A 55,569-nucleotide genomic window follows, 5' to 3' on the forward strand; every position below is an offset into this window, starting at 1 on the left:
AGGTTTTCGCGGCGTGTGCAAAATCCCGGCCAAATCAAAAATCCAGTGGGGGAGCGAGCCTGCTCGCGAAGACGGCGGCACATTCAACATCTTCATTGCCTGACCCAATGCATTCGCGAGCAAGCTCGCTCCCACAGGTTTTCGCGGCGTGTGCCAAATCCCGGCGACATGCAAAATCCAATGTGGGAGCGAGCTTGCTCGCGAAGAGGGCGGCACATTCAACATCTTCATTGCCTGACCCAATGCATTCGCGAGCAAGCTCGCTCCCACAGGGGACCTGCGTTGCTTGTTTGATTGGGGTTCTACAGGCCATCAGTACTCAGGCAGGTCCGCCGTTCTTGTCTGGCAGTTGGGCAAACCACTGCGCATACGGTGTATTGCTCACTTTGAATCGGTTGTAATCCGGGCTGCCGTCATCCCACCACACCGGCCCGCGCTCACCCAGCGCGACTTTGGCGTCGTTGACGCGAGCTCTCGCCGACATCAACGCCTGTGCATCCTCCGCACGCTTTGCCTCTTTGACCGCACGCCGCGCTGACATGAGTTCGGCTACAAATGCCTCACGCTCGGCGGCTGGCAGTGATGGATTGCTGCAACGCCACAGCTGTTGCTTGACCACAAAATAGCGGCCATCGGGGGTGGTGGGGTACATGGGCGATATCCTGCGTGATCCAGTCTCAGACCGGGTAGGACAACTCGCCGATGAGTTTATCCAGCGTAATCGGATAATCGCGCACCCGCACGCCGCAAGCGTTATAGATCGCATTGGCGATCGCCGCCGCCGCGCCGCTGATACCCAACTCGCCAACGCCTTTGGCTTTCAGCGGGGTGGCATACGGGTCGACTTCATCGAGAAAGATCACTTCCTGATGGGGAATGTCGGCGTGCACCGGCACCTCGTATCCGGCCAGATCGTGATTGACGAAAAAGCCGATTCGATGATCCACCGCCAGCTCTTCCATCAATGCCGCGCCGGCGCCCATGGTCATGCCGCCGATGATCTGGCTGCGCGCGGTTTTCGGGTTGAGGATGCGCCCGGCGGCGCACACGGCCAGTTGCCGGCGCAGGCGAATTTCGCCGGTCGCCGCATTGACCGCGACCTCGGCGAAATGCGCGCCGAAAGTCTGCTGGGCAAAACGCTCGGCCAGATCGCCGTATTCCATGAGGTCCTCGCCCGTCAGCTCGCCATTGGCTGCGGCCTGAGCCAAGGCAACCTGCTGCGAGCCTGCGCGAATCTGTGCATCGACAAACTCGGCTTGCTGCGGGTCAATCCCGACGGCGCGAGCAGCGGCTTCACGCAGTTTCACACACGCGGCATACACGCCGGCAGTGGAGGAGGCCGCGCCCCACTGGCCGCCGGAGCCCGACGATTCCGGAAACCGCGAATCGCCCAAATGCACCACGACACGCTCCAGCGGCACGCCCATCATTTCGGCAGCGGTCTGGGCGATGATGGTGTAACTGCCGGTGCCGATGTCGGTCATGTCGGTTTCCACGGTGATGACGCCTTGACGATCGAGATGCACCCGCGCCGCCGAAGCGGTCGTCGGTGCGCCGCGAATCGCCGAGGCCAGCCCGATGCCGATCAGCCAACCGCCCTCACGGCGCTGAGCGGGTTGAGGGTTGCGCTGACGCCAGCCAAAGCGTTCGGCCCCAGTGTTCAGGCATTCCACCAACTGCCGTTTGGAGAACGGCCGCGCCGGTTGCTCCGGATCGACCTGCGAATCGTTGAGGATGCGCAGTTGCAGCGGATCCATCTGCAGCTTTTCGGCCAGTTCATCCATGGCGATTTCCAGCGCCATCATCCCCGGTGCCTCGCCCGGCGCGCGCATCGCCGAACCCTCGGCGAGATCGAGCACGGCGAGATTCAAACGGGTCATCCGATTGGCACCGGCGTAAAGCAAGCGGGTTGACGCGGTGGCCGCTTCGGCGCGTCCGCCGCGCAGATTGCCCGACCAGCTCTCGTGGCCGATCGCGGTGATCACGCCGTTACGGTTGGCACCGATGCGCAGGCGCTGAAGCGTCGCCGGACGATGGGTGAGGTTGTTGAACATCAGCGGCCGCGGCAGCGCGACTTTCACCGGTCGCCCGGCATGTCGAGCGGCCAGGGATGCCAACACTGCGTCGCAAAGAATCGTGCCCTTACCGCCGAAGCCACCGCCGATATACGGCGAGATCAGGCGCACATCTTCCTTGGCGATGCCGAGGGTTTTCGCCAGATCGCGCACGCCCCAGTTGATCTGTTGGATCGATGTCCACAAGGTCAATTGCTTGCCACTCCAGCGGGCAATGGTTGCGTGCGGTTCCATCATCGCGTGGGCCTGGTCAGGCGTGCTGTAGTGCTGATCGATTTGCACGGGCGCAGCGTTGAAGGCGCCTTCGAAGTCACCGACGCGGGTCTGCGGCGGCGGGCCGAAACCGGCCGGTGGCGGTGGGGTTGCGGAGTCTTTCGCAGCCGCCAGATCGAATGAACCTGGCTCGGCCACGTAGCGGATGTCGAGCAAGCCGGCGGCCGCGCGCGCCTGTTCAAAAGTGTCTGCGACGACAATCGCCACGGCCTGGTGATAGTGATCGACCTGCGGCCCGGCCAAGGCCCTGGCTACGTAAAACTCGCCTTTGGCCAATGCCCCGGCGTTTTCGTAAGTGACGATGGCAATCACCCCGGACGCTTCCCGCGCTTGCGTCGAATTGATCGAGGCAATGCGCCCCTTGCCGATCCCGGCGCCGACGATATAGCCATAGGCGGCGTCCGGCACCGCTGCGTTTTGCTCGTAGGCGTAGGGGCGGTGCCGGTGGTTTTCAGCTTGCCGTCGATGCGGTCGGCAGGTTGGCCGATGACGTTCAGCTGGTCGATCGGATTGGAGCCGGCCGGGGTGTCGATTTTCATCTGCAAATTCCTTTCAGACAGGCTGGCGGCGCCCACGTAGCGCGGCGCAGCCATCGATTGACGTCGGATCTCTACGAGCCTAGGCCATCGACGCGCTGCTGATAATGCGCGGTTTCAGGATGGAATGATGAATCTCGCTCACCAATCCTGATCAACATGACAAATAGGAATACGTTTCAATTACTAATGCGACCGTATACCATGCGCGACGTTTTCACTGGCGGTTTTGCCCTTCGTTCTGGCCTATTCGTAAAGGTTTTCACCTCATGCGTCGAACTCTGCTTTCCATTTGTGTGCTGCAGGCGTTGTCTTCTTCCTCGTGGGCTGAGTCAGCCGAACCGACTTCTTCAACGCTTGAGCTGGAAGCCACCGACGTAGTCGGCACAGCGGATTACGAACGGGCAGACGGCCCGGTGCAAGGCTATCGCGCGACGCGTTCGGCCAGCGCCACGCGCACCGACACTTCGATTCATGAAACCCCGCAGTCAATCAGCGTGGTGACCAAGGACGCCGTCGAAGACCTCGGCGCCACGCGTTTGCAGGATGCGCTGGATTACGCCGGTGGCGTCGGTCGCGCGAACAATTTCGGTGGGCAGGGCCTGACCACGTTCACCGTGCGCGGCTTCACTACGGGCGAGTTCTACCGCAACGGTTTCCCGATCAACCGTGGCTACCCGAACATGCCCGATGCCAACACCATCGAGCGTCTGGAAGTGCTGCGCGGCCCGGCGACCATGCTCTATGGCCGTGGCGATCCTGGCGGTACCTTCAACGTGGTGTCGAAACAGCCGTTGCCCGAGCGCACCGTTACGTTAGGCAGCCAATTGAACGACCAAGGCATGAAGCGCGGCACCCTCGACGCTTCCGGGCCGCTGGATGAAGAAGGGCGTCTGGCCTATCGCTTGAATGTGGTGGGCGAGGGCGGTGACACCTTCCGCGATCATGTCGAGACCGAGCGCTACGGCATCACGCCGGTGCTGACCTGGCAGGCCACCGATGCGACCAAGCTGATTTTCGAAGGCGATTTCATGCGCAACAACGCGCCGCTCGATCGCGGCGTGACGCGCTACCCGGCGCAGATCGGCACTGCCTCGCGCGATACCTTCTTTGGCGAGAAGGACGTCGGCAAGCTGCACAACGACAACAACATGGCGCAGTTGCGTTTCGAGCACATGCTCAACGACGACTGGACCCTCGGCGGTGGATTCCAGTGGCTCGACGGCTCGCTCAAGGGCAATGCGATCGAGGCCAACGGCATTGCCGCTGACGGCCGCACGCTGGGGCGCAACTTCAACTACCGCAAGCTGGAGTGGACCGATAAGGACACCCAGCTCAACCTCACCGGGCATTTCGACACTGGCGGTCTGCAGCACACCTTGCTCACCGGCATCGAGTATGAAGATTACGATTACAAGTCGATCATCCAGCGCTCCAGCGGCGCGGTCAGTGCCTACCCGATCGACATCTTCAATCCGGTCTACGGCCAGCCACGCCCGGCGCTGACCCGCACACCGACTCACGACAAAGAGAACCTCAAGACCTACGCGGCATTCGTGCAGGATCAGGTAGCCCTGACCGACAAACTGAAAGTGCTGGCCGGCGCACGTTTCGAGCGCTTCGAGCACGATTACGAAACCTACGTGCCCGGCGGCAAGAGCTGGCAGGCCAGCGACAACGCCGTCACCCCGCGTATCGGCATCACCTACGATTTGACCGATACCCTGGCGGTCTACGCCAACACCGCGCGCTCGTTCAAGCCCAACACCGGCGCCAGTCGCGAAGGCGGCGGCTTCGCTCCAGAGAAAGGCAAGTCCTACGAGATGGGCGTGAAGTGGGAAGCGCTGGATCAGCAGTTGAGCGTCGACGCGGCGATCTACCAGATCGAAAAACGCAATGTGCTGACCACCGACCCGGTGGATTCGACCTTCAGCGTCGCCGCCGGTGAAGTGCGCAGCCGTGGTTTCGACGTCAATGTCACCGGCAATCTCACCCCGGAGTGGCGAGTGGTCGGCGGTTACGCTTACGTCGACGCCGAGGTGACCAAGGACAACACGCTGCGCTCCGGCACCCGACTGCTGAACATCCCGAAGAACAGCTTCAGCCTGCTCAACATGTACGAATTCCAGGACGGCACGCTCAAAGGCCTTGGCCTTGGCACCGGCCTGAAATACGTCGACGAGCGCGCCGGGCAGACCGCCAACACCGCGTTTTCCATGGGCAGTTACACCGTGGTCGACCTGCTGAGCTTCTACAAGGTCAACGATAAAGTGCGGCTCAACCTCGATGTGAAAAACATCTTCGACCGCGACTACGAAGAAGGCGCCTTCGGCAACGTTTACGCCTACCCGGGCGCGCCGCGAACCGTGCAGGTGGGGATTTCCTACACGCTGTAAATCGCCGCAGCGGTTGCCGCCGGCCCATGCTGGCCTGAGAGTGGCATGTCGAAATCAGACATCGGCATGCCGCACTCAGGCTAGTTGCGCGGCGGTCGGGCCACGTAAGGTGAAGCATCATTTCGTCGGCAAAGCGTCTGCGTCGCAGCTTTCGCCTGATGCCGCCACCGGAAATGATGATCGCCTGACGCTCAGTCAGTGGCCCAAACGTCGATCATGAGAACAATAAGAACCCATGACTAGCCTGAACCCCAAGGACTCCAACGGTCAGTTGGCGCAAGGTTTCAAACCGCGTCACGTCACCATGCTTTCCATTGCCGGCATCATCGGCGCAGGACTTTTCGTTGGCTCAGGCCACGCCATCGCCGCCGCAGGACCTGCGGTGCTGCTCGCGTATCTGTTCTCCGGTCTGCTGGTCGTGCTGGTGATGCGCATGCTCGGCGAAATGGCGGTGGCGCATCCCGACACCGGCTCGTTTTCCACCTACGCCGATCAAGCCATTGGCCGCTGGGCCGGGTTCACCATCGGCTGGCTCTACTGGTGGTTCTGGGTGCTGGTGATTCCCATCGAAGCACTGGCCGCCGGTCACGTACTCAATCAGTGGTTTCCCCAGGTCGATGCCTGGTTGTTCGCCTTGCTGTCGATCGTGCTGCTGGTGATCACCAACCTGTTCAGCGTGTCGAAATACGGTGAGTTCGAATTCTGGTTCGCCATGGCCAAGGTCATCGCGATTATCGGTTTCATCGGCCTGGGTTTTGCGGTGCTGATGGGCTGGATTCCCGAGCGCGAAGCCAGTGGCTTGAGCACGCTGATGGCCGAGCACGGCGGCTTTGCGCCCAACGGCATGTCGGCGGTGGTCGGCGCGTTCATCACCATCATGTTCAGTTTCATCGGCACCGAAGCGGTGACCATCGCCGCTGCGGAATCGAACAATCCGGCGCAGAACATCGCCAAGGCCACGCGCTCGGTGATCTGGCGCATCGGCATTTTTTATTTGCTGTCGATCTTCGTGGTGATTTCCGTGGTGCCTTGGAATGACCCGCAACTCGCCTCGGTCGGTTCCTACCAGCGCGCACTGGAACTGATGAACATCCCCAACGCCAAATTCCTCGTCGACGTGGTCGTGTTGATCGCGGTGGCCAGTTGCATGAACTCCTCGATCTACATTTCCTCGCGCATGCTCTATTCGCTGGGCCGACGCGGCGATGCGCCGCCGGCATTGAAGGTGACTTCGGCGGCCGGCGTGCCACGCGCGGCGGTCATTGCCAGCACGGTGATTGGCGCAGGCGTGACGTTACTCAGCTATTTCATGCCGGCCGGGCTGTTCCAGTTCCTGCTCGCCAGCTCCGGCGCAATCGCCTTGCTGGTGTATCTGGTGATCGCCATTTCGCAGTTGCGCATGCGCCGCCAACTTGAACGGGAAAAGGTCGAAATGACCTTGCGCATGTGGCTGTTTCCCTGGCTCACCTGGCTGGTCATCGCCTTTATCTGCGCGGCGTTGGCGGTGATGATGATCACCCCTGAACATCGCCTGGAAGTGACTTCGACCATTGGCCTGGCGCTGCTGATCTCGTTCATTGGCCTGGTCACCAGCCGCCAGCACCGGCCGGCGGGCGGGGTGGCGGCTGTTAGCAAAGCCTAAGCAAACAACGCCTTGAGCCCGCGGGAAAACCAGCCGTTCGGGCTCGAAGGCAGATGCTCACGTTGATTGAATGAGCCCGTCAACGCGCAGGTTTCACCGGCGAGCGAGCCCATCAATTGCGGCAGCAAAAAGCTGCGTTCGCATTCACTGGCGGACAGTCCGGTGTTCTCTTGCGGCCAAACCACGTTGGTTTCTGCATACGGCTTCATGGCGCACCTCCTCATGATTCAAACGTCCAGCACCAGGGTTTCGCTGCCCTGCGCCGGGGCGGCGCAGCAGATCAGCACTTCGTCGTCCGCCAGGCGCATGGCCGGCGGGGTGAGGTAGTGCACCTGGCCGCTGGTAAGGCGGGTTTTGCAGGTGCCGCACGAGCCGCCGCGACAGCTGAACTCCGGGTTCAAGCCACGCGCCTCGGCCAGTTCCAGCAAGGTGCCGCTGCCCGGTTCCCAGCGTGCTTCCTTGCCGGACGTGGCGAACAACACCTTGACCGGCTCTTCCGCGACCGGCACTTGCGGCGGCGCCGGGGTGCTGATTTCGACATCGCGGATCAGCGTCGACGGGCCGAAGGTTTCGGCGTGGATGCGATCATCGGGAATGCGCATTTTGCGCAGGCCGTCGTACAGCGCCTGGGTAAAACTGCCCGGGCCGCACAGGTAGAAATCGTAGTCATCCAGCGGCAGCAGGCTCTTCAGCAAGGCCATGTCGATGCGCCCGGCATGATCGTAACCCTGCGCTGTTGCGTCCAGCGGCGGCTGGCTGACCACGCGCAGCACCTTGACCTTGTCACCGGCGCGCGCAGCCAAGGCGTCGATTTCTTCGCGAAAGGCCAGATCCTCGACGGTGCGACTGCTTTGCACCACCCAGGTCGGGCGCATGCGGCTGATGCGTTTGCCCTGATAGACCACCTCGCGCAGCATCGACAGCAACGGCGTCACCCCAACGCCAGCGGCCAACAGCACCAGTGGCCGACGTTCGGTGGCGTCGACGGTGAAGTCGCCTTGCGGGGCGCGGGCTTCGATCAAATCCAGTGCCTGGACCCGATCATGCAGATGCGAGGATACCGAGCCGTCGCGTTTGACGCTGATGCGCAGGAACTCGTCCGACGGCGCGCTGGACACGCTGTAGGTGCGGATCGACGCGGCATCCTGACCGTCGAGCAAGACCTTGATCGGCAAGTGCTGGCCCGGTTCGAAGCGCGGCAGGCCGAAGCCGTCGTTGGCTTGCAGGTAAAAGGAGCGGATCTGCGGACTCTCATCGACTACACGCGTTACGTGCAGCGCACGCCATTGGTTGCGCAGCGCCTCGGCCTGCAGACGTTCGCGGGTCTGTTCCCAGCTGCCGGTCATTTGCGAATTGGGCGAATCGCCTTCCGGCTGCTCGGCCCAGCGCAGTGGCAATGCGGCCTGACGATAAACGATGCGCTGCGGCTTGAAGCGCCACAGGCGCTCGGCGCCCTGGAACGCGGCGATTTGCGGATCGTCGAGCAGCACTTCTGCGCTGCCGGTCATCTGCAACAGATCGCCGCTTTCGAAATCGATAAAGGTCAGCCCGGCGCGCGGGTTGAGCAGGATGTTGCCCAAGGTGTTGAAGAACAGATTGCCGGAGAAATCCGGGATGGTCAGGGTGCCGTCCTCGTCCATGTGCACGAAGCCGGATTTGCCACCGCGATGGGACACATCGACCTGGCGCTCGCCGTCGCGCACCACGTAAGTGGCCACGTAGAACGAGTCGGCGGCGGTGATCATGTCGCGCACCAAGGGTTCGCTGACAGACAAGTCGAGCGCAGTGTCGGTGGTTTCGTCGACGAACGCGTAGTGGCGCAGATTGATGTAGCGCGGGCAGTTGCCGTAAGCCTGGGTCACGCCGATCTCAAGAATGTTGTCATCGCGGCGGCTGATATTGCCGTTCATGCGATTGCGCCGACGGGTGTGCAGCTCGATGCCGAGCATGCCGATCGCATCGCCGGGTTGCAGGCCTTGATTGGCCGGGTCGTTGGGCTGCGCGTCGAGTTTGATCTTCAGAACCTGTGCTGACGGCGAATCCATGAACCCCGGTTGACCGGTGCGCAGCGTCGCCCACGGATCGCCCTGGCCATCAACGGCGCCGAGCACGACGAAGGGCAGTTGCGCATAGAATTCGCGGTGCTGGTCCGGCATCCAGTCGCGGGCCAGTTGCCGCTGGCCGACACCGACCATCATCTCCACCGCGCCGACGGCACGTTGCAGGGTCAGCTCACCTTCATGCCAGGGCGAGGGCTGCGGTTTCGACGCTGTGTCCATTTCGATTCTCCTCGGGTACAAACGGGCCGGTGAGCCGCCTGGGGCTGAAGCTCAAGTGGGCTCATGTTCGCCCCCGGCCGGTTGCGAGGGAATGGCCAGAAACTGCAATCCACTGTTTCACTCGGTGAAATGATCCATGCGCGCGCCTAAGGAGGCGGGTGATTATTTCACTGGCTGAAATGCTCGATTGTATTTGCTGAGGATTCCGCGATTTGCGGCAGGGGAGCAGGATGAGCCCCATCGACACGATCAGCGGGTCGACCTCAAATAATCCAGGAGCACGTCATGTCCCAGTCAGCCGTCAAACTGTACCGCCATCCGTTGTCCGGCCACTCGCATCGCGTCGAGTTGATGTTGTCCCTGCTGGATGTGCCGACCGAACTGGTGTTCGTCGACCTGATGAAGGGCGCACACAAAACCCCTGAATTCCTCGCCCTCAACCGTTTCGGCCAAGTGCCGGTGATTGATGACAACGGCACGGTGCTCGCGGATTCCAACGGCATTCTGGTTTATTTGGCAAGCAAATACGGCAACGGCCAGTGGCTGCCGAGCGATCCGGTCGAGCAAGCCAAGGTGCAACGCTGGTTATCGGTGGCCGCCGGGCAGATCAGCTCCGGCCCGGCCACAGCGCGCTTGATCACGGTGTTCGGCGCCGGTTACGACGCGGCTGATGCGATCAAGCGTTCCCACGCTTTATTGCAAGTGATGGAAGACGAGTTGGCCAACAGCGCATTCCTTGCCGGCGACAAGGCAACCGTTGCCGATGTGGCCGCCTACACTTACGTCGCCCACGCACCGGAAGGCAACGTCTCGCTGGAGGATTACCCGAATGTGCGGGCGTGGCTGGCGCGGGTTGAGGCGCTGCCCAAGTTCGTCGGCATGCAGCGCACAGCGGTGGGCCTGCAAACAGCTTAGGTTCAGCACGCTTCATTAATCCTGTGGGAGCGAGCTTGCTCGCGAAGGCGGTGTGTCATTCAGCATCAATGTTGACTGACCGGACGCATTCGCGAGCGAGCTCGCTCCCACAGGGTTCAGTGGATTTTCAGAATTTTCTCCAGGTTCCCGCCTATGGATCGTTTTCAGGAAATGCGCATGTTCCTGGCCGTGGCCGAGGAGGGTGGCTTTGCGGCGGCGGCCCGGCGTTTGAACACCTCGCCCCCCAGCGTCACCCGCGCCATTGCCGCGCTGGAACAACGCATCGGCACGCGTCTGTTGTCGCGCACCACGCGCAGCCTGCACCTGACCGAAGCCGGGCATCGTTATCTGGACGATTGCCGAAGAATTCTGTGCGACGTCGACGAAGCCGAAGAGGCCGCTGCCGGCAGTTATCGGGTGCCGTGCGGGCATTTGAGCGTGACCGCGTCGGTGCTGTTTGGCGAACTGTTCATCGCGCCGTTGCTGGCTCAATACGTCGACGCGTTTCCTTCAGTGCATCTGAAGGCCTTGCTGGTTGATCGCGTGGTGAACATGGCGGAAGAGGGTATCGATGTCGCCGTGCGCATCGGCCATCTGCACGAGAACAATCAGCATGCGATCAAGGTCGGCGAGGTCCGGCAGGTCATCTGCGGCACCCCCGATTACTTCGCCCGCTATGGCCGACCGCAACATCCGAACGAGCTGAGCCGCGCCAATATCGTCATGTCGTCCGCCAGTCATTTGCTCAGCGATTGGCAATTCGCCCATGCCGACGGGCCGTTGAGTTTTCGCTTCGAGCCGCGTCTGGTGGTCACCGCGAATCAGGCGGCGATCAACATCGCCAGTTCCGGTTGGGGCATTACCCGGGTGCTGTCTTATCAAGTCGCCAGCCAGGTTGCGGCCGGTGAACTGGAATTGGTGTTGCAGGCCTATGAGCCGCCGGCGTTACCGGTGCAACTGGTCTATCTGAAACATCCGCGCGTACCGGCGAAGGTGCGCACGTTTGTCGATTTCCTCAGCGAGCGGCTGCAACACCACCCAGCGCTGAAAGCCGTGAACAGGGTTCACGGCTAAGGCTTCAAGGTTCAACTCAGCGATGGATCACTTCGCGGCCGCAGCGGTTTCGATCAGGCTGGCGACGGCTTTCGGGTTGGACACCATCACCACGTGCGACGCGCCTTTGACCACGACGGTCTGCTTGGAGTGCGCGCGCTCGGCCATGAACGCCAGGGCTTGCGCCGGGATGTTCTTGTCCTGGTCACCGTAGACGAAGTACGACGGCACGGTTTTCCATGCAGGCTCGGTGGCGGCTTCGTTGAGTGCGGCGACGGTCACTGGGCGCTGGGTCGCGGCCATCAATTTCGCATCTGCCGGGGAAACATCGGCAGCGAACTGATCGTGGAATTTGTCCTGCTGGATGTACAAATCCTTGCCACCATCGGCCAGCTCAACCGGGGCCGACAGGGTCGGGCCGAGGGTGCTGCCAGGGAAACGCCCGGACAGTTCAGCGGCGGTTTCACCCTTTTCCGGTGCAAAAGCTGCGACGTACACCAGCGCTTTGACATTGGCATTGCCGTAAGCGGCTTCGCTGATCACCGGGCCACCGTAAGAGTGGCCGACCAACACCACCGGGTTTTTCACGCTGGCCAGCACATCCGCCACTGATTGCGCATCACTCTTGACCGAGCGCAGCGGGTTGGCAGCGGCGATCACCGGGTAGCCATCCTTCTCGAGAATCTTGACCACGCCGTTCCAGCTGCTCGAATCGGCGAAGGCACCGTGCACCAGCACCACGGTGGGTTTGACCGGCGCGGCGAACGCAGCGGTGGCGCCGAACATGGCGGCGGTAAGGGCGAGGGTTGCGAAGACTTTGTTCATGGTGATGTCCTGTCGATTGGTTAAGGTAGGAATGGAAGCGACAGTGGTATTTAGCGCGCTAAATGTGTCAGTTGTGTGTGCGCACGGCCGAACTTCGCATGCGTGTGTATCTGGGGCGGCGAAAGCTACACGCTGATACAAAGCGATCCATCCGCTCAGATCGCGCGGCGGACTTTGCCCGGGGCCTCGCCGTAGATTTCCTTGAATTTCTTGCTGAAGGCAGCCTGCGACTGATAGCCGACCTGCACGGCAATGTCATTCAGGCCCAGATGCGAATGGCTGAGCAGACTGAACGCCAGCTCCATGCGCAATTGAGTCAGCAGCACCCACGGCGATACGCCAGCGACCCGGGCGAAGGTGCGCATGAACGTTGCACGGGACATGTTCGCGGTGTCGGCCATGGCCTCGATGGTCCATTCGTGCGCTGGGTCAGCCAATATCGCCTGACAGGTGCGGCCCAGGCGCTGGTCGCCGAGCAGCGCCAGGGTGCTCTTGTCCTGCTCCGCACGGGCCAGGTGCGCACGCAGAATCAAGGTGAACAAGGCTTGGGACAGTGAATCGAGGAGGAACCGCGCGCCCGGCTGTTCGCTGTCGGCTTCGCTGCGCAACAGCGCAATCAGGGCGGTCAGCGGCTGATCGACCGGCAGGCCATCGTTGGCAATCAACAGGTAATCGGGGAGGGCGGCGAACAGCATCGACGCGCGGTTGTAATGAAAACCACCGCAGAGCATGTCCAGATCGGCGCTCGCGCCACCCAGCCGATAGATCGGCAACACCCCGCCGGGAACCAGCGTTGGCGACATCGGCGCTACATTTTTGCCGGCACTGTGCAGCACATGCGGCGTACCCCGTGGCAACAGCAGAATATCGCCAGCACGCATCGCCAGGCGTTGCCCGCTGGCCAGTTCCACCCGGCATTCACCTTTGAGCACGATGTGATAGGGCGCCTTGCCCAAGGCTTCCTGTTGATGATCGCGCGCCCAGTCGCCTTGAAACTGGCAACGCAGATCGAGGCTGCCGCGCACGTTGGCCAGGCTGATGAGCTTATCGAGCGAGTTCATTGGCACCCATCACGAAGGAATCCGCAAAGTTGAGACGATTGAGCAAGACGTTGAGCATGACCGACAAAAGCGCGATTCGGTAGCACCGCAGACTGACTCCACTTTCATTGATCTGGAGAAGTCGCATGTTCACCTCAATCAACGCCGGACTACAACAGCTCGGCAAACTCGATCGCCTCGGTATCCCGCTGATGCGCGTGGCCATCGCCATCGTCTTCCTGTGGATCGGCGCGCTGAAATTCGTCCCGTACGAAGCCGACAGCATCACGCCCTTCGTCGCCAACAGCCCGGTGATGTCGTTCTTCTACGAACACCCGCAGGACTACAAGGCGCACCTGACCCATGAGGGCGAGCTGAACGCCGACAAGCGCGCCTGGCAGACCGCGAACAACACCTACGGCTTTTCCACCGGGCTTGGCGTGGTGGAAATCGTCATCGGTCTGCTGGTCCTGTCCAACCCGCTTTCCCGCCGCACCGGCCTGCTCGGTGGCGCGCTGGCGTTCGCTACGCCGCTGGTGACCCTGAGCTTTCTGGTCACCACGCCTGAAGCCTGGGTCGCTGCGCTGGGCGATGGTCAGCATGGCTTTCCCTATCTGTCCGGCGCCGGACGCCTGGTGCTCAAAGACGTCCTGATGCTCGCCGGAGCGCTGCCGGTCATGGCCGATTCCGCGCGCCAATTGCTGACTGAACGTCAGGCCTGAATTCCTCATCCTTTATAGAGAGATCACACCATGAAAACGTTTATTGCTTTGACCCTGGCCATCCTCGCCGGCAACGTCTTCGCCGCCACCGAACCTGCACAAACCGGCGTACCACTGGATATCGCCAAAACCATCAGCATCACCGACACCAGCGCCGCCTGCGGAATTGTTCCGGTGGAGGTCGTCTATGAAGACAGCCACGGCCAGCGGCATGTCGCCACGTACAACGTGCTCGGCAATGGCTGCGGTGGCGATTAGCTCAGGTTTGGCCCATAACTGCAGCGGACTCGAATTGCTCAGTCCGCTGCAGCGTTTCCGGAACAGCGATCAACAGCAGCAGGAATGCAGCCGCTGCGATGGTGGCGAGAGTCAGGAATGCCGCGCTGTAACCGGCGGCCTCGACGACGAATCCGGCCAGTCCATTGCTCAGCGCCGCGCCCAGGCCAAACGCTGTGGTCAGCGCGCCGAGGCTGACATTGAAATGCCCGGAGCCGAGGGTCAGATCCTTGACCATCACCGGGAACAGCGCGCCGAACAGCCCAGCGCCGACGCCGTCGAGCAACTGCACGGCGACCAGCCAGTACGAATCATCCGAGAAGGTGTAGAGCAAGCCACGCAGCGGCAGGATCAGAAAACCCGCCAGCAATAACGGTTTGCGCCCCCAGACATCGGCTTTCGCACCGGCCAGCAGCGCCATCGGCACCATCACCAGTTGGGCTGCGACGATGCACGCCGACGTCAGCGGCGTGGCCATGTGCAAGTTGGCTTGCGCGAGTTTCTGGCTCACCAGCGGCAGCATCGCCGCGTTGGCCAAGTGGAACAGCGCGCAGCACAGGGCAAACATCAGCAACGGGCGATTGCTCAGCAGTACCTTGAATCCGGACGGCTGATGGCTTTGATCGCCAGGCTGGAGGCCGCGCGCGACATCGTGATCAATCGCCTCGGCCGAGACGAACAGCACGGCAATCACGCTGGCCAGCGCCATGACCGCCATCAGATAAAACACCGCCACCGGACCGAACAGATACGCAAACAAACCGGCCAACAACGCTGCGCACGCGTTGCCGGCGTGGTTGAACGTCTCGTTGCGACCGGTACGCCGGGTGAATGCTCGCGGGCCGGTGATGCCCAGGGTGATCGCGGAAATCGCCGGGGCGAAAATTGACGCTGCCGCCGCGCTCAAGGCTTGAGTCAATGCCACCAGACTGAATGACGAAATGAACGGCAGCAGCAGACAACTCACCGTGACCAACAGCGCGGCGATGATGACCAGCGCCCGTTTCGCCCGGCTGCTGTCAACCAGCGCACCAGCGGGCGTCTGCGTGACCAGCGCGGCAATGCCGGCGAGGGTCATGACCACGCCGATGCTCGCCGGGTCCCAGTGGTGCACGGCGAGCAAGTAGATGGCGAGGTACGGCCCGAGGCCGTCGCGGACATCGGCGAGAAAGAAATTCAGACTGTCCAGCGAGCGGTTGTTGCGGCGATCGAGATGGCTGATCACGGTGGGCAGTCTCTTGAAAGTGAGGTCTGCGTAAATGTATCAACCTCGGCAAACCTAATGACCGAAGCGGCGGGGGATTAGTTGCAGGACGGCGGAGCAATTGCTGCTCCGCAGATATTCATGCATCAGGCGTTTGCAGTACTTCGATCCATAACGCGCCTTTGCCGGAGGCCGCTTCACCGACACGCTTCAGCGCGCCATCCTTGCTGACCGCGTACGTACCGACCTTGGCGCTTTTCTCGCCCGTCACCAGCAGCCAGCGGCCATCGGGGGAGAAGGCGATATTTCGCGGTTGCTGTTCTTGCACCGGGTAGTTGTCGAGAAACGTCAGTCCTCCCGTTGCCGGATCCACGGCAAATGCCGAAACGCTGCTGCTGGTGCGCTCACTCATCAGCAGCAGTTTTCCATCCGGCGACATGCGCAGGTCGGCAGCCCAGATGCGCGGGGTCGGATCGTCTTTGAGGTCGTTGTTGCGCGCATCACGGACTTCGCCGTGGGCCAGTTGCAAGCGTTCGGGAATGCCGTTGGCCACACCGATCTGCATTAACGCGCCGCTGGCGTCGTCGATTGAAAACGCGGTCACGGTGCCGCTCATTTCACCGACCACGTAAAGGAATTTGCCGTTCGGCGAGAACGCCAGGTGCCGGGGGCCGGTTTTATCCGGGACACTGACCGAGCCGTTGCCGATCGGGCTGAGCTCGCCAGTCTCGGCATCCAGGCGATATTGCAGCACCTTGTCGGTGCCCAGGTTGCCAGCGTAGGCAAAGCGATTGCTCGGCTCGGTGCGAATCGAATGCGCGTGCAGGCCGGTCGGATAACGCAGGATGTCGGCGGAAGGCTGATGATCCTCGCCGATCTTTTGAACGCTGAGGGTATCGGCGCCGTAGGACGCGGCGAGCAGGTAGCGACCTTTTCGATCGGTCGACAAGTAGGCCATGCTCTCTGCCAGCGGAGCTTGGGTGAATTTTGTCAGGCGACCGCTTTGGCGATCGATCCGGTAACCCAGCACCTGAAAAGGTTTGACGCGCAAGGCTGCAAACAGCACCTTGCCATCCGGGGAGAGAGCCATGGGATTGACCTGATCACCGGCCTGAATCTGTTCGACCAGGGTAAGCGCGCCGTTGCTCTGATCAAGGCGATACTGCGAGATCAGACCGTCACCGGGGCTTGAGATGTAGGCATAGGTGGCGGCATTGGCCGTCACGCTCAACGTGGAGGCGAGCGCAGCAATCAAGAGCGTTCTGTTCATCATTTTCAGCCTTATTGTTGTTGTGATCAGTCATCCTATGAGTGATTGACGAAGGCTTCAATGTCTATTTCATGGAGCTGGAACGTCGCCTAGCCTAGTTTTATAGACGCGTATTAGAGGATGTTGATCATCAGAAATGATCGAGCAGCACGGTAATCAGCGAGTTGTGAAACATTTTTACATACTCTCCCGTTAGCGTTGTTGTACGACATCCTACCTAATGTGCGCAGTGCATCAGTTCTCACAAAAACAATAACGGAGATACCCCCTATGACGAGCATGGCTCCACTCGATCATCAGGCCGCTGCAAAACCGCAAAACCTGTTCCTGCGTACGCTGAAACTGCTCGGCCCCGGCATTATCGCCGTGCTGTCGTGGCTCGGTGCGGGCGATCTCATCACGTCTTCAGTGGCCGGTGCGAACTACGGCTACGCGATGATGTGGGTGCTGGCGGTCTCTTTGCTGTTGAGATACCTGATCGTCAACATCATTGCCCGGTTCCAGCTGTGCAATAACCAGGGCATGACCATTCTGCAGGGCTACGCCCAGCTCAACCCGGTGTTTGCCTGGTTCATGCTGGTTTATGCCCTGTTGATGGGGCACTTGATGAACGCCTACATGATCAAGGGGGCAGGGGAGTCGCTGGCGATGCTGTTCAAGATCGATCAGCCATTGCTGTGCTCGGTGGCGGTGGTGCTGGCGGTCTGGATGCTGGTCGGGCGCAACATCTACACGATGATCGAAGGCGTGATGAAGCTGCTGCTGGCGATCATGACCCTGGCGTTCATCGCTTTGGCGGTGATGTCCGGTCCGGATGTCAGCGGCATCATCAAAGGCACCATCGGCTTCAGCATTCCACCGGACGAAGGCGTGCATGGCGCGTTGCTGGTGGCGGTCTCGGTGATCGGCGCGGTTGCCGGCTCGATCGCCAACTTCGTGCACCCCTATGTCATGCGCCAGAAAGGCTGGACCGGGCCGCAGCACAAGCGCATTCAGCGTAACGATCTGCTGTTTGCGGTGTTCGTCGGGATCATCATCAACCTGGCGATCTGGATCGTCGGTGCGGAAATCCTGCGGCCCAACGGCATCGAGGTGAAAACCTTGGGCGATCTGGGCAAGGCGCTGGAAATCTTCTTCGGCCCGATCGGCTGGTACGTGTTCTTCATCGGTGTGTTCGCGACGCTGTTCGCCAGTATTTCAGGCAAGACCACGGCGTTTCCGATGCTGATCACCGATGCCTTCCAGCATGTTCGTCCTGAGCGTCGCGAGAAGTACGGCAAAGAGTTCCATCATGACCCGATGCACAAGTGGTTCATGCTGTTCATCCTGGTCACGCCGCTGATCTGGTCGATGCCGGGCATGCCGGATTTCGTGACTCTGACCATTGGTGTCAGCGCATTGAACATCATTGGTTTGCCGGTGATTTCCCTGGGCTTGCTGATCATGTCCAACCAGAAATCGCTGCTGGACAAGAAGTACCGCAACAACCTGTTTGAAAACATCGCGCTGCTTTTCGCTACCGGGCTGGCGCTCTGGGTAGCGTTTCAGTTGGGCGTTGATCTGTTCACTTGATGACGAAAAGTCGAGGGGGCACACGCCCCCTCGAATGGCCGCTTACAACGGCACATCCATTTCGATCCGGCGCCAGGCCGCTTCGGAAAAGCTGTACACCGAAAACGCGATCAGCCCCAACGCCATCAGCATCAACAGCACGCCGCCTGCCGGCAGATTCTGCAAAGCATCCAGCGCTTCCTTCATGCCGGGTGGATTGGTCGCTTGATAAACCGAGCCGCTGACCACCATCAACACTGCAATCTCGATAAACACCACGCCTCGGGCGATCAAGCCAAAGCGCGACACCGGGCGCACGTAGCGCATCACTTCGTCATCCGCTTCGAAGTACTTCTCGAACGTGGCTTTCCAGCCTTTGATGATGTGGGCGATACCGACACCCAGCGGGATCAGCGCAATCATGTAGATCAACAGGTTCGAGTGCTCGAATGACAGCAGCTGCGCGAGCAGATCCTTCGTCTTGCCATCGCCGGAACCGCCCGAACTCCTGAGGCCACTCACCAACAGGCCCAAGGCAAAGAAGGCCAGCGCCGCGTTGACCAGCCCGCCGGCGAGCAGACCTGCGCGAATGACCAGGCCTTTGAACTCGCTGCCGTGGTGGTCGACATCGCGGATCGCTTGCAGCGCACGCCAGGCGGCGAAGGCCAGCAGGCCGGCGACCACAACACCGATCAGCACGTAGCCGAACGGCTGGCTGAGCAATGCTTCAAGGCTTTTGTGACTGTCTTTCGGTTTGGTGGAGTCGTGCGCCGCCAGCAGCGCGAAGATGCCGATGATCAGATACAGAACGCCGCGCGCGGCGTATCCGCCTCGGGCAAGCAGGACAAGCGTGTGTTGAGTGGACATGGGTTTTACTTCCAGGGAATCGATGTGAAGCAGACCCGTGGACGGGGCAGGGGTTCGATAAATGCGTCGCCGATGGGCGACGCGCGCCTTATCAGCCTGCCATGCAGCGCTTGCCTCGCTTCGGCGTCATAACGGCGTGGTCAGCGAAAATGGAATGCGCAGCTCTTCGACCGGCCCTGAATCCCGGCCACACATTTCGTCGTGCACGCATTGTTGCACCAGTACGCAGGGAAACGCCGGGACGGTTTGCAGCAAGTCGCGCAGGTGGGTGATCGAACGCAGGTGCATTGGCTTGGCCGCGTCATCGAGCAAGGTGAACTGCCCTTGATCCACGCGAATCCGCGCCAGATAAAAACCACCTTCGAGTGACAGCAGCTCCAGTTCGCGAACTTCACTGTTGGCCGCACGTTCGGTGAGGGTTTGCAGATTCATGCTTCACTCCTTGCCTACCAGGGCAGGCGTTCTCCATCGTAGGCGAAGAAATGGCCGCTATCGGCCGGCGTCAGCGTGTCAATCAGACTCAGTAATTGCGCAGCGGCAATGTCTGCCGGGCGGGCGCTTGAGGCTCCGCGAAAAGGTTGCGACAACGGCGAGACCACCGTGCCTGGGTGCAGGCTGAGCAAGCGACTCTGCGGGCGCGTGCGCGAAAGCTCGATGGCGGCGGTCTTGATCAACATGTTCAGCGCAGCCTTGGAGGCGCGATAGGCGTACCAGCCGCCCAAACGGTTGTCGCCGATGCTGCCGACTTTTGCCGAAAGCATCGCCATCGCGCCTTGAGGCGCAAGCAATGGCAGAAAGTCGCGCAGCAGCAACGCCGGCCCCAGCGTGTTGACCTGGAATACGGCCTGCAGCGACTCGGCTTCGATTGCGCTGTAGCTTTTTTCCGGCTTGACTTGGTCGCGATGGAGCAGGCCGGCCGCGTGAATGATCAGGTGATAGGGCGCTTCGCCTGCCAGTTCGGCGGCGGCGCTGGCGATCGTTTCGGGCTGCTCGAGGTCGAGCTTCGGCACAGTCTGGCGTCCCAGCGCACGGACGGTGGCGCAGCGTGGATCCTGTTTCAAATGTTGGCAAAACGCCGTGCCGAGGGCGCCATTGGCGCCGATCACCAGAGCGCGATAACCGTCGCCGAACGAGGCCAGGGTCAACCCACTGCTCATGGGTTCGCCCCAGCGTTCTGGCGCCGGAAGAACACCGTCACCTGACCGACTTCGAAACCCCACTTGGACATACGGGTGCGGTTGATCAACGTGTCTTCGTCGACCAGGTACATCCAGTCGTCCATGCTCATCTCGTAGGTCGAGTCGTCGACTGGCAGGTTCAGGCGATAACGCCAGTGGAAGGTGTTGCCTGCGATCTGGCCCTGCGCAACCCCGACCACATCGTGCGCGCGACCGCTCCACTGACCATTGCCCCCGGGAGTGAGGGTCCAGACCCGACGCTCACGGGTGCCGTCGCTGTAAAGAAAACGCTCGTCGAGGATCAGGTTTTCACCTTCACGACGGCTGGCAATATCGACCTCAAACCGCTTGACCACTTCGCCGTTGCGCTTTTGAAACATCCCCCAGGCCTTGACGGGCTGACTGAAAAACTGCTCCAGATTCAGTGCCGGTTGCTGATCCGCGTAACGAGCAACATCGACACTGCCGCAGCTTGCGATGCTGAGCGCCAGTCCTAACAGCAGGAGAAATCGGGTCATCTTCGAACTCCTTGAGCTTGTACAGTTAACAGGCTGTGTATAGGGCTAACGCCGACCGATGAGCTGGAGAAATTCCTGCCGCGTCGTCGAGCTGTCGCGAAAGGCACCGAGCATGACCGAGGAGGTCATGATCGAATTCTGCTTCTCGACGCCGCGCATCATCATGCACATGTGCCTGGCTTCAATAACCACCGCGACGCCGGCGGCATCGGTGATCTGCTGGATCGCCTGAGCAATCTGCCGAGTAAGGTTTTCCTGGATCTGCAGACGCCGCGCGAACATGTCGACCACCCGCGCGACCTTCGACAGCCCCAACACCCGGCCAGTAGGGATATACGCCACATGCGCCTTGCCAATAAACGGCAGCATGTGATGCTCACACAGCGAATAAAGCTCGATATCGCTGACGATCACCATCTCATCGCTCTGCGACTCGAACAGCGCACCGTTGGTGACGTCTTCCAGGCTCATCGCGTAACCGTTGCACAGGTATTGCATCGCCTTGGCGGCGCGCTGGGGCGTGTCCAGCAAACCCTCGCGTTCCGGGTTTTCACCGACGCCAACGAGGATTTCACGGTAATGGCTGGCTAGTAGTGGGCTCATTCGGGTTACTCGTGGCGGTGCGGGTTAGGGACACAGTCGGGTGAAAAGGTTGTACGCATACAGGTTGGCTGTATAGGTTTTATTGAAGATAGGCTGAAAAGGATCAACTGACAACGCATCGGTGGTTTTTTTGTGCGGGTTTGGGATTGCAGGCAGGAAAAAGCTGGGGCCAGGTTTGGTGAGTGGTTTGCTTGGGCCAGATGTATGAGCGTCTCAGCTGATAGCTGCCAGTGGCGAACGGCAGCTATCGACCAAAAGCGGACGCCCAACGCACTTTTTTCAACCCAAAGCGGTCATCATCATGTTCAAGTATTATTGTGCCGATGCTCGGACTGTTCAGAGGTAGGTTGATGCATGGCCAGAAGCGTTAGGCTTCAACAGAAACTTCATTCAAAGTATCTCGTTGAGGTAGCAGGAGAGGTGGTGCTTGATGACTGCCTTGTTGAAAAGCTATGGGCGCTCAACAGAGGTGACAGGTTTGAGTTGAATTCACACTCCTTCGGTTTTGGACCCGTTCAAAAATACCGCTTGGAATACGTGATAACGAGAGGCCCCATTCCTGGGCATTGGCTCTACAAAGAATTTGACCCAAAGGAACTGACATTATTTTTTACGGCAAAAGACTTTGCCGGCATTTGCCATGGCTGGACCTTGTTTGACGAGTGACCATTCACGGTTCGCTGCGTGGGAGGCAGCTTCCGGCCAAAAACAGTCATTCAGGTATGCCGATAAAACCATAATCGGCCATACGTAGATGGATGTAGATTTATTGCCTCAACGAGCTTGCAAGAGCGAGCCAACCAGCGAGCCTTTGACCTATCGAGTACTCGACACGCTAGCTTGTCTAGACGGGTTTTAAGGTTGCCAGAGTTCTTGGGTTGCCATAATCGGATGCACGAGAATCGGCCACGCGAGTGATGAACTCACGTACCCATTTGAAGCCGGCGTGCCCATTCGACCGCTCATGCCAGAACAAGCCAATCGCAAAACCTTCCACCGGCAAGGGAGGGGCTACGCACAGCAGTTGCTCGCTGCGACCGTCTACAAGACGACTTGGAACCAGGGCCACACAATCCGACTGCGCGACCAACTCCGGTACTGGAAGGAATGACGACGCTGAATGAACGACGTTACGCCGCAGCCCGCGCGCTACCAAGGCGTGATCCACCGAGGTAGAGAAGCCTCCGCCGCGCAGTGACACCACGACATGTTCCAGCTGCGCGAACTCATCCACGGTCAGGTCCGCGCGCAGGCTTGGATGCCCACGACGCCCGATCAGTAAGTAACTCTCATCATAGAGGTGTTGCGAGTGCAGTGCGGGCGGAACCCCGTTCATGTTTATCACGGCCAGATCCACCTCGCCGCGGGTCATCTGCAGCTCCAGCTGTGGTACGTCCAGGATGCGCAGTGCGATGCGAACACCCGGCGCTTCGCGTCGCATGGCGACAACGAGATGTTTGATCAAAACCGCCTGCACGTAATCCGTGCAGGCGATTGATACCGTCAGGCTCGCCGTCGCGGGCTCGAAATTCAGATGAGTAGTGACCGTCGCCCTTACCTGGTCAAGTGCCTGGCGAAGCGGCACGAGCAGCTCCAAGGCTTTGACGGTGGGCGTCATTCCACGCTGCGCGGGGATCAGAAGAGGGTCGTTGAAGACGTCGCGGAGACGGCTCAACTGAGCGCTGACTGCTGGCTGGCTCAAATGCAGACGAGCGGCGGCCCGGGTCACGTTCTGCTCAATGAGAAGGGCCTCCAACGTCACAAGCAGATTTAGATCAAGGCGTCTGGTATCCATCGATCTTATGTTAGCAGCAAACTTTTGCGATTTCACAGATGGCCCGAGCCCCGCGACACTCCTTCGAAATCACAGCGGAGCCGTCCTTCATGTCGAAAAAAGTACTGATCATCTATGCCCATCCCGAGCCTTCGTCGCTAACGCGGCAACTGGTGGATGTGTCTGTTGAATGCTTGACTGCGCAAGGACACGAGGTCCTGCAATCCGATCTATACGCCATGGGCTGGAAAGCGATATTCGACGAGCACGACTTTCCTCAGCGGGCCAACCCTCAGCGGCTTTCGTTCGGAGCAGAGTCCGCCCACGCCTATCGTCATCGCAGCCAAAGCTCTGACGTGGCGGCGGAGCAAGACAAGGTTCTAGCGGCAGACGTTGTCATCTTCCAGTTTCCGCTTTGGTGGTACGGCATGCCGGCCATCATGAAGGGATGGATAGATCGCGTCTGGGCAGCCGGACTCGCCCACGGCTACAAGGACGCTGGCAACGCCTACCGCTATGGTGACGGCGCTTTCAAAGGCAAGCGGGCCATGTTGTCAGTCGCTGTCGGCGGCCCCGCAGATGACTATTCGCCGCGCGGCATCAACGGACCACTCGAGCAATTGCTATTTCCGATCACGCACGGCTCGCTCTACTTTCCTGGGTTCGATGTGCTGCCGACGTTCGCCATATACGGCACTGGCAACTTGACCGCCGCAGATGCCGTCGCAGCCAAAGAGGCTTGGCGCACCCGACTCGAGGATTTGTTCACAGATGCGCCAATACCCTTCCGGCCCCAAAACGGTGGGGACTACACTCCCCGCAATGAGCTTAAACCGCATGTGGCCGTGGGCCAGAGCGGCATAATGGCGCACGTCGCGTATGGTGAAACAACCCAGCGCAAGCAGCTGAAAACGGAGGAGGTGTCATGAAAACCTTCGTGATTCTGACTCGCCGTGCTGATGGAGCGGCAGAAGACTTCAAGCGGCTGGCGAAACCGGAGGTAGTGCACGTTTGGCAAGGCTTCGCTGGCGGTATCGTGCGCGCAGTTCATGGGCTGGCCGATGGTCCCGGTGCCGCGTTTGAACTGGAATCCGCCACCTTCGAAGAGGCGCGTGATTACATCGAGGCGCTGCCTTACGTCAAAGGGAATCTGCTACACGTGCAGTACTGCGCGCTCAAGCCCTTCTCTGATTACGCGAGACTCGTTTCCTCCTGATGAGCGATCAGCGCAGATCAACACCTGTTTGCACGGCGCTGCATGCTGTAGCCAGATTTTACGCGCAGCATGCAGCGTCAGGCCGGCACTCGTTTGATGCGAAGAGGGCTGGCACTGGCGGCTTGTGCCGTTTCCGGCCTGTTGCGAAGGCCTGTAATTGACTCATAGCTACGCTTTGACTCCCGCAGCCTGACTGATTGCAGGTCAAAATTTTACGGAGAATTTACGCACTCTTTATTGAGGGCATCCGATACTGCGCGGCGCTAATTTGGAACGCTATCGTGATGTCTCTCGCAGCAATTCGGCTTATCGGCTTCATCTTGGGTATTTTTTTGATCACCCTAGCGGTAAGCATGGCTATACCCATGATGACGCTGGTGGTCTATGAGCATAGCGACGATCTGTCGGCCTTTCTCTGGTCGAGTCTGATTACCTTCATCTGTGGTCTGCTGTTGATCATGCGAGGGCGTCCGGAGACTGGCAATCTTCGGCCCAGGGACATGTACCTGCTGACTACCGCGAGCTGGGTTGTTGTGTGCGCCTTCGCAGCGTTACCCATGGTTTTCATCAGCGATATCAGCTACACCGATGCGTTCTTTGAAACGATGTCGGGCATCACAACCACTGGCTCGACGGTACTCACCGGTCTGGATAGCGCCTCTCCCGGCTTGTTGATCTGGCGTTCCATGCTGCACTGGCTAGGCGGCATCGGTTTTATCGGCATGGCTGTCGCGATTCTTCCGCTCTTGCGAGTCGGCGGCATGCGTCTTTTCCAGACAGAGTCCTCGGACTGGTCGGAGAAAGTGACACCACGTTCTCATGTCGCAGCCAAGTACATTCTTTTGCTCTATCTGGGCCTGACGGGTATCGGCACTTTGGCGCTCTGGCTCGCAGGAATGACCCCATTCGAAGCGATCAACCACGCAATGTCGTTGATCTCTACCGGCGGGTTCTCGACGTCGGACTCCTCCCTCGGGCACTGGGAGCAGCCAGCAATTCACTGGGTGGCGGTAGTCATCATGATCCTGGGCAGCCTGCCATTCACCTTGTACGTCGCAACCTGTCGCGGCAATCGGCGTGCGCTGATCAGGGACCACCAGGTACGCGGGTTTATTGGATTCCTGCTCGTCACATCGTTGGCGGTAGGTACCTGGCTGTATTTGCACAGCGACTACGGATGGTGGGATGCGTTTCGTATCGTGGCGGTCAATGTGACCTCGGTCGTCACGACCACCGGAATTGCAGTTGGCGACTACACCTTGTGGGGCAGCTTCGCTGTTTTGCTGTTTTTCTATCTGACCTTCGTCGGAGGCTGTTCCGGCTCAACGGCAGGCGGGCTGAAAATCTTCCGTTTTCAGGTGGCTGCCGCGCTTCTGGTCAGCAGCTTGAAGCAGTTGATCCACCCTCGAGCCGTGATTCAGAAAAAATACAACGGCCATCCCATCGACGAGGAAATCGTCCGCTCGCTCCTGACCTTCTCGTTTTTTTTCACCATCACGATTGCCGCCATCGCTTTGGGCCTGGCTCTGATCGGGCTTGATTGGATTACCGCCCTGAGCGGTGCCGCTACGGCGGTGTGTAACGTCGGCCCCGGCCTGGGCACCATTATTGGACCGGCAGGTAATTTCTCGTCACTGCCAGATGCGGCCAAATGGCTACTCACCGTTGGCATGCTGCTAGGCCGGTTGGAAATCCTGACGGTGTTGGTGCTCGTGACCCCGGTTTTCTGGAGATATTGAGCCAGGCAGTCGTTGGCAGAGACGCCGATCGTTGCCTGTTTCGGTGAATAGCACGGCAGTCATGGTTTTACCGCGTGATGATCGTCAGTACGGGGAGCGTCCATCGGTTTCTTCTCCGGTACTGTAAAACTCACTGTCGTACTGGTGATGATCTGGTGCGTCGGATCGGCCACTTCCAAGAGAACCTTGTGAGGACCGGGCGTTAGCCCGACCAGGATAATCGGGTCTTCACTGGTGTGCGCCCACGTACCTTTCCAGTCATCGACGGTCACGTGAAGGTGACCTAAGCGTGGTGATACCTGCGCAGCCACCTTGCCAAAAACCGGCATGATCCTGGCGTGCTCTGTTCGAAACTGGATGATGACCACTCCACGGGCGAGCGGCTCGGCAAGCGGCGGGTAGGCAATGAGTCTCGGCGCACTCTCGGATGCCAAGGGCAGTATCGCCGGTGGAGAATCGCTGTCTGCTGCCCCTTGTCCAAGTACGGATGTGCAAAAGCAGACACCCAAAGCCAGGGCCAATAGACTTCCGGGAGCGAGGGACATGATCTGTTTCTCCGCGTGATTTCATTCAAGCGTAGATCAACCTGGGTATTGCCCGTAGTTAACGGTGCCCGCGGTAACGCGGGCACCGTTTTCCGTGTGGGGAAAAACGCTGACCCGCCTGCTTACCAGTTGTAGCTCAGCTTGGCGGTAATCTCGCGGCCCGGGTTGTAGAAGTTCGCGGTGCCGGAGCCGACCACGTGCTGCTCGTCCAGCAGGTTGCTGACGTTCACCGCCAGGTCGGTGCCCTTGGCAATCTTGTAGTTGAACGCGGCGTCGAACAGGGTAGTGCCATCGCTTTTGCCGGAGTTGGCTGCATCGAAGTAATAAGCGCCGACGTAGCGCGCACCCAGGCCCACGCTGACATCGGTGGCGGGTACGTCGTAGTAACTCCAGAGCGAAGCGGAATGCTTGGGTGCCGTGGCGAACTCGTTGCCCTTCAGGGAACTGCCGTCATACAACGAACCGCGCAGTACCTCGGACTCCATATAGGAATAGCCACCGATCAGGCTGAGGTTCTGCGTTACCTGCGCCTTGGCCTCCAGGTCGAGGCCACGCGCCCGCGATTCGCCAACCGTCTGCTGCTCGATGATGCCGCTCGGCAGCACCACGGCGATGGTGACGTTTTCCTGGGTCAGGTCATACACCGCGGCGGAGAACAGTGCGTCCATCCCCATCGGCGCATACTTCACGCCCACTTCGTACTGCCTGCCTGTCTGCGGTGTTACGCCAACCTGCGGCGGCGAGACGGATTCGACCATGCTCACGTAGGTTGATACTTCATCGTTGACGATATAGGTCAACGCACCTCGGTAGGAGGTTTCGGAGAAGTTGTCTTTCTCAGTGGATTGCAAGCCTTTGCTGGTCAGGTCCATCGAGTCGTTGCGCACGCCTCCGGTGACGATGAAACGCTCGTAGAACGACAGGTTCTGCTGAAGGAAGACGGCCTTGGTGGTCGCGTCTCGCTTGTTGACGGCATACGGCGCGATTGAGCGTGGAACGCCAGTAAACACAGGGTTGGCAATATCGATTGGTGTTGTCAGGGCGTAGACCGAGCTTTCCTTGGTGGTCGAATCGAGATACTCCACACCCACCAGGCTACTGCTGTCGATGTTCTCGAAGCGGGCATCGTATTGCAGCATCAGATTGCCGTTGAACTGGTCAGCTTCGGTGTCGGTGCCAAACAGGTATCGATCGACGGTGGTACCGACACGTGCGGCGCTGTCGCTGAGGTACACGTAGCCGAAATCATCGGTCAACTTGCTGTAGCGCAGATTGCTGCGCAGCACGAAACCGTTGTCGAAATCATGGGTGACATTACCGCTGAGGCTGGTGCGCTCGACATCGTGGAAGTTGTAGCTGGGCTCGCCATAAAACTTGCTGCGGTCGTATTCCCGATCCAGTGGATAGCCGCCGCTGTTGGGCGAACTCTCGGTTTTCAGGTAGTCCAGAATCATCGTGGCGGACGTGTAATCCGTCGGTGCCCAGGTGAGGCCACCCATAAACAATTGGTTGTCGTCCTGCGAGTGATCGTACTCGCGATCGCTGTTCTGGCCTTTGGCAGTAAAGCGGCCGGCCAGGGTTTTTTCGTCGTTCAGCGCATCGCCGACATCGATGCCTGTCTCGACATGGTCAAACGAACCGTAGGTCACATAGCCTTGGCCAAACTTCTCGAAGCGCGGCTGTTTGGTCACGAAATTTACCGAACCGCCCGGGTCCGCAGGGCCAAACAGGGTGGAGTTGGCGCCACGCAGAATCTCGATGCGCTCATAGGCGAATGGGTCTTCGCGTACGCCGCGCATTGAGCTGAGGGTCAAGCCGTCACGGTAGGTGGTGGCCTGGAAGCCGCGGATCTGGAAATAGTCGTTGCGATCATCCGTACCATAGAAGTCGCTGACCACGCCCGGCGTGTATTGCAGCGCTTCTTCCGTGGTGCTGACGCTGCGTTGCTGCATTTCCTTGTTGGTCACCACCGACACCGATGCCGGTGTATTGAGAATGCTGGTGGCCACCTTGCCGCCCACCCAGAGCTCCTTGGCAACCACCGAGTTGGCGTCGTCGTCGGCACTGACCCGAACCTTGGCATTGATGATGAGCGGGGCGAGGCGGTAGTCCTCAACAGCCGTTGCGTCGAGTTCCAGCGGGCCGGCGGTTTTTGCTTGAGGGGTCAGCAGGTAAGCATTTGGGCCTTGCTGTTCGACCTGCAATTCGCTGCCCTGGAGCAGGGATGACAGCGCTGCCGATGTATCGAGCGTGCCATTCACGCCAGCCGTGGTACGGTTCGCCACACTCGAGGCGTCGAAGGAAAGGCTGATGCCAGCCTCGCGCGCAAAGCGGTCAAGCGCTGGCGCCAGTGGCCCGGGGGCGATATTCCACTGTTTGACTTGAGTGCTGTGATCAGCGCCCGAGGTTTGCGCCAGCGATGGCAATGCGTAGCTGCTCACGATCAAACCCAGGATCGCACCGTGCATGGCACGACTTAGTGGATGGCGCTGTGAAACCGGGGACGAACTCATTTTCTCGCTCCAAGAAAGGACATCGGCAGACTGGCCTGTATTCCGGCCTTCCTTAGAGGTCGAACGAGAATGAGAAACCACCTCATTATTTTTCAGATAGCGAAAAAATATTCGGGTGGAGTCAGGTGGCAGCGGTTACGGTGACCCAATAACGGGTTCGGTAATCAATGTGCAGGCGCAGTGACTGCGCGATCAATGCCAGGACCCGATCGTTGTCGGCGAGCTGGAAGGTGCCGGAAACGCGTCGATCAGCGACCTCTTCGGCGCAGCGCAAGACTCCTGGGCGATAACGCGACAACTCTGCGATGAAGTCACCGAGGCGCATATGGTTCGCACTGATCACACCGTCACCCCAACCCCATAGATCAAGGCCGTTGTCCCTGAACGTTCGGGTGCCGCTTGGGGTGAACAGCAGTTGGTTTCTTGCCAGGACGTTGCGGCTCGCAGGCGTTTTACTGGCGCCGGGGAACACCGTGACTGATCCTTCCTGGGCCGCGACCAGAGTGCCGTCGTCACGCTCGCGGACCAGAAAGCGCGAGCTGTGGGCTCGCATGATCCCGTCGCGTGATTGCACCCACAACGGTCGCGCTTGCGGGGAGTATTGATCCGCACCGACATTCACGATGATTTCACCACGGCGCAGGATGATCAGGCGCCGCTGGGCGTCGAAATCGCTGTCGACGGCGCTATCGCTATTGAGCTGGATAAGGCTGCCATCATCGAGTTCGAAACGTCGTTGCTCGCCGGTGCTGCTGCGCTGCTGTGCAAGCATGGAGGGCAGGGGAGTGTAGTCGCGGCCGAGCCAGGCTGCCGTGCCAACCGTTGCCAATACGCCCAGTAGCTTCAGGCTTTCCCGTCGGCGCATTCCATGCTGGGCGCCCTTAAGGGTTTGTCGAGCCAGTTGAGGCGGCACGCCTTCGAATTCATCGCCAAGCGTTTCCACACGCTGCCACGCCAACCCATGCTCCGGGCGCTGCTGCAGCCAGTGCTCGAAAGTGCGCTGTGTCTGTTCATCGGCTTGATTGAAGCGAAGGCGCACCAGCCATTGGATCGCCTGCTCGACAATGGCCGGATCCAGCGCCTCGGGCTCAGGCCTCGACATAACGCAAGCGATAGCAGTGTTGCAGGGCCGTGGCCAGGTCGCGCTCCACCGTCGCGCGGGAAACACCGAGCTTTTCGGCGATTTGTGCGCAGGTCAGACCGTCGAGTCGGGCAAATAAAAACGCCTGGCGTACTCTTGGTTTAAGCGAGTCAAGCAGACGGTCTATGCGCTCGAGCGCATCGAGAATCATCAGCCGGCTTTCTTCCGAGGGAACCTCGTGTTGCGGCAGCAAGGTGATGCTTTCCAGGTAGGCACGTTCGAGTTCGCGACGACGATATTGATCAATCATCAGACCGCGGGCAATGCTGCTCAAATAGGCGCGTGGCTCGCGCAGGGCGCCGGACTGATGGCGGTGTTTGAGCACACGCACAAAGGTGTCCTGCGCCAGATCTGCGGCGTTGTCGCGACAGCCGATGCGCCGAATCAGCCAGCCCTGTAACCACGAAAAGTGGGTGCGATAGAGCAGCCCTGGATCTGCAGTACCTAGTGTTTCGTCGCTACGCATCGGCATCCCGGGACATACATGATTGATAATGAATCGCATTCTACTCAGGCGTTGGGCCATCAGGCAAATACGTCGTGCTTAGCGTCCGCTCTGGGCGAACTGGCGCCACGATTTACTTGGAGAATTGGCCCGTTAGCAGGCTTTTGCCAAGGACCGCTCTTGGCCGATAGTGGCCGCTCACAGGCGTCCGCCTTCGGGCAATGGCTGCCTTTCGTAACTGGCTGAAATCGACCGAAAGCGAGTTATCGGGAGGCAGCCCTAAGCAGCCGTCAGTTGACTTACATGGCCAGCTCACTTTCCTTGATATTTGCGATAGGGCCTAGAATCGACGCGTCAAACGCTGCCAGAGGGCGGCGATCGGCAAGGCGGTTGGGGTAGTCTGGGTTCGCCAGTGCTGCCTTTCCGATAGCCAGTATATCTGCCCCGTCGGCCCGTACGGCGTCGAAGTGTTCCTCGTCGTGCAGGCCGCCGTTTGCGATCAACACGACCCCGGGCGCATGACGACGTGCCAACGCAACCAGGCTTTCTGAGCTGCAGGGAAAAGCAGGTTGCCACGCCTCGTATTCGGTCACATGGATGTAGTCGACCCCGGCGTCCTTGAGGGAGCCAAAAATGACTTCGGCATCGTGTTCGCCGTTCGACCATTTGTGCCCGAAATCATTGACCTTGCCTTGAGAGATACGAACGCCAACGGGAAAAGCCCCCACGGTTTCCCGGACGGTTTTGATTACTTCCAGAATTAACCCGATGCGTTGTTGCGTGTTGCCACCCCAGCGGTCATTGCGGTGATTGGTGTAATCGGTGAGGAATTGGTCAAGCAAGTAACCATTCGCTCCATGTATCTCGACACCATCGAAGCCCGCGTCCAGAACTGACCGCTTCGCAGTCTGAGCGAAGCCAGCAATGGCATCAGCGATGTTTTCGTCCGTCATCGCGGTGGGCACCGGGTACTTGCCTTCTCCATAGTAGAACCGCATCTGCTCGCCTTTTGGGCGAATCGCCGAGGGCGCGGCGGTACATTGGTTGAAGCGGTTCCCTTGGCTCAATGCCCCTGCATGCATGATTTGCGCGAAAATCGCAGTTTCCTCAACGTGCACTCGGTCTGTGACCGCGCGCCATGCGAGAGTTTGTTCCGTGTCCGTCAAGCCTGGCTGGAAGGGGTAGCCTTGAGAAAAAAACTGGTCGGTGTAGATCCCTTCGGTAATGACTAATCCAAACCCGCCTTTGGCGAAGCGTTCGTAATAGCGCGCCATTGTGTCGGTCACTACGCCGGTTTGCGTGGCGCTGACGCGAGTCATGGGGGCGACCGCCAAGCGATTGCGGAGGGTGAAATTCTTGATATCGTATGGCGTTAAAATCGATGGGGACGAGTGGTTCATGGCTGCACCTCGTTTCTAAGCGTACCAAGGCGTAATTGCCTGCTGTGATAGATAGTACGGAGGGGTTGGGGCTCGACCAAGCCGACTTTGTGTGAAGCCGGTATAACGGAAAAGGATGCAATCATGCTGACTACTGACCTGCGCATATTTCTTGCTGTCGCGGCTGCGCGCAGCCTGTCGGATGCGGCGCGCAGACTCGATGTAATGCCCATGCAGGTGTCACGGCGTATTACTGCGCTCGAGCGGGAATTGGGGGTGCGGCTGTTTCAACGCACTACCAGAGCAGTGTCGCTCACTGCCGAGGGCGAAGCATTCCTTCCCTATGCGCATACCATGATCGAGGCAGAGGAGAGTGCGATTGGGGAGTTACAGCCTTCGTCGAGCCGGGTGACAGGATTGTTGCGGATGACGGCACCTAGTGTTTTTGGACAATCCGTTGTCTTGCCCATGCTGCCGAAACTGTTGCAACGATACCCTGATCTACAGGTGGAGCTCGATGTTTCCGATACAGTAGTCGATCTGGTGGGGCGGGGATTTGACCTCGCGCTGCGCGTGGCGCCTCTGGCCGATTCCGAACTGGTTGCCAGGCGTATCGCACCCAATCCACGCGTTCTCTGTGCGGCCCCTCACTATCTGCGACAGCACGGCACGCCCTGCACCGTAGCGGAGCTTGATCAGCACTCGTGCATTGTTCTTCAGGCTGTACCGAAATGGCCTTTTGTGGTGAACGGCGAGATCGTTCGGCGGCGGGTACAGGGGCGGGTGATGATTAGTAACGTTGGCGCCGTACGCGATGCTGCAATCGAAGGCCTGGGCATTGCGATGCTCGCATACTGGGACGTCTTGCCCCAATTACGAGAAGGTTCTCTGAAGGAAATCCAGTTGACTGACGGGAGCATGGAACAGTTGTCTGTCTGGGCCGTCACCCCGACCCGCCAGTATGTTCCCGCTAGAGTGAAAGTTTTCCTGCAGACGCTCGAAGCTGAAATGACTTCGCGGCTTCAGGGCATCTAACCGTATCTTGAATGTCCGCTTGTGGCCGAAAGCGGTTATTGCTGTGTGGCAACAAACGGCCAAAGGCAGACGGTTTTGGCCGTTTGCGTTCTGAAAGGATTACAAGAGGCTATGCACCCACAAACTCGATGACCGTCTTGCCCTTGCCGCGGCCTTCAGCGACTTGGCGAAATGCCTCATTGACGTCTTGCGGCGCAAAGTGCTGTTGGTCCACGCGGATCGTCAGTTGACCCGCATTGGCCAGCGCAGCGGCCTCGCGCAGGATAGCGCCGTGATGTTCGCGTCCTTTGCCGGTGAGCAGTGGCGCCAGGGTGAAGACGCCCGAGTAGGTGGCACTTTTGAACGATAACGGTGCCAGGCTGTGCTGGCCCCAACCCAGGCAGCTCAGCACGTGCCCGGTATAGGCTTTGATGGCTTTGAATGATGCATCCAGCGTGCTGCCGCCGACGGTGTCGTAGACAATGTCGAACCCTTCGCCGGCGGTGTAGTGCTCGACATAATCCTCAACGCTCTGTGCCTGATAGTCGATCGCTGTAGCCCCCAGCGAGCGTATGAAGTCGAGACTGCCCGCCGAACCGGTGGCGTAGACATCGGCACCGCGTGCCTTGGCCAGTTGCACGGCCACTTGGCCGACCCCACCCGCGCCCCCATGAATCAGGACACGCTGACCGGAGCGGACATTGGCGTGATCGACCAAACCTTCCCACGCGGTGATGAATACCAAAGGCAATGCAGCCGCCTCACGCATGCTGAGGGTGTGTGGCTTGACCGCGATCAGGCGGGCATCCACGGCAATGTACTCGGCCATGGTGCCTTGGGCACCGCCGATCCCGCCGGGCATGCCGAAGACTTCCTGACCCGGGGTGAACCCCTCGACCGCTTCGCCCGTTTCGATCACCGTACCGGCAAGATCAAGGCCGAGCACGGCCGGCAGCGTTTGGCGGGCGTGAGCCCCTGCGCCGGCGGCAATTTTGGTATCGAGCGGATTGACCCCTGCGGCGTGAACCTTGACCAGTACTTGCCCCTTACCGGGAACAGGGCGATCGATGTGACGGATGGCCAGAGGGGATTGAGCGGACTCGGCGATGGCGGCAAGCATGGAATGTTTCATGGCGGGAACCTGTGTTGGGATGGACGCTTACAGATTGCCGCGCTTTAATCATTCCGATAAGAAACCCAATTTGCATATGACTTATTCCCCAAAGAGAACCAATCGTCGATGGATCTGTTCGACAGCATGCATGTCTTTGTCCGCGTCGTGGAGCGCGGGTCTTTCTCGGCGGTCGCCCGTGAACTGAACATGGGGCAGCCGGCGGTGAGTAAACAAGTGCGCGCGCTGGAGCAGTACCTGGGTGGGCCATTGTTCGCACGCAGCACTCGGCACCTGGCCCTGACCGACCAAGGTCAACGCTTCTACGACCACTGCCAGGAAATTCTCGGCCACGTCGAAACTGCCACGCGAAGCTTCACCAGTGGCCAGGAGCAGATTGCCGGCCCTTTACGAGTCGCCGCCCCGGTCAGCTATGGAAGGTTATGCATCGCACCGCTCATAGGGATTTTCCTGCAACGCCATCCTGATGTGCGGATTGACCTGCGGCTGAGTGACCACAATGAAGACCTGCTCAAGGAAAACATCGATCTGGCGATCCGCATTGGTGTAGTGAAGAGCGAGGGATTGGTGGCACTGCCACTGGGCAATAGCCCACGGCGTGTCTATGCGGCGCCCGGTTATCTGGATCTACACGGCGTGCCACGTGAGCCCAGCGAACTGTCAGGACACAACTGCATCGGCTTCACGTTGCTGGAGCATTACGACCGTTGGCACTTTACGCACCTCGGCCAAGCGTTCGATGTAGGTATCCAGGGCAACGTCACCAGCAACAGCAGCGAGGCCATCCGCGAAATGGTGCTCTCCGGGCTGGGTATTTCCCTCTCACCGCAATGGCTGTTCACAGCTGACGTCGAGCAGGGCAGGGTGAGTACCGTACTCGACAACTATCAGACCAGCGCGCTGCCTGTCAGCGCCGTACTCAGCCGCGAGCGACGACGTTCAGCGCGGACGATGGCGTTCGTCGATTTTCTACGCGAGCAATTGTTGTAGCAGCGCCTTGTGATACGCCGTCCGCTGCTTTCTTCTCCGGGAACCTGAAACTATCTGATGACAGTCCCAAGTCGATTACTGGCGTATTTTTCCATCTACCAGACATTTGATACGGCCGAGTATTGGCACGGCAGCACGTGCCGGGGAGATCAGCTCATGAGCGTACGCCTGTGGCCTGCTGCAACCGCCGCACCGCGTCCCGGGCCTGGGCGCCGAGTTCGGCCAGGTCGAAGTCAGGCAACTGGTCGTCGTGTACGGTCAACCGGCCACCGACCAGCAAGGCGCGCAACGTCGGGCGTCCTCCGCCCACCACCGGCCCGATCGCCGGGTCATGCAGGCCGAAGTATCGCGGCTGGTCCAGGCGGTAGATCGCCAGGTCGGCCGCCATGCCCACTTGCACGCTGCCCACGGCGTCCAGCCCCAGTACCCGAGCCCCGCCAGACGTACCCCAGCGCACCACGTCTTCCACCGTGGCCGCGCTGGCACCGCCTTCCTCGTCACCGCCGGCATAACGCGGGCGGGCCTGTTCGCCAAGTCTGGCCCGTTGCATCAGCCAGGCGGCGTGGGTTTCGCTGATCATGTCGCAGGCCTCGTTGGAGGCGGCGCCATCCACGCCAATCGACACCGGCATTCCCGCAGCCTCCATGGCCACCACATTGGCAATGCCACTGCCCAGGCGGCCATTGCTTTGCGGGCAATGGGCAATGCCCGTACCGCTGGCCCCGAGCATGCGGATTTCCTCGGCGTCGAGTTTCACCAAATGCGCGAACCACACGTCCGGCCCCAGCCACTCGTGCTCGGCACAGAACGCCACTGGCGACATGCCGTGGCGTTGCTGCACCTCATTTTGATATTCGACGGTTTCGCTCAGATGGCTGTGCAGGCGAATTCCCAGTCGGCGGGCGACTTGGGCGGTTTCGCGCAGGTGTTCGGCAGGCATGGAGTAGGGCGGGCTGGTGGGCGCCATCACCACCCGCCGCCAGGCATCGGCGGCCGGGTCGTGGTAGCGCCGCACCAGACGCTCGACGTCGTCCAGGTATTGCTCCAGGGTCTCCGGCCCGGCCACGGACTTGCCTTCGGCTTGCCGTGCTTGCGTGGCGCCGCCACGGCAGAGGACAAACCGTAGCCCCAGCCGTTCGGCTTCCTCGAACAGCACCTCGGCACTGTCGAAGTCCATGCCCGGCAAGTACAGGTAATGATGGTCTGCGACGGTGGCGCAGCCGGATCGTGCCAATTCGACCAGGCCAATGCGCGCGGCGAGGCGAAAGCTTTGCTCGTCAAACGCGCCGCGATAGCGATAGGGCACGGCACCCAGCCAGGCTCCCAGACTCTGGTCGATACCAGCGGGAATGCCTTTGAGCAGCGACTGAAACAGGTGATGGTGGGTATTGACCCACGCCGGGTAGACCACGCAATCGGTGGCATCCAGCACTCGCTCGCCGGGCTGGGGTTGCAGGGTGCCGATGGCGCTGATGCGGCCGTCGACGATACGGATATCAGGCCCGGCGTGGCGCGCCGCCGCACCGGACAAGCCGGTGAGGATGGCGCTGGCGTTACGTACCAGCCAGCTATTTTGAATCTTCATGTGAGGCTCCATACGCCGCGCCTGCGGCGGATTCAAAGGGTCAGCCGAGTTCGCTTTCATGCCAGTTGCGCAGGCTCAACCGGGCCAGCACAGCCATCAGGCTGAATAACGCGACACCGGTCAAGGCGATCAGCAGCAGAGCAGCGAACAGCCTTGGAATATTCAGTTGAAAGCCGGCCTGGAGGATCTGATACGCCAGCCCTGCACCGGTGCCCCCGGTGCCGGCAACGAACTCCGCCACCACCGCGCCGATCAACGCCAGCCCGCTGGCAATGCGCAGCCCGGCAAAAAAACACGGCAGGGCGCTGGGAATGCGCAGGCGCAACAGCACCTGCCAGCGGCTGGCGCGGTTCAGGCGGAACAGATTGAGCAGGCCGGGGTTGACGCTGCGCAAGCCGAGTACGGTGTTGGCGATGATCGGGAAAATCGCCACCAGGGTCGCGCAAATAATCAACGCCAGCGTGGTGTTGCTGCACCAGATGATGATCAGCGGTGCCACGGCCACCACCGGCGTCACCTGCAACAGGATGGCGTAGGGAAACAGGCTGGCTTCCAGCACGCGGCTCTGCACAAACACAAAGGCCGCCAGGGTGCCGATAAGCACCGCCAGGGCAAAGGAGAAAAAAGTGATCTTCAAGGTCATCCACAATGCACCGAACAGCATCGGGCCATCGCTGATCAGGGTGCGGCCGATATCGACCGGGGAGGGCACCAGATACACCGGCACCTTCCAGGCCACACATGCCAATTGCCACAGACCCAGCAATAACGCGCCGAGCAGCAGCGGCGAGACGATGCGCAACACCGTGGGGTGACGTAACCAGGGAGTAAAGGACGGGTTCATGAGCGGGCTCTCAATAAAGTCAGCAAGGATCGCCATTGGCCTGGGCCAGGAGCTGGGACAGGCGTGCGCACTGCGCGATAAAGGCCGGGGAGGTGCGGTAGGCCTCGTCTCGTTCCAACGGGCCGTCGATTTCGATGTCGGCGATTACTCGGCCCGGGCGCGCACCCATCACCACCACCCGCGATGACAGGTAGACGGCCTCGAAAATGCTGTGAGTGACGAACACCACGGTCAGGTCGCGGCTAGCCCACAGCTGACGCAGGTCGCTGTCGAGCTTGTTGCGGGTGAACTCATCCAGGGCGCCGAAGGGCTCGTCCATCAGCAGCAGATTGGGCTCGGTGGCCAAGGCCCGGGCGATGGACGCTCGCATTTGCATGCCGCCGGACAGTTCCCGCGGGTACACCTGGCTGAAGCGGTCCAAGCCGACAAGGGCAAGGGCGGCGTCGACCTTTGGCTGGCTCTGGGTTTTGGGCACATTGGCCAAATCCAGCGGCAGGCGCACGTTGTCGCTGACCTTCGCCCAAGGCATCAGGGTCGCCTCCTGGAACACCATCGCCAGGCTTTGCCCTTGGGTCGGGCTGGCCGGGCTGTCCTTGCCCCACCAGCGCACGTGGCCGGCGGAGGGCTTTTCGAGGCCGGCGAACATTTTCAGCAGGGTGCTCTTGCCGCAGCCCGACGGGCCGAGCAATGAAACGAACTCGCCGCGCTGAATGGCCAGCTTCACCCGGCTCAAGGCCTGGGTGCCGTTGCTGTAGGTTTTTTCCACCTGATTGGCGAACAGTGGCGTTTGCACGCCGACGCTGTCGCCCCGTGGCAACGCCTGTGGCAGGGCGTTGGCCCCAGTTATGGTTTGCATCAACATAGCGCTCTCCCCTTGGGTCATGAGCGTCCGGTAAAGCCCCGGCACACCGGGGCGCTGACTTCAATGGCTGAGGAACACTTCACTTTCACCGTGGGCTTCGAGCAGGCCCAGCAGTTGCCTGCGAATCACCAGGCCAGGCTTGTCCGACGGCATGTGCAGTTCCACTCGCCGGCGAGTATCGACACAGGCGTCGTAATCGGTGGCTTCGAGGATGTCGCGGTCTTCGGCGGTGATCGCTGCGTCCCAGTCGATCAGTTCCTGGGTCGAGCATTGCTCTTCGCTGTCATTGCGATACAACCACTGGACCAGCATCAGGCGCCCGTCTTCCATGGGCGTCGCGCAGTTGTAGATGATGTGGTGGATGCCGCTGTCCGGGTACATGCAGCCAAAGCGCCGGGAGAAGGGCAGGTAATAGCGGTTGATCAGGTGGCGCTGGGTGATCGGCTCGCGGGTGCCGGTGATGCGATAGCTTTCCTCAGGATTGCGGATCGGCACCCGCGTCTCCGCCTCGAAGCCGTAGTCGGTTTCGCGAAACTCGTAGCCGGCCGGCGCGGGCTGGTCGAAAAGGCCGAAGTTGGCTTTGTGGACGAAGGAAAAATGCGAGTTGTCAAAGGAGTTTTCCATGACCCGCAGCGGGCTGGTTTTCCACTCTTCATAAAACTGGAAGATGCGCCGGTAGCCCGGGGCGCCATCCTCGGGAAACTCAGGGATTGGTTGCAGAGGATCGTCGAGGGCAACCCAGGCGTAGCCGTATTTTTCCTGGCAGTGAAAGGCCTGGACCGAGGCGCCCGGCGGAATCATGCCAGCGGGGTTTTGCGGGATCTTCACGCAGGTGCCGGTGCAGTCGTATTCCCAGCCGTGATAGCCGCAGGCGATGTTGCCGTCCTCGCTGACAAAACCTTTCGAGAGCTTGGCGGTGCGGTGGCAGCAACGGTCGCGCATGGCCACCGGGGTGCCGTCGGGGCGCTTCCACAGCACCAGCGCCTCACCGAGTAAAGTGAAGGGCTGCGGGCCGGCATCCAGCGAGGTCATGGGCAGCAGGGCATACCAGAAGCGGCGCAATACAGGTTGTTTGGTGACCAACATAACAAGTGTCCTCACGGTATTCGTTCAGCCGGCTCTTGGGCTCGGGCTCTGGGTTCAGCAGTCTCGCAATCAGGCTCAGCGGCTGGCGGACTGTTCGGCGCCAGGCAGTACCTTCAAGTCCTCGACGAAGCGCGTGGTGTAGGCCTTCTGCCAAGGCGCATCGGCACCGAGCAGGCCGGCTTCGACCATGAAATTGCGCGTGGCCTGCCAGCGCGCATCGCTCATCACGCCGATGCCTTGGGTGGCGGCATCACCGCCGGTGACCAGGCGGTATTGCTTGAGCGTCGACAAGCCCCAGGCGAGCAATTCATCGCTCATGTTCGGGTTGTCGGCCTTGATCAGGCGGTTGGCGCTCGGGTTGTCGAGGTAGCGCTTCCAGCCCTCCATCGAGGCGCGAACAAAGCGCTGGACTCGCTCAGGATGCTGATCGATCACATCCTGGCGAGTCGCCAGCGTCGAGCCGTACGGCGGGTAACCAGCGTCGGCGAACAGGAAGAAGTTGGCTTTCTCCCCGGCCTTCAACGCCTGGAACAACTCGGAGCTGGCATAGGCCTGCTGCGTGGTGTTGGCGTTCGCGAGGAAGGGTTGCAGGTTGAAGGTGTAGGGGCGGGCCTGGCTGTCCTTGAGCTGGTATTTTTCCTTGAGCCACGGCCACCACGTTTGCTGGCCTGAGGTGGACACCAGCACCTGTTTGTTCTGCAAAGCATCCAGGCCGCTCACATCGGCATGGGTCAGCAGACCCTGAGGATCACCTTGAAAGGGTGCGGCCACGGCCACCACCGGCAGGCCTTGCTCCACACTCTTGAGAATCTGCAAGTCGTAGTTGACGATGAAATCGGCCTGCTTGTTGAGCAGCAGCTGCATGCCATTGACCTGCGGGCCACCCATGCGGATGGTCACGTCCAGGCCTTCTTTTTCATACAGTCCATCCGCCAGGGCCTGGTAGAAACCGCCCTGTTCAGCTTGGGCATACCAGGAAGTAAGCAGCACCACCTTGTCATTGGCCAAAGCCAGTGGAGACGCGATCAGGGCGGCGGGCACAAGCGCCGTGGCCAGTAGCGAGCGAAGCGGTTGACCCAAGGCAAAGCGAATTTTCATGATGTGTTCTCCACAACGATTCGAAAACCGCCGCGCGCCAATCGGCACGCCAGCGAGGGACCGATTGGAGAGAACAAGGGGAGGAGAGAGGGCGTATATGCGTAGTTACACGGCTGACACTTCTCTCTTGCCCGGGGCGCTGGCGCCGCGTTCAAGCATCCAATCGGACGTACGCCCACAGGGAGGGGCGCAAGAGCAATGCCCGGTGCCATTGCTGGCACTGACCGCTTCTACTCGAAAGTGGTAATAGCCAAAAGTGTGCCAAGCCGTCGCAGGCCCGCCCTCATGGGATCCGGCGGGCGAGGCAATCAGCAGGAGGTGGGCAGGCGATTCGCAACGGTGCGAATTCAAGTGGGCGCGCCTCAATCTGGTGCGCAACCGATGGCTGCAAAGTATTCAGTTTTACGTAGAGATTGTGCTGAATGAAGGTTGAAGATTGTATTCGCTCAGTTGGCACAACCCCTGCTTAGTCCGGAATCGAGTAGAAGCGGTCAGCACAGAGGGCTCTCAACAGAACCCGAGGTGCAGGGCATTGCTCTGGCGGCATTACGCCGCGCACCCGGCAAGGGTCGCCCCTCGTTAACTTGAGGGCCAGAGCAGCTGCTTGATCCGCAGCTCGGGCATGCCTTGCCGGTGATATCCGCCAATCACCTGACAAGGGCAGCCCATGACAGCATCGCGTATTCCATTACTTGCACCTTCACTGCTGCGTCGCAGCCTGGCGCCGCTGTTAGCTCTGGCCAGCGCCGGCGCCGAAGCTGGCCCTCTGTTGTGGAACGACAACAGCTTGAGCTACCTCTACGGCCAGCATTTCAAAGTCGACGGCACTGGCGACGATACTCAGCAAACGCTCAGCTTCGAACACGCCAGCGGCTGGACGTGGGGCGATATCTTCATGTTCGTCGACAACAAATGGTCCAGTGGACTCTCGGGTGCCGACGGCCATTCCTACTACGGTGAATTCTCCCCACGGCTGTCGCTGGGCAAAATCACTGACCGCTCCCTGAGCTATGGCATCGTCAAGGACGTCCTCATCGCCGCCACCTACGAGCGCGGTGAGAACCGCAATCGCAAATACCTGCTGGGTCCCGCTGTCGACCTCGTGCTTCCAGGCTTCGATCGCTTTTCCCTGAATACCTACTACCGCAAACCCGACGGCATCACCGGTAAGGCCTCAGGTCAATGGCAGATCAACCCGACCTGGTCCATGACCCTCCCGGTGGGTCGCTCCGACATTCTTTTCGACGGTTATCTGGAGTGGTACGTCAACGACGTCGGCAACAAAGGCACCTCCAACTATGTGGCCAGGAGCTTTCACTTCAACCCACAAGTCAAATACGACGTGGGCAAGGCGCTGGGGCAACAGCAAAAACGTTTTTATGCGGGACTTGAGTGGGATTACTGGTCGAATAAATACGGGATTGAAGACACAAGCGGATTCCCTACCGACCAGAACGCGTTGAGTCTCTTGCTCAAGGTGCATTTCTGACGTGAAAGAGCGAGCTGTTGCACGTGGGAGCGGGGCGCTTGGTGCCCCGGTTTCATTCTGTCTAAGGCTGGCAGAAAACAAGCGGGTGGCTAGCCAGGCCGCATCAGTACGCGGTAGTGAGCCGGAGCGTTGCCGATCGGGAAATCTGGACGCCGATGGTCGATCAGATGGTCGCGGCTGGGCAGGGCGCAGCCCTTGAGGCCATGACCAAGGCAGTGCCGATGGGCCGACATGGCAAACCAGAGGAGATCGCTGACGCGGTTCTCTGGTTAAGCAGTAGCGCCTCCAGTTATGTCACCGGCCAGTCCATATCAGTGGATGGCGGGTTCGTCATGCGGTGATCGTGCCACGTTTTACAGCGCGCTGATTCAAGCCATGCCTGACTTTCACCCGTACATCAAAGAAAGAGCTACATGTTGGAATCGAATCCACCCAAAACAAGAATGATGACGGTAACTGCGTTGTCCACCATCATCCTGCTGACCGGGTTATTCAAAAGGAAGGGGAAAGCTGATGGGTAAACGTTTATTGGGAGTGATCGCTTTGGCTGGATTACTTGCAGGACAAGCGCTGGCCGCCGAGGAAAACGGCTTGGTGGTACGCGTCGCGCAACTTGAAATCGATCCTGCACAGGTTGCGGCCTATCAGGCCGCAGTCAGAGAGGAAATCGCGGAATCGACTCGAATAGAGCCGGGCGTAATATCTATCTACGCGGTCGCCGAAGTCGACCGCCCAAACTGGTTTCATTTTTTCGAAATCTACGCCAGCGACTCGGCATATCGAAGCCATATCGAATCGCCGCATTTCAAAAAATACGCCGTTGCTACGAAGTCGATGATTCTGTCGAAGCGTTTGATTGAAACAACACCAATCGAGCTTAGTCCACGGCCTGGCCCGTAACCGATTGCCCGCTGGGCACGCTGATTTATCAATGGAGGAAGGCAATGAAAAAATCAAAGGCAATGGCGGTAGCGATGGCAGGACTGGCGTATTTTGCGGTGGGCAGCTGTCGTGTGATGGCGGCAGACGCCGAGTTGGCAGCACCACTTGCCTACTATGTTGCCGAGTTTGAGGTTACCGATCCCGAAGGGATGAAGCCTTACAGTGCGCAGGTCGAATCAACCTTCAAACCCTATGGCGGGCATTTCATCGTGCGTGGAGGAAAGACCATTTCGCTTGAGGGTGAAGCGCCAAAGCGTCGCCGTGTCGTCATCGAGTTTGCGAGCATCGAAAAAGCCCAGGCTTGGTACGACTCTAAGGAATACACCGAGTTGAGGAAAATTCGTCAGCGTTCAGCCAAAACGGATGTGTACTTGATCGAGGGAGTACCGGCGCAATAGCTACCGAGTTGGGGGCGTATTGAATTATCAAGAGCATGGCGAGGGTGGCGTCCTTGTCGAACGCCTCGTCCGCGAGTTTGGCAGCCTGATGCACGTGCGCCGCGTCGCCCAGGGCAAAGTCCGGCTCGATCCATTCATGAGTGGCGGGGTTGAGCGCCTTCATCGTGCCGGCAGTGGCCGCGACGTTTTCTGCGCCGATGATCAGCTGTCCTGTGAGGTTCATCACCATTACTCCTGCACTGCCAGCGCTTCAATCAGTTCCTGGGTGGTGACAATTGAGTGAGCGAAAGTCGGCCCGTTCAACTCGTGGGCGGCGTGCATCATTTCCGCACGGAATGCGGCGGTCGCATCGCGCACCAGCGTGACGTGGTAGCCCAATTCCGAGGCGTAGCGGGCGGTCGCTTCGATGCAGGTGTTGGCGAGCAGGCCGACGATGATCACGTGGGTGATGCCTTTCTGCTTCAGGCGAAAATCAAGGTCGGTATTGGCAAAGCCGCTGGCGCCCCAATGTTCCTGCACGACAATGTCGCCGTCCTTCGGCGCGAAATCGGGATGCCATTCGCCGCCCCATTCACCACGTGCGAAGTGGTGCATGTGCATGATTTTGCACTGGGTCGGTGTTGGATGATCCCAGCCTTCGTAGTCGCCATGTTCCCAACGGTGGTGCGGCACGATGACCACCGGAATGTTCTGCGCTCGTACGGCGCGATCCAGGGCTCGCAGGTTGTCGAGCAGCCCGACCTGTTCGGCAATCGGCTTGATCAAGGGGAAGACCTTGCCGTTTTCCGAGAGAAAATCGTTGTACGGATCGACCAGCAGATAAGCGGTGCGGTTCAGCGGATAAGGGGCTTTCGACATGACGATGTACTCCACGCAAGTTGAGTGACCGATGCCGTGGGCTCGCCCGGGCATCGTGATGGTAAATCGCTTTGTCAGGCTACGGCGGACTCTCGTGCCACTTGCCTGAGAATTTGTTCGTACTCCTTGACGGATAGCGATCCGGACACCAATTGACGACCGTTCAGTACCAAGGCCGGGACCGAGTTGATCCCGCGCTCAAGGTAAAAACCTTCAAGTTCACGGACCTCGAGAGCGAACGCCTCGCTAGTCAAAATCTCGCGGGCGCGGGTGGTTGAAAGTCCCGCTTCACCGGCCAGGCGCACCAATGTTTCGTGGTCGCTGGGGTTCTCGCCATTGGTGAAATAAGCCGCGATCAGGATTTTCTTCAGCGCGACCTGGCGACCTTCCTGCACGGCCCAAAGCAGAAGGCGATGGGCATCGAAGGTATTGTAGAAATGGCTGCGCTTGTCCAGGTCGAACTGAAAACCGATGGCTTTGCCGCGCGCGACGATCATTTCATTGCGCGCAGCGACTTCTTCGGCGCTGCGCCCGTATTTGCGCATCATGTGCTTGATGGCGTGCTCGCCCTCGGCCGGCATGTCCGGGTTCAGTTCGAAGGGCTGGAAGGTGAGTTCCACGGCAACCTCGCCGGCAACATTGGCGATGGCTTGTTCCAGCGCGGTGGCGCCGAGTGCGCACCAGGGGCACACGACATCCGACACAAAGTCGATACGGACGGGAAAAGTCATTTCTTCGACTCCGTCAGTTGTTGGCGGTACTCGGTGGTGGTAATTCCGGCATAGCCCCAGTTGTCGGTGTCGACCTCTTCAATAACGATATGGGTGAGGTGCGGGTCCTTGTTGAGGACGGTTTGCATGGTTTTGGTGATCTCGGCGATGACTTGGGATTTCTGTTCTTTGGTAACGCCGTCGCGAGTGATACGAACGCTGATGAAAGGCATGGGATAAGTCTCCAGTAGGCGCCCCATCGATATGATGAGGGGAGCAGTGGGATGGACTTTAGAGTGTTGCGTTCAGGGGATAAATCAGGGGCGGAGAACATCACTTATAACGCTGTGTAATCAATACAACGGGGCGCTTTGCAGAAGGTAATCGCCCTCCCTGGCTGCAGGCGCGGGGAGGGCGAATGCTACGGCGGGAGGAATCAGTTCTGCGCTTTGCTCATGCGGGTAAATAGCTCGGTTGGGACTTTCTTGCCATTGGAGACGTACTGGTTGGTTCTGAACTTGTAGACCTCACCTTCCGAAAGAAAACCATCGTGGTTGGTGTCCATCGCTTTGAATTCTTCACCGCCCTGAGGTGCCACAGTCAGCAGTTCTTTTTGAGAAACAAGGCCATCATGGTCGGTGTCTGTGCGAGCGAAAGAGTCGTCGCCACATTTGCCTTCACCGCACTTGCCCTCGGCAGTAGCGGACTTGTCGCTGGCTTCGCTGGCGCCGCATTTGCCTTCGCCACACTTGCCTTCGCCGGTTTTATCGGCCGATGCCAGTTGGTAGCCTTGGGGCAATGGCTCAACAGCAAAAGCGGCAGACGATGCCAGGCTCATACCACCGGCTAAAGCAATTGCGGCCAGGCCGAGACTGGTTTTGTTCGACATTGGTTTACGATACATAGTGCTTCTCCAGATGCTTTGCGCGGCGAGGCCGCGATTCATGCCACAGGGCGGATAGACCCTCAAGGAAGCTCGAGGCGAAGAGCGCAAGCGTCGTCCACTTCGACAGAGCGTCCTAGTTCGGGTAGGCCTATTTAGCGGGAGTCATGTATCGGCGATGTATCGGCGAGCGGAGCATTTGTAAGCCAATCCCAAGACTTCGCGTTTGGGTACATAGAGATACAAAAACCGACCTCAGCCTTTGCGCGTCAGTCAGGACAACAGCTCTAAAACGGGTGTCGCTGCTACCCCGACAACAGCTTGCTCATGCAGCTTGCGCATCAGAACCAGTGCGTCAGCAACGAAGCCGGTCACGTCTGAAGCACCAGCCTCCGCAGCCAAAGCGTGCAACTGCGCTCGTCCATCCATGGCAGGGAACTGCTCGATCCGCTGCAATAAACGGAACGCGAGAGGGCTGACCTGGGAGAATTGCACTTGGCCACTCGGCACACGGTTGATCAGCAGCAACGTCGGTTGTTCTGGCGGCTCAGAAGGCAGGTAGCCTGGCCCAAGACGATGTACGGCCCAGGTGTAAGCCAACGGCCAGACGAGCGGGGAAAGCCTGAGGGGGCGGGCGAGTAACTGTTCCGCATCACTGGCTTTTAACGGCGCAGCGTCCAACTGTTGCAGCGCCATTTCCACCCATTCGTAATGAGCCAATTCAGGCAAGAACGGGTACCAGGGGTGTTCGTCGCCGGGCGAGTCTTCCAGGCTCGCTACGAAGTCTACAAACTCACGGGCAATTTCTCCGAAGCGTGGCGTTTGCGCGCGGTAATCACGCAAAAAACGTCGTACCAGTGCACGCCAACCGGCATCACCCAGCACGGCAACCAGCACCGGAAACGTCCCACCCAGCAACCCCAACAGATTGTTCAACACCAGGTTGAGATAGACCTGTGCTCTCTCGGGATTCATCTGCGCAGGCGGCGCATAACTGTCCGGGTCACGCAGGTACCGGGTCAGCGCGAGCTGCTGACTGTGCAAACTTGAAGGGGAGTCAGCCATCGACGGTCACCCGCACCAAAGCATTGGCGTCGCGTTGCAAGCGCCTGATGGTGTTCAGCTCAGCCACCAGTTCGTCGTAGGACGGAAAGTTGAAATCGCGCTCCAGCAGGGTTGGCTTCACGCCGAAAAGGTCATAAGCCTGTCCCAGCAATGACCAGACTACCGGTTTGACCGAAGCACCATGGGTGTCGATGATCAGGTCATCAGCTTCGTCGTAATGGCCAGCCACATGCATGGTGACTACGCGTTCTGGTTCCAGGCCGGCGAGGAAAACCGCTGGATCGAAGCGGTGGTTCACTGAGTTGACGTACACATTGTTAACGTCGAGCAACAGGTCGCAATCGGCCTCGCGGAGCACTGCATTGGTAAAAGTGAGTTCGTCCATGTCCTGATAAGCAGCGGCGTAGTAAGAGACGTTTTCTACAGCAAGACGACGACCGAGAATGTCCTGTGCACGGCGGATGCGCGCCGCAACGTGATGAACGGCCTCCTCAGTGAATGGCAACGGCAGCAGATCGTATAAATGGCCATCGTCACTGCAGTAACTCAGGTGTTCGCTATAGAACGGCACGTTGAAACGATCGAGAAACCCGCGGACTTGCTCAAGAAAAGACTCGTCCAGCGGCGCACTGCCACCCAGCGAAAGTGACAGGCCATGGCATGACAGCGGATAGCGTTCAGCTAGCAACTGCAGGGCCGCTCCATGAGCGCCGCCGATACCGATCCAGTTCTCTGGAGCAACCTCTAGAAAATCGAAATCACCGACCGGAGCGTCACGAAGCGTGTTGAGCAGCGCACGGCGCAATCCCAGCCCGACGGTCGCCTCAAGGGAGAGCTGTGGATCTAAATGCGTTGGTGATGAAGTGTTCGTTTGCATGAGCTCAATACTCCGATTCGACGTCTGGAACCCCCGATCCACAGCACCTCCACGGTTACCGCAGGCAGCCGGGGGGTGTGAATCGGGTGATTGAAACCCGCCACAGTTCTGCTCAAACGAGGTTGATCACCACGTTGATGTTGTTCCGCGTCGCTTTGGAGTACGGGCATGTCTGGTGTGCGGTGTCGATCAGCTCTTGAGCGACGTTGCGATCCAGCCCGGGAAGGAAGACGTTGAGGCGAGCCTGGAGGAAATACGCACCATCGGTTGTGCCTAGATCGACTTCGGCGTCGACCGCAAGGTCAACCGGGAGGGTGACTTTCAGCTTGCTCGCCGCTAGTCCCATTGCACCGATAAAACAGGCCGACCAACCCGCGGCGAACAACTGCTCTGGGTTGGTACCGGCGCCAGAGGTGCCAGGCGACGACAGCTTTATATCCAGTCGGCCATCGTCACTGAGCGCGGTGCCATTGCGTCCACCCGAAGAGGTATGGACTTTGCCGGTGTACAGCACTTTATCAATATGGGTCATGTTGAAACTCCTGATTACTAGTGGGGTTGAGAGCGATAACCTTGGTGACGCGATAGCACTCAGCGCGCATTCAAACGCTTTAGATACCGACCGAAGAATGTATCCAGGCTTAGCTTGCCGGCGCCTGTGAACACCAGGGGCAGAAGGGCTACGAGGTAGATCAAAGGAAGTTTGAAATTGCCGTAGCCTTTGTTGCTGATGGAGTAGCCCATAGCCAGTTCACTCAACGTTGACCACTCTGCTGGCCAGTGAACTGCGGCAGTTGCCACGACGGTGACCACTATGAGGATCAGTGCCGAAAGACGTGTTCCCAGGCCTACAAGCAAAGCAATGGAACAGAGCAGTTCTGCCCACATGGATAACTGCCAATTGAACGTAGCCGGCAGATGATTGAAGGGAAAAGGAAAGGCCCCTTGAATGCTCGGGAACCAGTTCTCACCGTTCCACTTTTCCCATCCCGCTTCAAAAAACTCCCAGGCCAGAAAAACGCGCAGGCTCAAAGGGGCGATCCAGTCCCCAGCGCGATCGAGGTTAAGGTGCAGGCGATTCAAGACCGATGACGCGTTTGTTTGCATGGGTTTAATCCTCCGACTTGTCGTCAAGAAAGTGGAAGCCCTTCAGGTGCTCCCAATGACAGGTGTCAGGCACAGGAGCACTGCGCTGGCCGTGAGCGCAGTTCATCGTGCTGGTGTATCTCGCTTGTGTCTGAGGGGGCGGGAAGATCAATGTTGTGTAACGTGTTTGCGTCCGTACACACTTGGATACAGAGCGATACCTGTCGAAGGCGCTATTTTGGAGTTGGGATATATGATCGGCTGCGTTCTACCGGTGACTGGCGGGAGGATTTCGCAGGGCGAATGAACGTCGCAGATGAGGGGAGGGGCGAGGGCGTGGAAAGTACTGTTGAATGAGGGGGGCACGCCAGGTGCCCACCTTATCTGTCTGGAACCGCCTAAGGTATCAAGCGCATCTCTCGCAGTTTGTCGAACACGTCGAAAAAAGCCTGATCACTCGCTTGGTAGGCAGTGAAGCCCATCAGGCGGCTTTTCGACATATCCGTGACCACTTCGATGGGCCGACCGAGGTCGGCATCGGTATGCCATGGGGAAATCAGGCGACCGATATCGGATTCTTTCAAATCGTGTTCGGCGACTATTTGCGCCCAAACGGCTTGATCGTCCGCCATCTGCTTCTCTAGAGGCGAAGGTGACGCAGGATAGTCAGCAGCAGGCAGGTCGAAGTATTCGGCAATTCGGCTCCACATCCATTTCCACCGGAATACATCGCCATTGGTGATATTGAATGCCTGATTTGCCGCAGCCGGCGTGGTGGCCGCCCACAGTTGTTGTTTCGCCAATTGCCGCGCATCGGTCATGTCGGTGAGGCTGTCCCACTGCACTCTGGATCCGGGAAACACAAACGGGCGATTGGTGTGTTTGCAAATCGAGGCATAGACGGCGAGGGTGGTTGCCATGTTCATCGCATTGCCCACGGCCACGCCGGTGACGGTATGCGGGCGATGAACGCTCCAGGTGAAGCCGTCCTTTTCCGCAGCGGCGAAGAGTTCGTCTTCCTGGGCGTAATAGAAATTCTCGACATCCAGACGACCCTGTTCTTCGCGAAACGGCGTCTGCGGCAGGCTGCCTTTACCATAGGCTTCGAACGGGCCGAGGTAGTGCTTCAGGCCAGTAACCAGCGCTACGTGTTTGACGCTTTTGGCTGGGCGAATGGCGGCGAGGACGTTGCGCACCATGGCGGCATTGACGCGAATGTTCTGGGCCTCCGTGGCTTGCCGCGACCATGTGGTAATGAACACATGCGTGGGTTTCACATCCCTTAGCGCCTGTTCCAGAGAAGCAGGATCCTGAAGGTCTGCCGCGACAGGGATCACGCCGTGCGCTTGCGATGGATGTCTCGACAGCGCGGCGACTTGCCACTGGTTGTCGATGAGTAACTGGGTGATGGCGCTGCCGACAATGCCGCTGGCGCCCACGACTAGAGCTGTCTGGGTCATAGGTTTCTCCTGGATTTGAGTTTGGGAGTCCGTCTGAGCAACAGAGGTTCAACCTGAAAATCCGTTAGAGTGCGCGCTACTCCCCGTTAAAGCCTGTGAGAAAAATGACTCGTCCGCTGTTTGTCGCTCTGGATGGCCCCAAAGGCGTCGGCAAAACCTCGCTGTTGGAGGCCATCACTGAAGTCCTGAGGGCAGACAACCAGAAAGTCATCCGACTGTGCGAGAAAAAAAGCGACCCGTTCAGGGGCGAGACAATGCATCTGGTGAACCGACTCGTCCGACATCCCGACCGGAATCTGGAGCTGGAAGTTTGCCAACGCCTGGCTGATAGCCGCAGTTGGATTTCCCGAAACGTGCTGACCAAACAACCCGCCAACAGCATCATCCTGATCGATCGCTGGTACCCGTCCGATGCGGCGTTTCGCCGGATAGTCCCTTTCGCTGAAATCCTGCAGTTGAACATTGACCGCAACGTACAGGTGCCAGACCTGCATGTCGGGGTGGTTACAGCGGCGGAGATTTCGTGGGCGAGGGCAGGGGCACGCCGGCGTGGCTTGAGCAGCACTGTGCTTCGCGGTCTGGAGGAGCATGTCGCTTGTACTGAGGCGTTTGAGCTGGCCGCTACCGATCAGGGTTGGTTTTTGTGCCGGAATGAGGGGACGATCGAGGAAGCGACGGGGCGGGTGGTAGGGGAGATTAATCGGGTGGTGAGCCGCCTGCGTGTTCCTTAGCGCCAGTCCCTCAGGGCAGATCACGGTCGACTAAGAAAGGCAGCGCGGAAAGTGCCATTGCACAAAAAAACGGGGCTCCAGCGCTGCGAATATGTGCTGGAGCCCCGTATTTATGGGCTATCAGTCAAAACTCAGTTCCTGAGTCTTGATGTGATTGGCCACTGCGCCGGAGATGGCGTCGAAGATTGCTTTTTCATTTTTGCTGTAGACCTCCATGTCGAGATCCAGGGTAATGGCAGCGCTGCGGATCAATACACCTTCATGGTGGTAGCTGACAAACAGTGAGTGCCAGTCTGTGAATTCCACATCCAACACGAGGTAAACCACCGTCACCGAAGCCATGCCCTGATCGTTCTTGATGGGGCCAAAGGCGACAGTCGTACGGCCGTCCTTGGTGCTGGCCTTGTTCCACCAGAAGGTCATGAAGTCGTGGGTACCGGAATCGTTGGGATCCTTTGCCAAGAGCGTCGCGAGCTGCTTGAAACTCTCGAGTTCCGCCGCTCCCAGATACGTGCCAACGATGGTGGTCAGCAAACTACCGATGTCCACGTCACCAGAAGAGACATCCTGCCTGACCTGGCCGCCGCTCGCTGCCTTCACGGTGAAGCCCAGATCGGTCAGTTGGTAAACCACAGCATCGAACCATTGCTTCGTCTGCAGATAGTCCGTATTGGTGATGTCCACGCCCTTGCTTTTCAGGACAGCACGCGCAGCCCCCTGTGCGTAGAGGTTCAGGTGAGAGTATGCGCTGACCTGCTCCGGGGTAGCATCGGTCATGGCATAAACCAACTGCGAGTCGATGGCTGTGGCGTCGATTGTCGTCGTAGTTCCACCGGTTAGCACGCTGCCCAGCTTAGGCGGCGCAAGGGCAGGCCATGCGCAGGTGATGATCCTGCTCGTAAATCCCACACCATCGCGAAGATAGGCTTGACGAGAGCGCCAGTCGGGATGGGAAGTGCGGTCGATAGTGAAAGGCACGTCACGCAACCCTTCGGGAGGGTTACCTATGGACTTGTCGATTGCCACGTTGAGCCTCTTCAAAAGCCCGTCGCACTCGCATTTCGCGAAAACATTCAGATGGTAGTTCAGGCCTTCTGTGTTGGTGACCTGCACGTGAGCACTAGCCCCCAGAGCCGCTTGGCAAGTTGAGATGTTCCGACCGAAAAGGCTGAACGTTTTCTGGGACTCGAACTTCACTTCTACATCAGCTTTTGCAGATTCCTTAGTGCACATGATGATCTCCAGCTCATACCCAGGCGTCATTGCTTGGGCATCTAGAAGTTATCAATATCGGACCCTTCGTGAAGCTCAGTCGGTTGAGCAGTGCTCACGAATTACCCTGAAAGTTTTGCGTGGCGCTCAAGGTGCTGGAGTGGTCACTTCATCAAGAAACTTGGCGAGGTTACGAACGTCGTTGTCGGCCATTCTTTCAATCACGTCCGCGAGCGCTTTGCGATGCGGCGCGTCATGCATCGCGGCGAGCGTGTGTTGCCCACGGCCGAGCAGAAGCCAATCGGCATTGACGTTCAGCTCGACGCACAGCTTGGCAAAATTCTCCATACTGATTGGCTCTGAACGAAACCACCGACTGAGGGCACTATCCGTCACGCCGATTCGGTGTGACAGCGCGTAGAGTTTTGGAAACCCACGAAGGGTATAAGCGAACTGAAGTCTCTCGCCGTAGCTTTTGATGCCATGCATTTCCATATCTTTCTTCGTCCTTTACTCGGAGAGGCATCGAAGGCTTCAGAAGTCCGCAGCCTCTCCGGGTTTAAGGCGGGTGAAGCCCCCAAGAGCGAATCGAGTGTGGTAACTGGCAGCCGGCAGCGCGCCAACGATTGCTCTCGGCCATGCTAAAGACGAACTCATGTGCCGTGATATGAACTTTGTTGACAGAGAGCAAAGGTAGGTGTCCGGCCAAGGTGATGAGAGGCCAGGTTAGGAGAATAGCGATGCTGGATAAACTTCACTTCAGTCGATGCCTTATTCACGATTTAACATAATATACATTACACGTAACAAAGTATTACAAAGTTAGCGTGGTCGCCCAGGAGATTTGAATCTGCGTTGGCCGCTTCAAAACCAGCTTTCCCTACAACCTGCATTCTTCCCAATCTACAGCCCTCATCCATCATCACGCGTCAGCTTTTCAATCAGCGCACCATGCTGCGGAAACTGTGCCGTGAGTTTTGCGCGATTACCGATTTCCATGTCTGCGAAATCAAACCCAGGCGAAACCGCTTCGCTGATCAAGCCAAAGCCATTTGAGCCTTCCAGTAATCGAGAGGCTTTCCAAATTCCACCCGGTACGTGCAACTGCAGTTGCTGACCAGCCAAAACATCGCTGCCCCATTACCAGCGTTTGCAATGAGCCGTCGGCGTGGATCAGGTTGTATTCGATGGCGTCGCCCAACTGGAAATAATGCAGGATGTCGGACTGGTTGAAATGAAACTGGCCCACTGGCGATTGCTCAGTAAGCAGATAGTAGATCGAGGTCAGCAGATATCGCGGGCCTTGCTGCGTTTCGAGGCAGGCACGGTGATCGGCTTGATAGGTTCTGCGGTAATAACCGCCCTCGACATGAGGCTGTAGATTCAGCGCAGCAATCACATCAGTTGCGTTCGGCTTGCGCTGAATCATGGTCTTCTCCGTTATGGGTAATGTTTTTTGTTAGCTCAACTAAACGGTCATTTAGTGTAGTTAACGTATTTTCGACGACGATCGACGCATTTACCCTGCTCCATTAGAAGTCTACCGTCGCCGACAGCAGATACGTTCTTGGCGTAGAAAGCGTCAACCCCGGCTCACTATCATCCGATGCACCCGCCGAACTCCAATAGCGTTTATCCAGCACGTTTTCGACATTGGCGCGCAAGGTGATTGTCTTCTCGTCCAGCTTGAAAGCATAGCGCGTACCTACGTCGAACCGCTCCCAGGAATCGATTTCCTTGTCGTTCGCCTGATCCAGATACTGCGAACTCGAGTAAATACCACGGCTGGTCAAAGTCAGCCCCTGCACAGTCGGTACGTCCCACTCCGCGCCGAGATTGACGTTGTATTTCGGTGTCGCCGGTGCGCGGTTGCCGTCGAATGTACCGTTGGTGGTATCGGTCAGTTCGCTATCGATGTACATCACACCGCCGAGCAATCTGAAGCCTTTGAGCGGTTCGCCGAACACGCTCAGTTCTACGCCGTTGTTCTCGCGCTTGCCGTTCGGGCCGAAGACTCGAGTGGTCGCATTGGTTTCGTAGGCAGGTTGTTTGATGCGGAACACCGCTGCCGTCAGCGCGTATGAGCCCGCGTCGTATTTGGCGCCCACTTCAATCTGACGGCTGATGAATGGCGGGAAGATTTCGTCTTCGTTGATAGATGTCGATGGCGCGATCTTGCCTTGGCTCAGACCTTCCATGTAGTTGGCGTACAGCGAAAGTTTGTCCGTCGCCTTGAACAGAATCCCGCCCGACGGCGAGACCTTTTCTTCATCGTAGGCCGTGTCGCCCTTGATGCCGTCGCTCCAGTCATCGACTTTGACCCGCTGCCAGCGCGCCCCCAAAGTCAGCAGCAGTCGATCATCGAAGAAACCGAGCGTGTCGGACAAGGCCACGCCGCTGAAGCGATTTTCGGTGTAGACCTTGGCGTCATTGCGGGTCGGCGTGCCGGGTCTGGCTATTTCCACCGGGTCGTAGAGATTGCTGCGCCCGGCCGCGTAACGGGCGCCGCCGTTTTCGAAGTCCATATAAAAGTAATTGGCAGCCAGGTTCACTTCATGGCTGACCGGCCCGGTCTGGAACCAGTTACGAACGCCAGCGGTAGCCGTGCGAACGTTTTCGTCGCGAGTGAAGTCGCGCGGCTGGACGCTGAAGTCGCCGGCGTCATTGGTCACCGAGACCGCATGGCGCAAGAAGTCGTGATTGCTTTTACGTGCGCCGACGCCGCCATACAGCATGACTGAATCGCTGACATCGAACTCGCCGTTGAGCGTGCCGAAAGTGTCTTTGGTTCGCGCCCGGCTCCAGGGTTGCGCGTAGTTATCGCGCACATCATTAGCGTTCGGCACCTTGGCACCGGCCGCGACCTGCACGCGTTCCTGCGGTGCGTCGGTGTCGCGCTCGGTGTGGCCGATATCGGTGGAAAGTCGCAAGCGTTCACCACGGAAATCCAGACCGAGTACTGCCATGTCGCGATCGACACTCTGGTGATCCCATTCCGTATCTCCGGACTGTTTGACCCCGTTGAAGCGCAAACCGAATTGGTTTTCGTCACCAAAACGCCGTCCGACATCCACCGCGCCGCCGACTTGGTTGTTCGAGGCGTAATTGGCCGTCAGCGAAGTAATCGGCTTGTCGGTCGCACGCTTCGGCACGACGTTGATCCCCCCTCCTACACTGCCCCGTGGCGAAATCCCGTTGATCAATTGGCTCGGGCCCTTAAGGATGTCGACACGATCGGCCATTTCCATGTCGATGGTGTAAGTCGGCAACAC

54 protein-coding genes and 3 pseudogenes (1 of these 57 only partly in view) are annotated in these 55,569 nt (G+C 59.2%); 18 read left to right on the forward strand and 39 right to left on the reverse strand.

Annotated features, from left to right (window positions below):
• Positions 1 to 319: 319 nt before the first annotated feature.
• Both QMX86_RS08315 and paoC read right to left on the reverse strand, forming a co-directional pair.
• Complete coding sequence (locus QMX86_RS08315) at positions 320 to 652, reverse strand: hypothetical protein (RefSeq protein WP_282382834.1); 333 nt, start codon at positions 650 to 652, stop codon at positions 320 to 322.
• Between the two features lie 25 nt (positions 653 to 677).
• Positions 678 to 2,887 (reverse strand): annotated as a pseudogene (gene paoC, locus QMX86_RS08320) (aldehyde oxidoreductase molybdenum-binding subunit PaoC).
• Between the two features lie 266 nt (positions 2,888 to 3,153).
• Here paoC and QMX86_RS08325 point away from each other — a divergent pair.
• Positions 3,154 to 5,280, forward strand: coding sequence for a TonB-dependent siderophore receptor (locus QMX86_RS08325; RefSeq protein ID WP_122706260.1), 2,127 nt, complete (start codon positions 3,154 to 3,156; stop codon positions 5,278 to 5,280).
• A 235-nt stretch (positions 5,281 to 5,515) separates the two neighbouring features.
• On the forward strand, positions 5,516 to 6,922 hold the full coding sequence (gene gabP / locus QMX86_RS08330; protein WP_282382839.1) for a GABA permease: 1,407 nt from the start codon (positions 5,516 to 5,518) through the stop codon (positions 6,920 to 6,922).
• Here the strand turns inward: gabP and QMX86_RS08335 are convergent.
• Positions 6,919 to 7,131, reverse strand: coding sequence for a hypothetical protein (locus QMX86_RS08335; RefSeq protein WP_122706258.1), 213 nt, complete (start codon positions 7,129 to 7,131; stop codon positions 6,919 to 6,921). The two genes, gabP and QMX86_RS08335, sit on opposite strands and share 4 nt — an antisense overlap.
• 18 nt (positions 7,132 to 7,149) lie before the next feature.
• Positions 7,150 to 9,201 carry a pyridoxamine 5'-phosphate oxidase family protein gene (locus QMX86_RS08340; RefSeq protein WP_282382845.1) on the reverse strand — a complete coding sequence of 684 codons (2,052 nt, stop codon included), beginning with the start codon at positions 9,199 to 9,201 and terminating at the stop codon, positions 7,150 to 7,152.
• A 285-nt stretch (positions 9,202 to 9,486) separates the two neighbouring features.
• On the opposite strand from QMX86_RS08340, the gene QMX86_RS08345 reads away from it, so the two are divergent.
• Both QMX86_RS08345 and QMX86_RS08350 read left to right on the forward strand, forming a co-directional pair.
• Positions 9,487 to 10,116, forward strand: coding sequence for a glutathione S-transferase (locus tag QMX86_RS08345; RefSeq protein ID WP_024013009.1), 630 nt, complete (start codon positions 9,487 to 9,489; stop codon positions 10,114 to 10,116).
• Between the two features lie 153 nt (positions 10,117 to 10,269).
• Positions 10,270 to 11,190, forward strand: coding sequence for a LysR family transcriptional regulator (locus tag QMX86_RS08350; protein ID WP_122610581.1), 921 nt, complete (start codon positions 10,270 to 10,272; stop codon positions 11,188 to 11,190).
• Between the two features lie 27 nt (positions 11,191 to 11,217).
• On the opposite strand, the gene QMX86_RS08355 is transcribed toward QMX86_RS08350, so the two are convergent.
• Positions 11,218 to 11,994, reverse strand: a complete 777-nt coding sequence (locus tag QMX86_RS08355; protein ID WP_282382849.1) for an alpha/beta hydrolase — start codon at positions 11,992 to 11,994, stop codon at positions 11,218 to 11,220.
• Positions 11,995 to 12,149: 155 nt separating this feature from the next.
• Complete coding sequence (locus tag QMX86_RS08360; RefSeq protein WP_282382851.1) at positions 12,150 to 13,055, reverse strand: AraC family transcriptional regulator; 906 nt, start codon at positions 13,053 to 13,055, stop codon at positions 12,150 to 12,152.
• A 125-nt stretch (positions 13,056 to 13,180) separates the two neighbouring features.
• On the opposite strand from QMX86_RS08360, the gene rclC reads away from it, so the two are divergent.
• Together rclC and QMX86_RS08370 are read left to right on the forward strand one after the other, a co-directional pair.
• Positions 13,181 to 13,756, forward strand: coding sequence for a reactive chlorine resistance membrane protein RclC (rclC, locus tag QMX86_RS08365; protein WP_071172487.1), 576 nt, complete (start codon positions 13,181 to 13,183; stop codon positions 13,754 to 13,756).
• Positions 13,757 to 13,786: 30 nt separating this feature from the next.
• Positions 13,787 to 14,014: a DUF2790 domain-containing protein gene (locus QMX86_RS08370; protein WP_024013004.1), complete on the forward strand. Its 228-nt coding sequence runs from the start codon at positions 13,787 to 13,789 to the stop codon at positions 14,012 to 14,014.
• Between the two features lies 1 nt (position 14,015).
• On the opposite strand, the gene QMX86_RS08375 is transcribed toward QMX86_RS08370, so the two are convergent.
• Positions 14,016 to 15,257, reverse strand: coding sequence for an MFS transporter (locus QMX86_RS08375; protein ID WP_263217261.1), 1,242 nt, complete (start codon positions 15,255 to 15,257; stop codon positions 14,016 to 14,018).
• A gap of 118 nt (positions 15,258 to 15,375) precedes the next feature.
• A complete protein-coding gene (locus QMX86_RS08380; RefSeq protein ID WP_282382863.1) occupies positions 15,376 to 16,506 on the reverse strand; it encodes a lactonase family protein in 1,131 nt (376 codons plus the stop codon).
• 270 nt (positions 16,507 to 16,776) lie between these two features.
• Here QMX86_RS08380 and QMX86_RS08385 point away from each other — a divergent pair, with 270 nt between their 5' ends.
• Positions 16,777 to 18,078 (forward strand): Nramp family divalent metal transporter, encoded by a 1,302-nt coding sequence (locus QMX86_RS08385; protein WP_282382866.1) that lies wholly within the window; start codon positions 16,777 to 16,779, stop codon positions 18,076 to 18,078.
• A 42-nt stretch (positions 18,079 to 18,120) separates the two neighbouring features.
• On the opposite strand, the gene QMX86_RS08390 is transcribed toward QMX86_RS08385, so the two are convergent.
• The 5 genes from QMX86_RS08390 to folE form a co-directional block, all read right to left on the reverse strand.
• Complete coding sequence (locus QMX86_RS08390) at positions 18,121 to 18,924, reverse strand: DUF1206 domain-containing protein (RefSeq protein WP_282382869.1); 804 nt, start codon at positions 18,922 to 18,924, stop codon at positions 18,121 to 18,123.
• Between the two features lie 126 nt (positions 18,925 to 19,050).
• Complete coding sequence (locus QMX86_RS08395) at positions 19,051 to 19,356, reverse strand: DUF6482 family protein (protein WP_016774774.1); 306 nt, start codon at positions 19,354 to 19,356, stop codon at positions 19,051 to 19,053.
• 14 nt (positions 19,357 to 19,370) lie between these two features.
• A complete protein-coding gene (locus tag QMX86_RS08400; RefSeq protein ID WP_282382871.1) occupies positions 19,371 to 20,081 on the reverse strand; it encodes an SDR family oxidoreductase in 711 nt (236 codons plus the stop codon).
• A complete protein-coding gene (locus QMX86_RS08405; protein WP_110645322.1) occupies positions 20,078 to 20,620 on the reverse strand; it encodes a DUF3833 domain-containing protein in 543 nt (180 codons plus the stop codon). Before QMX86_RS08405 ends, QMX86_RS08400 begins: the two co-directional genes overlap by 4 nt.
• A 45-nt stretch (positions 20,621 to 20,665) precedes the next feature.
• Positions 20,666 to 21,223, reverse strand: a complete 558-nt coding sequence (gene folE, locus QMX86_RS08410) for a GTP cyclohydrolase I FolE (RefSeq protein WP_016774771.1) — start codon at positions 21,221 to 21,223, stop codon at positions 20,666 to 20,668.
• 354 nt (positions 21,224 to 21,577) lie between these two features.
• Here folE and QMX86_RS08415 point away from each other — a divergent pair, with 354 nt between their 5' ends.
• A complete protein-coding gene (locus tag QMX86_RS08415) occupies positions 21,578 to 21,889 on the forward strand; it encodes a hypothetical protein (RefSeq protein ID WP_024012997.1) in 312 nt (103 codons plus the stop codon).
• A gap of 178 nt (positions 21,890 to 22,067) precedes the next feature.
• Here the strand turns inward: QMX86_RS08415 and QMX86_RS08420 are convergent, their stop codons facing one another.
• Positions 22,068 to 23,018: a LysR family transcriptional regulator gene (locus QMX86_RS08420; protein ID WP_024012996.1), complete on the reverse strand. Its 951-nt coding sequence runs from the start codon at positions 23,016 to 23,018 to the stop codon at positions 22,068 to 22,070.
• An 89-nt stretch (positions 23,019 to 23,107) separates the two neighbouring features.
• Here QMX86_RS08420 and QMX86_RS08425 point away from each other — a divergent pair, with 89 nt between their 5' ends.
• The 3 genes from QMX86_RS08425 (at position 23,108) to QMX86_RS08435 (ending at position 25,952) form a co-directional block, all read left to right on the forward strand.
• Complete coding sequence (locus tag QMX86_RS08425; protein WP_110645321.1) at positions 23,108 to 23,926, forward strand: NAD(P)H-dependent oxidoreductase; 819 nt, start codon at positions 23,108 to 23,110, stop codon at positions 23,924 to 23,926.
• Entirely contained in the window at positions 23,923 to 24,213 is a 291-nt protein-coding gene (locus QMX86_RS08430; protein ID WP_110645320.1) for a hypothetical protein, read from the forward strand. The genes QMX86_RS08425 and QMX86_RS08430 overlap by 4 nt, the downstream gene beginning before the upstream one ends.
• A 284-nt stretch (positions 24,214 to 24,497) precedes the next feature.
• A complete protein-coding gene (locus QMX86_RS08435) occupies positions 24,498 to 25,952 on the forward strand; it encodes a TrkH family potassium uptake protein (RefSeq protein WP_110645319.1) in 1,455 nt (484 codons plus the stop codon).
• A 59-nt stretch (positions 25,953 to 26,011) separates the two neighbouring features.
• Here QMX86_RS08435 and QMX86_RS08440 read toward each other — a convergent pair whose 3' ends face one another.
• The 5 genes from QMX86_RS08440 to QMX86_RS08460 form a co-directional block, all read right to left on the reverse strand.
• Positions 26,012 to 26,497, reverse strand: coding sequence for a DUF6130 family protein (locus QMX86_RS08440; protein WP_125927064.1), 486 nt, complete (start codon positions 26,495 to 26,497; stop codon positions 26,012 to 26,014).
• Between the two features lie 122 nt (positions 26,498 to 26,619).
• Positions 26,620 to 29,010, reverse strand: coding sequence for a TonB-dependent siderophore receptor (locus QMX86_RS08445; protein ID WP_282382886.1), 2,391 nt, complete (start codon positions 29,008 to 29,010; stop codon positions 26,620 to 26,622).
• Between the two features lie 121 nt (positions 29,011 to 29,131).
• The gene (locus QMX86_RS08450; RefSeq protein WP_282382891.1) at positions 29,132 to 30,112 is read right to left on the reverse strand and encodes a FecR domain-containing protein; all 981 of its coding nucleotides are present in this window, start codon (positions 30,110 to 30,112) and stop codon (positions 29,132 to 29,134) included.
• Positions 30,099 to 30,617, reverse strand: coding sequence for a sigma-70 family RNA polymerase sigma factor (locus QMX86_RS08455; protein ID WP_051600722.1), 519 nt, complete (start codon positions 30,615 to 30,617; stop codon positions 30,099 to 30,101). The genes QMX86_RS08450 and QMX86_RS08455 overlap by 14 nt, the downstream gene beginning before the upstream one ends.
• A gap of 278 nt (positions 30,618 to 30,895) precedes the next feature.
• Positions 30,896 to 31,996, reverse strand: a complete 1,101-nt coding sequence (locus QMX86_RS08460) for an NADH:flavin oxidoreductase (protein WP_282382894.1) — start codon at positions 31,994 to 31,996, stop codon at positions 30,896 to 30,898.
• 123 nt (positions 31,997 to 32,119) lie between these two features.
• Here QMX86_RS08460 and QMX86_RS08465 point away from each other — a divergent pair, with 123 nt between their 5' ends.
• Positions 32,120 to 33,010: a LysR family transcriptional regulator gene (locus QMX86_RS08465; RefSeq protein ID WP_243243265.1), complete on the forward strand. Its 891-nt coding sequence runs from the start codon at positions 32,120 to 32,122 to the stop codon at positions 33,008 to 33,010.
• Positions 33,011 to 33,119: 109 nt separating this feature from the next.
• Here the strand turns inward: QMX86_RS08465 and QMX86_RS08470 are convergent, their stop codons facing one another.
• The gene (locus QMX86_RS08470; RefSeq protein ID WP_282382904.1) at positions 33,120 to 34,121 is read right to left on the reverse strand and encodes a zinc-dependent alcohol dehydrogenase family protein; all 1,002 of its coding nucleotides are present in this window, start codon (positions 34,119 to 34,121) and stop codon (positions 33,120 to 33,122) included.
• Positions 34,122 to 34,229: 108 nt separating this feature from the next.
• Between QMX86_RS08470 and QMX86_RS08475 the strand changes: the two genes are divergently transcribed.
• Positions 34,230 to 35,111: a LysR family transcriptional regulator gene (locus QMX86_RS08475; protein WP_282382907.1), complete on the forward strand. Its 882-nt coding sequence runs from the start codon at positions 34,230 to 34,232 to the stop codon at positions 35,109 to 35,111.
• Positions 35,112 to 35,265: 154 nt separating this feature from the next.
• Here the strand turns inward: QMX86_RS08475 and QMX86_RS08480 are convergent, their stop codons facing one another.
• The 5 genes from QMX86_RS08480 to QMX86_RS08500 all read right to left on the reverse strand — a co-directional run bounded on the left by QMX86_RS08480 (position 35,266) and on the right by QMX86_RS08500 (position 40,586).
• The gene (locus tag QMX86_RS08480; protein WP_282382910.1) at positions 35,266 to 36,696 is read right to left on the reverse strand and encodes an amidohydrolase family protein; all 1,431 of its coding nucleotides are present in this window, start codon (positions 36,694 to 36,696) and stop codon (positions 35,266 to 35,268) included.
• A gap of 40 nt (positions 36,697 to 36,736) precedes the next feature.
• A complete protein-coding gene (locus tag QMX86_RS08485; protein ID WP_282382913.1) occupies positions 36,737 to 37,540 on the reverse strand; it encodes an ABC transporter permease subunit in 804 nt (267 codons plus the stop codon).
• A gap of 19 nt (positions 37,541 to 37,559) precedes the next feature.
• Positions 37,560 to 38,402: an ABC transporter ATP-binding protein gene (locus QMX86_RS08490; RefSeq protein ID WP_282390389.1), complete on the reverse strand. Its 843-nt coding sequence runs from the start codon at positions 38,400 to 38,402 to the stop codon at positions 37,560 to 37,562.
• Between the two features lie 60 nt (positions 38,403 to 38,462).
• Positions 38,463 to 39,488, reverse strand: coding sequence for an aromatic ring-hydroxylating dioxygenase subunit alpha (locus tag QMX86_RS08495; RefSeq protein WP_041480351.1), 1,026 nt, complete (start codon positions 39,486 to 39,488; stop codon positions 38,463 to 38,465).
• 75 nt (positions 39,489 to 39,563) lie between these two features.
• Positions 39,564 to 40,586 carry an ABC transporter substrate-binding protein gene (locus QMX86_RS08500; RefSeq protein ID WP_130928707.1) on the reverse strand — a complete coding sequence of 341 codons (1,023 nt, stop codon included), beginning with the start codon at positions 40,584 to 40,586 and terminating at the stop codon, positions 39,564 to 39,566.
• Positions 40,587 to 41,253: 667 nt separating this feature from the next.
• On the opposite strand from QMX86_RS08500, the gene QMX86_RS08505 reads away from it, so the two are divergent.
• From QMX86_RS08505 to QMX86_RS08520, 4 genes are all read left to right on the forward strand, one after another.
• Positions 41,254 to 42,075, forward strand: coding sequence for an outer membrane protein OmpK (locus QMX86_RS08505; RefSeq protein ID WP_122706208.1), 822 nt, complete (start codon positions 41,254 to 41,256; stop codon positions 42,073 to 42,075).
• Positions 42,076 to 42,191: 116 nt separating this feature from the next.
• Complete coding sequence (locus QMX86_RS08510) at positions 42,192 to 42,416, forward strand: SDR family oxidoreductase (protein ID WP_257221768.1); 225 nt, start codon at positions 42,192 to 42,194, stop codon at positions 42,414 to 42,416.
• A 172-nt stretch (positions 42,417 to 42,588) separates the two neighbouring features.
• Positions 42,589 to 42,975 (forward strand): antibiotic biosynthesis monooxygenase, encoded by a 387-nt coding sequence (locus QMX86_RS08515; RefSeq protein WP_282382924.1) that lies wholly within the window; start codon positions 42,589 to 42,591, stop codon positions 42,973 to 42,975.
• Positions 42,976 to 43,019: 44 nt separating this feature from the next.
• A complete protein-coding gene (locus QMX86_RS08520) occupies positions 43,020 to 43,415 on the forward strand; it encodes a DUF1330 domain-containing protein (RefSeq protein ID WP_123442469.1) in 396 nt (131 codons plus the stop codon).
• A 55-nt stretch (positions 43,416 to 43,470) separates the two neighbouring features.
• Here the strand turns inward: QMX86_RS08520 and QMX86_RS08525 are convergent.
• The 10 genes and pseudogenes from QMX86_RS08525 to QMX86_RS08570 all read right to left on the reverse strand — a co-directional run.
• A pseudogene (locus QMX86_RS08525) lies at positions 43,471 to 43,638 on the reverse strand (aldehyde dehydrogenase (NADP(+))); the annotation flags it as partial.
• 5 nt (positions 43,639 to 43,643) lie between these two features.
• Positions 43,644 to 44,273 (reverse strand): isochorismatase family cysteine hydrolase, encoded by a 630-nt coding sequence (locus QMX86_RS08530; RefSeq protein ID WP_273526888.1) that lies wholly within the window; start codon positions 44,271 to 44,273, stop codon positions 43,644 to 43,646.
• A 74-nt stretch (positions 44,274 to 44,347) separates the two neighbouring features.
• Positions 44,348 to 45,004, reverse strand: a complete 657-nt coding sequence (locus QMX86_RS08535) for a DsbA family oxidoreductase (RefSeq protein WP_282382938.1) — start codon at positions 45,002 to 45,004, stop codon at positions 44,348 to 44,350.
• Positions 45,001 to 45,216, reverse strand: coding sequence for a 4-oxalocrotonate tautomerase family protein (locus tag QMX86_RS08540; protein WP_016774741.1), 216 nt, complete (start codon positions 45,214 to 45,216; stop codon positions 45,001 to 45,003). The genes QMX86_RS08535 and QMX86_RS08540 overlap by 4 nt, the downstream gene beginning before the upstream one ends.
• A gap of 203 nt (positions 45,217 to 45,419) precedes the next feature.
• The gene (locus QMX86_RS08545; RefSeq protein ID WP_282382941.1) at positions 45,420 to 45,887 is read right to left on the reverse strand and encodes a hypothetical protein; all 468 of its coding nucleotides are present in this window, start codon (positions 45,885 to 45,887) and stop codon (positions 45,420 to 45,422) included.
• Between the two features lie 252 nt (positions 45,888 to 46,139).
• A complete protein-coding gene (locus QMX86_RS08550; protein ID WP_282382942.1) occupies positions 46,140 to 46,931 on the reverse strand; it encodes a putative DNA-binding domain-containing protein in 792 nt (263 codons plus the stop codon).
• Positions 46,924 to 47,808 carry a DUF692 domain-containing protein gene (locus tag QMX86_RS08555; protein ID WP_282382947.1) on the reverse strand — a complete coding sequence of 295 codons (885 nt, stop codon included), beginning with the start codon at positions 47,806 to 47,808 and terminating at the stop codon, positions 46,924 to 46,926. Before QMX86_RS08555 ends, QMX86_RS08550 begins: the two co-directional genes overlap by 8 nt.
• A 112-nt stretch (positions 47,809 to 47,920) precedes the next feature.
• Positions 47,921 to 48,340 carry an organic hydroperoxide resistance protein gene (locus tag QMX86_RS08560; protein ID WP_073476308.1) on the reverse strand — a complete coding sequence of 140 codons (420 nt, stop codon included), beginning with the start codon at positions 48,338 to 48,340 and terminating at the stop codon, positions 47,921 to 47,923.
• Between the two features lie 59 nt (positions 48,341 to 48,399).
• Positions 48,400 to 48,915 carry a DoxX family protein gene (locus QMX86_RS08565; RefSeq protein WP_273526879.1) on the reverse strand — a complete coding sequence of 172 codons (516 nt, stop codon included), beginning with the start codon at positions 48,913 to 48,915 and terminating at the stop codon, positions 48,400 to 48,402.
• Between the two features lie 377 nt (positions 48,916 to 49,292).
• Positions 49,293 to 50,354, reverse strand: coding sequence for an SDR family oxidoreductase (locus tag QMX86_RS08570; RefSeq protein ID WP_282382954.1), 1,062 nt, complete (start codon positions 50,352 to 50,354; stop codon positions 49,293 to 49,295).
• Between the two features lie 104 nt (positions 50,355 to 50,458).
• Between QMX86_RS08570 and QMX86_RS08575 the strand changes: the two genes are divergently transcribed.
• Positions 50,459 to 51,085 carry a dTMP kinase gene (locus QMX86_RS08575; protein ID WP_282382957.1) on the forward strand — a complete coding sequence of 209 codons (627 nt, stop codon included), beginning with the start codon at positions 50,459 to 50,461 and terminating at the stop codon, positions 51,083 to 51,085.
• A gap of 120 nt (positions 51,086 to 51,205) precedes the next feature.
• On the opposite strand, the gene QMX86_RS08580 is transcribed toward QMX86_RS08575, so the two are convergent.
• The 4 genes and pseudogenes from QMX86_RS08580 to QMX86_RS08595 all read right to left on the reverse strand — a co-directional run.
• On the reverse strand, positions 51,206 to 52,318 hold the full coding sequence (locus QMX86_RS08580; RefSeq protein ID WP_282382962.1) for a hypothetical protein: 1,113 nt from the start codon (positions 52,316 to 52,318) through the stop codon (positions 51,206 to 51,208).
• Positions 52,319 to 52,444: 126 nt separating this feature from the next.
• Positions 52,445 to 52,792: a helix-turn-helix transcriptional regulator gene (locus tag QMX86_RS08585; RefSeq protein WP_122610634.1), complete on the reverse strand. Its 348-nt coding sequence runs from the start codon at positions 52,790 to 52,792 to the stop codon at positions 52,445 to 52,447.
• 417 nt (positions 52,793 to 53,209) lie between these two features.
• Positions 53,210 to 53,726: pseudogene (locus tag QMX86_RS08590) on the reverse strand (cupin domain-containing protein).
• 103 nt (positions 53,727 to 53,829) lie between these two features.
• A protein-coding gene (locus tag QMX86_RS08595; RefSeq protein ID WP_282382965.1) for a TonB-dependent receptor crosses the window boundary here: on the reverse strand, positions 53,830 to 55,569 show its 3' portion. 663 nt of this gene lie beyond the right edge of the window; 1,740 of the gene's 2,403 nt are visible here — the last part of the coding sequence; its start codon lies off the right edge, out of view; the stop codon is at positions 53,830 to 53,832.

Origin of the sequence: Pseudomonas sp. PS01270, from assembly GCF_029959775.1 — a bacterium.
GTDB lineage: Bacteria > Pseudomonadota > Gammaproteobacteria > Pseudomonadales > Pseudomonadaceae > Aquipseudomonas > Aquipseudomonas atacamensis.

Bases quoted from the DNA above. Each gene is read 5' to 3' on its own strand.
- QMX86_RS08555 (WP_282382947.1), bottom strand. From the start codon at position 47,808: ATGCAAACGAACACTTCATCACCAACGCATTTAGATCCACAGCTCTCC.
- QMX86_RS08485 (WP_282382913.1), bottom strand. From the start codon at position 37,540: ATGAACCCGTCCTTTACTCCCTGGTTACGTCACCCCACGGTGTTGCGC.
- QMX86_RS08370 (WP_024013004.1), top strand. From the start codon at position 13,787: ATGAAAACGTTTATTGCTTTGACCCTGGCCATCCTCGCCGGCAACGTC.
- QMX86_RS08405 (WP_110645322.1), bottom strand. From the start codon at position 20,620: ATGACCCGATTTCTCCTGCTGTTAGGACTGGCGCTCAGCATCGCAAGC.
- QMX86_RS08460 (WP_282382894.1), bottom strand. From the start codon at position 31,996: ATGAACCACTCGTCCCCATCGATTTTAACGCCATACGATATCAAGAAT.
- QMX86_RS08505 (WP_122706208.1), top strand. From the start codon at position 41,254: ATGACAGCATCGCGTATTCCATTACTTGCACCTTCACTGCTGCGTCGC.
- QMX86_RS08350 (WP_122610581.1), top strand. From the start codon at position 10,270: ATGGATCGTTTTCAGGAAATGCGCATGTTCCTGGCCGTGGCCGAGGAG.
- QMX86_RS08345 (WP_024013009.1), top strand. From the start codon at position 9,487: ATGTCCCAGTCAGCCGTCAAACTGTACCGCCATCCGTTGTCCGGCCAC.
- rclC (WP_071172487.1), top strand. From the start codon at position 13,181: ATGTTCACCTCAATCAACGCCGGACTACAACAGCTCGGCAAACTCGAT.
- QMX86_RS08445 (WP_282382886.1), bottom strand. From the start codon at position 29,010: ATGAGTTCGTCCCCGGTTTCACAGCGCCATCCACTAAGTCGTGCCATG.
- QMX86_RS08480 (WP_282382910.1), bottom strand. From the start codon at position 36,696: ATGAAGATTCAAAATAGCTGGCTGGTACGTAACGCCAGCGCCATCCTC.
- QMX86_RS08395 (WP_016774774.1), bottom strand. From the start codon at position 19,356: ATGAATCTGCAAACCCTCACCGAACGTGCGGCCAACAGTGAAGTTCGC.
- QMX86_RS08550 (WP_282382942.1), bottom strand. From the start codon at position 46,931: ATGGCTGACTCCCCTTCAAGTTTGCACAGTCAGCAGCTCGCGCTGACC.
- QMX86_RS08540 (WP_016774741.1), bottom strand. From the start codon at position 45,216: ATGCCTTTCATCAGCGTTCGTATCACTCGCGACGGCGTTACCAAAGAA.
- QMX86_RS08570 (WP_282382954.1), bottom strand. From the start codon at position 50,354: ATGACCCAGACAGCTCTAGTCGTGGGCGCCAGCGGCATTGTCGGCAGC.
- QMX86_RS08580 (WP_282382962.1), bottom strand. From the start codon at position 52,318: ATGTGCACTAAGGAATCTGCAAAAGCTGATGTAGAAGTGAAGTTCGAG.
- QMX86_RS08575 (WP_282382957.1), top strand. From the start codon at position 50,459: ATGACTCGTCCGCTGTTTGTCGCTCTGGATGGCCCCAAAGGCGTCGGC.
- QMX86_RS08390 (WP_282382869.1), bottom strand. From the start codon at position 18,924: ATGTCCACTCAACACACGCTTGTCCTGCTTGCCCGAGGCGGATACGCC.
- QMX86_RS08450 (WP_282382891.1), bottom strand. From the start codon at position 30,112: ATGTCGAGGCCTGAGCCCGAGGCGCTGGATCCGGCCATTGTCGAGCAG.
- QMX86_RS08325 (WP_122706260.1), top strand. From the start codon at position 3,154: ATGCGTCGAACTCTGCTTTCCATTTGTGTGCTGCAGGCGTTGTCTTCT.
- QMX86_RS08420 (WP_024012996.1), bottom strand. From the start codon at position 23,018: ATGGATACCAGACGCCTTGATCTAAATCTGCTTGTGACGTTGGAGGCC.
- QMX86_RS08425 (WP_110645321.1), top strand. From the start codon at position 23,108: ATGTCGAAAAAAGTACTGATCATCTATGCCCATCCCGAGCCTTCGTCG.
- QMX86_RS08335 (WP_122706258.1), bottom strand. From the start codon at position 7,131: ATGAAGCCGTATGCAGAAACCAACGTGGTTTGGCCGCAAGAGAACACC.
- QMX86_RS08360 (WP_282382851.1), bottom strand. From the start codon at position 13,055: ATGAACTCGCTCGATAAGCTCATCAGCCTGGCCAACGTGCGCGGCAGC.
- QMX86_RS08340 (WP_282382845.1), bottom strand. From the start codon at position 9,201: ATGGACACAGCGTCGAAACCGCAGCCCTCGCCCTGGCATGAAGGTGAG.
- QMX86_RS08470 (WP_282382904.1), bottom strand. From the start codon at position 34,121: ATGAAACATTCCATGCTTGCCGCCATCGCCGAGTCCGCTCAATCCCCT.
- QMX86_RS08465 (WP_243243265.1), top strand. From the start codon at position 32,120: ATGCTGACTACTGACCTGCGCATATTTCTTGCTGTCGCGGCTGCGCGC.
- QMX86_RS08380 (WP_282382863.1), bottom strand. From the start codon at position 16,506: ATGAACAGAACGCTCTTGATTGCTGCGCTCGCCTCCACGTTGAGCGTG.
- QMX86_RS08585 (WP_122610634.1), bottom strand. From the start codon at position 52,792: ATGGAAATGCATGGCATCAAAAGCTACGGCGAGAGACTTCAGTTCGCT.
- QMX86_RS08400 (WP_282382871.1), bottom strand. From the start codon at position 20,081: ATGAGCAGTGGGTTGACCCTGGCCTCGTTCGGCGACGGTTATCGCGCT.
- QMX86_RS08560 (WP_073476308.1), bottom strand. From the start codon at position 48,340: ATGACCCATATTGATAAAGTGCTGTACACCGGCAAAGTCCATACCTCT.
- QMX86_RS08475 (WP_282382907.1), top strand. From the start codon at position 34,230: ATGGATCTGTTCGACAGCATGCATGTCTTTGTCCGCGTCGTGGAGCGC.
- QMX86_RS08415 (WP_024012997.1), top strand. From the start codon at position 21,578: ATGGCCAGAAGCGTTAGGCTTCAACAGAAACTTCATTCAAAGTATCTC.
- QMX86_RS08520 (WP_123442469.1), top strand. From the start codon at position 43,020: ATGAAAAAATCAAAGGCAATGGCGGTAGCGATGGCAGGACTGGCGTAT.
- QMX86_RS08385 (WP_282382866.1), top strand. From the start codon at position 16,777: ATGACGAGCATGGCTCCACTCGATCATCAGGCCGCTGCAAAACCGCAA.
- QMX86_RS08455 (WP_051600722.1), bottom strand. From the start codon at position 30,617: ATGCGTAGCGACGAAACACTAGGTACTGCAGATCCAGGGCTGCTCTAT.
- QMX86_RS08565 (WP_273526879.1), bottom strand. From the start codon at position 48,915: ATGCAAACAAACGCGTCATCGGTCTTGAATCGCCTGCACCTTAACCTC.
- QMX86_RS08490 (WP_282390389.1), bottom strand. From the start codon at position 38,402: ATGTTGATGCAAACCATAACTGGGGCCAACGCCCTGCCACAGGCGTTG.
- QMX86_RS08355 (WP_282382849.1), bottom strand. From the start codon at position 11,994: ATGAACAAAGTCTTCGCAACCCTCGCCCTTACCGCCGCCATGTTCGGC.
- QMX86_RS08430 (WP_110645320.1), top strand. From the start codon at position 23,923: ATGAAAACCTTCGTGATTCTGACTCGCCGTGCTGATGGAGCGGCAGAA.
- QMX86_RS08535 (WP_282382938.1), bottom strand. From the start codon at position 45,004: ATGACTTTTCCCGTCCGTATCGACTTTGTGTCGGATGTCGTGTGCCCC.
- QMX86_RS08515 (WP_282382924.1), top strand. From the start codon at position 42,589: ATGGGTAAACGTTTATTGGGAGTGATCGCTTTGGCTGGATTACTTGCA.
- QMX86_RS08530 (WP_273526888.1), bottom strand. From the start codon at position 44,273: ATGTCGAAAGCCCCTTATCCGCTGAACCGCACCGCTTATCTGCTGGTC.
- QMX86_RS08435 (WP_110645319.1), top strand. From the start codon at position 24,498: ATGTCTCTCGCAGCAATTCGGCTTATCGGCTTCATCTTGGGTATTTTT.
- QMX86_RS08500 (WP_130928707.1), bottom strand. From the start codon at position 40,586: ATGAAAATTCGCTTTGCCTTGGGTCAACCGCTTCGCTCGCTACTGGCC.
- gabP (WP_282382839.1), top strand. From the start codon at position 5,516: ATGACTAGCCTGAACCCCAAGGACTCCAACGGTCAGTTGGCGCAAGGT.
- QMX86_RS08315 (WP_282382834.1), bottom strand. From the start codon at position 652: ATGTACCCCACCACCCCCGATGGCCGCTATTTTGTGGTCAAGCAACAG.
- folE (WP_016774771.1), bottom strand. From the start codon at position 21,223: ATGAGCCCACTACTAGCCAGCCATTACCGTGAAATCCTCGTTGGCGTC.
- QMX86_RS08545 (WP_282382941.1), bottom strand. From the start codon at position 45,887: ATGTATCGTAAACCAATGTCGAACAAAACCAGTCTCGGCCTGGCCGCA.
- QMX86_RS08440 (WP_125927064.1), bottom strand. From the start codon at position 26,497: ATGTCCCTCGCTCCCGGAAGTCTATTGGCCCTGGCTTTGGGTGTCTGC.
- QMX86_RS08495 (WP_041480351.1), bottom strand. From the start codon at position 39,488: ATGTTGGTCACCAAACAACCTGTATTGCGCCGCTTCTGGTATGCCCTG.